Source organism: Pseudomonas sp. PS01303 (assembly GCF_029959385.1).
Lineage (GTDB): Bacteria > Pseudomonadota > Gammaproteobacteria > Pseudomonadales > Pseudomonadaceae > Aquipseudomonas > Aquipseudomonas rustica.
In genome coordinates, this window is the sequence record NZ_JASCPK010000018.1 from 1 (window position 1) to 57,671 (window position 57,671).

Sequence of the window (57,671 nt, forward strand, 5' to 3'; positions counted from 1 at the left end):
GCTGCCGAAGGCTGCGATCGTTTGATGTTGCCTTTTGAAAACAAGATCAAAAGATCGCAGCCTTCGGCAGCTCCTACAGGGGGGAGCGGTGTTGCTGTTATTGCCAGCCGAACCGGCGGATGTAGAAGCCTTTCACCGCTTGGGTCAGCGCCATGTACGCCAGCAGGATCACCGGCAGGAATACGAAGTACAGCGACGGCAGCGCCTGCAATTTGAAGTAGTGCGCCAGCGGCCCCATCGGCAGGAAGATGCCGACCGCCATGATGATTCCGGTCATCACCAGCAGCGGCATGGCGGCACGGCTTTGCAGGAACGGAATCTTCGGCGTGCGGATCATGTGCACGATCAGCGTCTGGGTCAGCAGCCCGACCACGAACCAGCCGGACTGGAACAGCGTCTGGTGATCCGGGGTGTTGGCATCGAAGACGTACCACATCAAGGCGAACGTGGTGATGTCAAAGATCGAGCTGATCGGGCCGAAAAACAGCATGAAGCGCCCGACGTCGCCCGGCTGCCAGCGTTGTGGTTTTTTCAGCATTTCCTCGTCGACGTTATCGAACGGAATGGCGATCTGCGAAATATCGTAGAGCAGGTTCTGCACCAACAGGTGCATCGGCAGCATTGGCAGGAACGGAATAAACGCACTGGCGACCAGCACCGAGAACACGTTGCCGAAGTTGGAGCTGGCGGTCATCTTGATGTACTTGAGCATGTTGGCGAAGGTGCGCCGCCCTTCGAGCACGCCCTCCTCCAGCACCATCAGGCTCTTTTCCAGAAGGATGATGTCGGCCGCTTCCTTGGCGATGTCCACCGCGCTGTCCACGGAAATACCGATGTCGGCGGTACGCAGCGCAGGCGCATCGTTGATGCCGTCGCCCATGAACCCGACCACGTGACCATTGCCTTTAAGGATGCGCACGATGCGCTCCTTGTGCGACGGCGTCAGTTTGGCGAAGACATTGGTGGTCTCTACGGCCACCGCCAGTTCGGCATCGCTCATGCGCTCGACGTCGTTGCCCAGCAGCAAGCCTTGTTGCGCGAGGCCGACTTCGCGGCAGATCTTCGCGGTCACCAGTTCGTTGTCGCCGGTCAGCACTTTCACTGCCACGCCATGTTCGGCCAAGGCTTTCAGCGCGGGCGCAGTGCTTTCTTTTGGTGGATCGAGGAACGCCACGTAACCAATCAGCGTCAGTTCCTGTTCATCGGCCAGGCTATAAATTTCGCGACCTTCGGGCATCGAGCGAGCGGCCACGGCCACCACGCGCAAGCCTTCAGCGTTGAATGCTGCGGTGACCTGACGAATCTTGGTCAGCAATTCATCGCTCAAGGCTTCATCGACGTCGCCGTGACGCACGCGGCTGCACACCGCCAGCACTTCTTCCACCGCGCCTTTGCAGATCAGTTGATGCGGTTGGCCGCGCCCTTCGACCACCACCGACATGCGCCGACGATTGAAGTCGAACGGGATCTCATCGACCTTGCGAAACGCTGTGCCGACTTTCAGTTCGCGGTGGATTTCCACGTGTTCCAGCACCGCGACATCCAGCAGGTTTTTCAGGCCGGTCTGGTAGTAGCTGTTGAGGTAGGCCATTTCCAGCACGTCATCGGAATCGGCGCCCCACACGTCGACATTGCGCGCGAGGAAGATCTTGTCCTGCGTCAGCGTGCCGGTCTTGTCGGTGCACAGCACGTCCATCGCGCCGAAGTTCTGGATCGCATCGAGGCGCTTGACGATGACTTTTTTGCGCGACAGAAACACCGCGCCTTTGGCCAGCGTCGAGGTAACGATCATCGGCAGCATTTCCGGGGTCAGGCCGACGGCAATCGACAGCGCGAACAGCAGTGCTTCCGTCCAGTCACCCTTGGTGAAACCGTTGATGAACAGCACCAGCGGCGCCATCACGAACATGAAACGGATCAACAGCCAGCTGACTTTGTTGACGCCTTGCTGGAACGAAGTCACTGCACGATCAGTTGCGCCAACACGCTGGGCCAGCGCACCGAAATAGGTGCTGTTACCGGTGGTGAGAATCACCGCCACTGCTGTGCCGGACACCACGTTGGTGCCCATGAACAGGATGTTGTCCAGCTCCAGCGGGTTACGTGTGTCGCGATCAGCCTGGCGTGGAAACTTCTCCACCGGCATCGATTCACCGGTCATCGCCGCTTGGCTGACGAACAGATCCTTGGCGCTGAGCACGCGGCAATCGGCAGGAATCATGTCACCGGCCGAGAGCACGATCAGGTCGCCCGGTACTAATTGTTTGATCGGCAATTCGCTGCGTGGCGCGTCTCGGCGCATCACGGTGGCGGTGTTGCTGACCATGGCTTTCAGTGCATCGGCGGCCTGGTTGGATTTGCTTTCCTGCCAGAAGCGCAGCAGCGTCGACAGCACCACCATGGAGAAAATCACCACGGCGGCCTTGAGGTCTTCGGTCAGCCACGAGATCACCGCCAACAGGGTCAGCAGCAGGTTGAACGGGTTTTTGTAGCAGTGCCACAGGTGAGTCCACCACGGCAGCGGCTGCTCGTGTTCGACTTCGTTAAGGCCGTATTGCGCACGCAGCGCATCGACTTCGAAATCGGTCAGGCCATCGGAATGCGTGCCCAATGACGACAGCAGCACACCGCTGTCGCAATGCGCGGCATCGACCAGAGTGTTGGCCAGAGTCGGCGGGACTTCACGGCTGACCGTGGTGTCGTTGATCGATTCCAGCAGCGCCAGACGACGGAAGTGTCGGGCGATGTGGCGGGTGCGCAGAAAACCTGCGAAGAATTCCTTGAGCGTAAGTTTCATGGCTGTTGCCCCTGTGGTCAGCCGGGAAACCGTCAAGCAGGTACGGCCGCGCCTCGTCCGCCGGAAAAACCGGCACGGCAAGGCTTGGCGCGCCGGTCAGAAAAGACAGGCGTGTCGATAGGGCTGCGATCACGACAATAAAGTCGAAACCACGCTCTGTTCAGCGTCGATGAGAAGGACGTCTAGCCATGGCCCAGGACGGGTCATGCACGGGATGCCGCTGCTCGCTTTTACGGCGAGACAACGACAGAGAAAGTCTGCGCGTTATCTTGCCGAGAATCTGCCGGTTACCGAGACCGGCCGACAACTGTCACTCGAACAAGTACCCACTGTGGGTCTCCGCTATTGATGAAAACGCGCGAAGCTTACGCCCCGATGATTGGAGAGTAAACCCGCAAAAGGCAGTGCGTTGGGGAATGTGGGGGATGTTCAGGAAGGGTTCAGGATGATCGTTCCCACGCTCTGCGTGGGAATGCAGCCCGGGACGCTCCGCGTCCCTGTCGAAGGCCGAACGCGGAGCGTCCGTTGAGGCATTCCCACGCAGAGCGTGGGAACGATCTTGATGTAGGAGCTGCCGAAGGCTGCGATCTTTTCGCCTTATCAGCTGGCAGTCGCCAACAACAGATCCGCCATCGACCGATGCCCACGGTTTTTGCCATGCTCATACAGCGAGCCGGCGATCTCGTCCGCACGAATCGGCAGCACCGACAGCAAGGTGTCGCTCAGACCATGGCTGGCCTGGCAGAAGCCCTGCATGTAGATGCCGGCCTTGCAGCGCTCGTCGGTGATCAGTTTGTAATTACGGTCGACCTCGAAATCACCGAGGTACTCTTCCAGCGGCGCCAGCAGTTTGCGGTGCATCTGCCGCTCGTAACCGGTGGCCAATACAACGGCGTCGTAATGGCGAACGGTGACTTCGCCGGTGGCGTTGTTGCGCACCGCCAGTTCGATACCGTTTTCAGTCGCAGTAGCGCTCTCGACTGTGGTCAGCGTACGGAACGCGTGACGGGCAATCCCGGAGACCTTCTGGCGGTAGAAGATGCCGTAGATGCGCTCGATCAGGTCGATGTCGACCACCGAGTAGTTGGTGTTGTGGTACTCGTTGACCAGACGCTCACGCTCGGCGCTGTTCTGCTGGAACACCAGGTCGGTGAACTCCGGCGAGAACACTTCGTTGACGAACGGACTGTCGTCCGCAGGTTTCAGTGCCGAGCCGCGCAGGATCATGTCGACCTGCACCGACGGGAACGAATCATTCAGATCAATAAACGCTTCCGCCGCACTCTGCCCGCCGCCGATGATTGCGATGCTCATCGGCTGATTGTTCACGCACGGCTGCTTGGCCATTTGCGACAAATATTGCGAGTGGTGGAACACACGGCTGTCGCCCTTCAGCGCTTTGAACGCCTCGGGAATACGCGGCGTACCACCGGCGCTGACCACTACCGAACGGGTGGTGCGCACATGTTGCTGGCCGTCGCTGCCTCGGGAAATTACGCGCAACGCTTCAACCTGATGGTTGTGCAGCACCGGCTCGATGGTCAGCACTTCTTCGCCGTAACGGCTCTGCTCGGTGAACTTGCCGGCAACCCAGCGCAGGTAGTCGTTGTACTCCATGCGGCACGGGTAAAAAGTGCCGAGGTTGATGAAGTCGACCAGACGGCCGTGATCCTTCAGGTAGTTGACGAACGAGTACGGGCTGGTCGGATTGCGCAGGGTCACCAGATCCTTGAGGAAGGAAATCTGCAACTCGCTTTGCGTCGACAGGGTGTTGCCGTGCCAGCTGTAATTGGCCTGCTTGTCGAGGAACAGCACATCCAGCTCGCCATGGATCGGGCCGCGCTCTTGCAGAGCGATGGCCAGCGCCAGGTTCGAAGGGCCGAAACCGACGCCAATCAGGTCGTGAACGATGGGCGATGCAATTGCCTGAGTCATTTCCAGTGTCCTCTGGAGGAACCCCTCAACAAGGGGCATGGAGAGCCTAAGTGACCTGACCGGCCTTGAGCAGGACAGCAGGTCGTCTGTTGAGTAGGAACGAGGACAGTGAAATAAAATTTAACGAAGTCGGCTCAATGGGCGTCCCATTGTTTGATCCGCACGCGGCAATGTTTCATCGCATTGACAATGTGTTTTTCCACCAGCGCCTTGGAAATGCCCAACTGTTCGGCGATTTCCGGGTGCGACAGGCCTTCGATCTTGCGCAGCAGAAAACTGTCGCGACACAGCGGCGGCAGTTCTGCCAACGCGCGCTGGAGCATTTCCAGACGCTGGCCGTGATCGAGGGTGCTGTGGGGCGACGGGGTGAAATAGCGCTCTTCGTTGTCGAGCACATCGAGTGATTCGACCTGGCGCAAGGCATTGCGCCGATGGTCGTCGATGACCAGATTCAGCGCCGTGCGATAAAGAAACGCGCGCGGTTGCTCGATCGGGGTATCGCTGGAACGTTCCAGCACCCGCAGATAGGCGTCATGCACCACATCTTCGGCAATCTGACGATTGCCGAGCTTGGCGTTGAGGAAACACACCAGCTCGCGATAGTAGTTTTCCAACATGACTCCCGGCCGCAAACGTGCGGTTTCTGTCCTTGAGCACACCGATTGACGACGGCGTGAAACGCAGTAGCAAGATAGTGGCAACTTGAGGTGCGTAATTTATAGTAATTCTCATATAGATTTAAAGTGGTGTTTGCCGCTGCCCGATAAATAGTGCTGCGCTATAGCTGTTACTTCGTGTGTCAACGCTTAAATTCCGCCGCTCTTTCCTCGTTTACAGGACAGCTCCCCGTGTCTGTCGCGCTCCGCGACAGCGTTCAGCGCTGCCCCCTCTGTGCGCGGCGGCCGGACGACGGGCCGAATTCCACTGGCCGGAACCCTGCATGAAACGTCCCCGCCCCGCCCGACGCGCCCTGCTCGTAGTCCTTTGTCTGATCCCCGTCGTCGGCTATGCCGCGTGGCAAATGTTGCCGCCGGGCCGGGATAAATTCGCCACCGTGCAAGTGTCGCGCGGCGATATAGAAAGCAGCGTCACCGCCCTCGGCACCCTGCAACCGCGACGCTATGTGGATGTCGGTGCGCAGGCTTCCGGACAAATCCAGAAGATTCACGTCGAAGTCGGTGACGTGGTCAAAGAGGGCCAGTTGCTGGTGGAAATCGACCCGTCGACGCAAAAGGCCAAACTCGACGCCGGGCGCTTCTCGATCGAAAACCTCAAGGCGCAATTGCAGGAACAGCGCGCGCAACATGAGCTTGCACAGCAGAAATATCAGCGTCAGCAAAACCTCGCTGCCGGCGGCGCAACCCGCGAAGAAGACGTGCAAACCGCCCGCGCCGAGCTGAAAGCCACGCAAGCGCGCATCGACATGTTCCAGGCGCAGATCCGCCAGGCCGAAGCGAGCTTGCGTAGCGATCAGGCCGAGCTCGGCTACACGCGCATTTACGCGCCAATGGCCGGCACCGTGGTCGCTCTCGATGCGCGCGAAGGCCAGACCCTCAACGCCCAGCAACAGACACCGCTGATTCTGCGCATCGCCAAACTGTCGCCGATGACCGTGTGGGCCGAGGTTTCCGAGGCGGATATCGGTCACGTCAAACCGGGCATGAGCGCTTACTTCACCACGCTCAGCGGCGGTAATCGGCGCTGGAGCAGCACCGTGCGGCAGATCCTGCCGGTGCCGCCCAAACCCCTCGATCAAACCAGCCAGGGCGGCGGCAGCCCGACCAGCACCAGCAAAAGCGGCAGCGCCCGCGTGGTGCTCTACACCGTTCTGCTTGATGTCGATAACGCCGACAACGCGCTGATGGCGGAAATGACCACGCAGGTGTTCTTCGTCGCCAATCAGGCCAAAGACGTGCTCACCGCGCCAGTCGCCGCCCTGCAAGGCAGCGTCAAAGCTGACCGGCAGACCGCGCAAGTCGTCGCTGCCAACGGCAACATCGAATCGCGCGAAGTGCGCACCGGCATCAGTGATCGGCTCAAGGTGCAGATCCTCGACGGCCTCAGCGAAGGCGATCATCTGCTGATCGGCCCGGCCACTGGCAGCGGGGGTTGAATGCAAACGCCCCTGATCGACCTGCAGGACATTCGCAAATCCTACGGTGGCGGCGACGCGCCTGAAGTTCACGTGCTGCGCGGCATCGACCTGTCGATCCACGCTGGCGAATTTGTCGCGATTGTCGGCGCGTCCGGCTCCGGCAAATCGACGCTGATGAACATTCTTGGCTGCCTCGATCGACCGACCTGTGGCGAATACCGTTTCGCCGGGGAAAACGTCGCCGGCCTCGACAGCGATGAATTGGCCTGGCTGCGCCGTGAAGCCTTCGGTTTCGTGTTTCAGGGTTATCATCTGATTCCGTCCGGCTCGGCCCAGGAAAACGTCGAGATGCCGGCGATCTATGCCGGCACTCCGGCCACCGAACGGCATGCCCGCGCCGCCGCCCTGCTCGACCGTCTCGGCCTCGCCGAACGCACCGGCAACCGTCCGCATCAGTTGTCCGGCGGTCAGCAGCAACGGGTGTCGATTGCCCGCGCCTTGATGAACGGCGGTCACATCATTCTCGCCGACGAACCGACCGGCGCCCTCGACAGCCACAGCGGCAAAGAAGTCATGGCGCTGCTCGACGAACTGGCCAGTCAGGGCCACGTGGTGATTCTCATCACCCACGATCGCGAAGTGGCGGCGCGGGCCAAACGCATCATCGAAATCAGCGATGGCTTGATCATCAGCGACAGCGCCAAAGACAACCCCGACGCCCAGACCAGCGCCAACCCCGGCGCCTTGCAAGCGGTCGACTTGCGCAAGCGTCTGAGCGAAGGTGCCGAAGCCACTGGCGCCTGGAAGGGCGAACTGGTGGACGCCCTGCACGCGGCGTGGCGAGTGATGTGGATCAACCGCTTCCGCACCGCGCTGACGTTGCTCGGCATCATCATCGGCGTGGCTTCAGTGGTGGTGATGCTCGCCGTCGGTGAAGGCAGCAAGCGTCAGGTCATGGCGCAAATGGGCGCGTTCGGTTCGAACATTCTGTACCTGAGCGGCTCGGCACCGAACCCGCGCACGCCACCGGGAATCATCACCCTCGACGATGTCCGCGCGCTGGCGAGCCTGCCGCAAGTGCAACGCATCATGCCGGTGATCGGCACCGAGGCTGGCGTGCGTTACGGCAATGCTGACCACTTGAGTTACGTCGGCGGCAACGACACCAACTTCCCGGCGATCTTCAATTGGCCGGTGGTGGAAGGCAGTTACTTCACCGAGCAGGACGAGCGAAACGCCTCGGCCGTCGCGGTGATCGGCCATAAGGTGCGCAACAAATTACTCAAGGACGTGGCCAACCCGATCGGCCAATACATCCTTATCGAAAACGTGCCGTTTCAGGTGGTCGGCGTGCTCGCGGAAAAAGGCGCCAGCTCCGGTGATTCCGACAGTGACGACCGCATCGCCGTACCCTATTCGGCGGCCAGCGTGCGCCTGTTCGGCACCCACGATCCGGAATACGTGGCCATCGCCGCCACCGATGCGCGCAAGGTCAAAGAGGCCGAACACGCCATCGAACAGCTGATGCTGCGTCTGCACAACGGCAAAAAGGATTTCGAATTGACCAACAACGCCGCAATGATTCAGGCCGAGGCGCGCACGCAAAACACCCTGTCGCTGATGCTTGGCTCGATTGCCGCGATCTCGCTGCTGGTCGGCGGTATCGGTGTGATGAACATCATGCTGATGACCGTCCGCGAACGTACCCGCGAGATCGGTATTCGCATGGCCACCGGCGCGCGCCAACGCGACATCCTCCGCCAGTTCCTCACCGAAGCGGTGATGCTTTCGGTGGTCGGCGGCATCGCCGGGATCGCCCTCGCGCTGATCGTTGGCGGCGTGTTGATCCTCAGCGATATCGCCGTGGCGTTCTCGTTGCTCGCGGTGCTCGGCGCCTTCGGTTGCGCCCTTGTGACCGGTGTTGTCTTCGGCTTCATGCCGGCCCGCAAAGCTGCCCGGCTCGACCCGGTCACGGCCCTTACCAGTGAATGATCGATCTATGAAACCGCGCCTCAGTTTGTTGACCGTGTGCCTGCTCCTCAGCGCCTGCGGCAGTCCCGTTCAGCGCCCGGACAGCGGCGTGCAAGCCCCCGCTGCGTGGCAATCGCCACACAGCGCCAGCGTCGCCCGCAACAACCCGCAATGGTGGACACAGTTTGGCAGCCCGGAGCTGGATCGTCTGATCGAACAGGCTCGCGTCGGCAGTTTTGACCTTGCCGCTGCGGTGGCGCGCGTTCAGCAGGCGCAGGCCAGCACGGTGATTGCTGGCGGCTCGTTGCTGCCGGAGGTCAAGGCCGGGCTGAATGCCAATCGGCAGAAACTGTTGCGCGGCAAGGGTTACAGCCAGTTGGATGCCGACAGCAATAACAAGGCCGTGGACTATTTCGATGCCAATTTGAGCGCGACGTATGAGATCGATTTCTGGGGCGGTAAACAGGCGTCTCGCGACAGTGCGCAATTTGCGTTGCAGGCCAGCGAATTTGATCGCGCGACGGTTGAGCTGACGTTGCTCAGCGGCGTTGCCAATACTTATGCGCAAACCTTGTCGTTGCGTGAGCAGAGCCGCATTGCTGAATTGAATCTGGCCAACGCGCAAAGCGTGCTGAAACTGGTGCAGACGAGGTTTGATTCCGGCTCGGCGACAGCGCTGGAACTGGCGCAGCAGAAAAGCCTGGTCGCCGCCCAGCAACGGCAACTGCCGCTGGTGCAACAACAGGCGCAGGATGCGTTGATCAGCCTCGCCGCCCTGCTCGGCCAACCGGTGCAGCAACTCGCGGCCAATCAGGAATCATTCGATCGCCTGCAATGGCCGGGGATTGCCAGCGGTGTGCCGAGCGATTTGCTCACCCATCGCCCGGACATTGCTCGCGCCGAAGCACAATTGGCGGCCGCCGAGGCTGATGTCAAAGTCGCTCGCGCCGCGATGTTGCCCACTGTCACATTGACGGCGCAGCTCGGCTCGGGCGCTGACAAGTTTGATGACTTGATCCGCAGTCCTTTCTACAACCTGACTGCGGGGCTGGTCGCGCCGATCTTCAATAACGGCCGCCTCAGCGCTGAGCGCGACAAGGCCACGGCGCGTCAGGATGAGCTGCTGCAAACCTATCGCGGCGCGATCATCAACGGCTTCGCCGACGTCGAAAAAGCCCTCAACAGCATTCGCGGGCTGGACGAACAACGCCAATGGCAGAGCGAAGAACTGAGTCAGGCACAGACCGCTTTCAACATCGCCCAAAGCCGTTATCAGGCCGGGGCCGAGGACTTGCTGACGGTTTTGGAAACCCAGCGCACGCTGTATGCAGCGCAAGATCTGAACGTGCAACTGCGGCTGTCGCGGGTGCAGGCGAGTATCGCGCTGTACAAGGCGCTTGGGGGTGGGTGGCGGGTTTTCTGAAGATCAAAAGATCGCAGCCTTCGGCAGCTCCTACAAGGGATCAGTGTAGGAGCTGCCGAAGGCTGCGATCTTTTGCTTTAAGCCTTGGCTTTCAGATTGCGCGCATACCACGGCCGTTGCGGCACGCGGCGGAACAGGTTGGCGAGTTTGTTTTCGTCTTCGCCGAAGGTGATGCGCAGGGCCAGTTTCATGGTTTCCGGATCCATCTCCACCGACCGGCCTATCTGCAAACCCGGCGTAGTGCTGCAACCGTGCGTATCCGGCCCCAGCCATGGATCAGCGATTTCGACCCAGCGGCCTGGCGCGAACCACTTCACGCCGTTGACCTCAAGGCGCGTGACCTGGCCCGGATGGAAGCGCTCATGCGCGCGATACCAATCCTCGATGCGATCATCGATCCAGCCGTGAAAATGCCAGAACACCGGGTTCACATGGGATGAAAACGGGTCGCCGAGGAAATCGTTTTCCGCGGCGAACCAGCGGGCGGCGAAGTCATCCAAATCACGCGCCAGCGGCACCGGCTGACCGTTGGAAGGGTCACGCGGCACCGACGCCCAACGCATGTGCAGCCAGTCGTGCAGGCCCAGCTCAACCTCTGAACCAAACTGGCCCAAAGTGAGCTTCGACAGATACTGCGGATCGCGGTACTGCGATTCCCAGACTTCAAAATTGCTTTGATAGGTCTCGGCGGTTTTCAGGTCGCTGACCCATTGGGTGTATTCATCGTCTTCGGCCGCCAGCCAGGTCGGCGGCAGCGAAGTGCCGTCGTGGTTGTCGAAGTAGCGCGCGAAGCCCTGGCGATCACGGATCAGCTCCGGTTGCGGCAATGGGAAGAACTGCCACGACGGCAAATCCATCATCGAGCGCGCCGTGCCGAGCATGTGCCGGTGCATGAAAAAGAAATCGATGCCGGAGCCGTTGCGATCCTTGTGCGTGCCACGCGCATCCCGCTCCTGGTCACGCGGCCCGGGCTGCCAGCCGAGGCCGCGCAGGGCATTGCGTTTGTCCTCGGGCAGCGTGTGCCATTTGTCGCGGGTGGCGTGCCAGACCTGATGGAACAGGCGATGTTCCGGCGACACCAGCCATGCCAGCAACGGCTCGTTGAGTGGCGTGCGTTGGCGGGCTTCCGGGAACAGGTATTTGACGGCGATGAAGCGATTGTCCTGCGCGGGTAAGGCCAACGGGCGATCGAGGCGTTGCACGGTGCCGCTGAGGGTGCCGCTGCCGGCATTGCCGAAGTCGGCCCAGACTTCATCGAGAATCATGTTCAATTCGTAGTCGACGCGACCGTCAGCGCCGAGCAACCGCCAACTGAGTTTCGAAGCCTCAGCCCCAGCCAGATCGCCAAGAATTCGGTAACGAGGTGTTTCGTCACTGCGCAAACGCTCGGCAGTGTCGAGGAAGCCATTGACGCCCCGGCCCTTCTGACCGATGTCGAGAAACACTTCCAGCCCTTCAGCCGGCAAGCCATCGAGGCCGGCATCGTTGCCGGTAAAACGAATGTTCCAGACCCCGCGCAAGGCATTGGACAGGCGCTGCCCGGCCACGTCGGCGACATCGAACGACGCCTCACCGGGGGTGATCGTCGGATCCGGCTTCGTCCATTCACGGTGCCCGAAATAAGCCGCCGGTACGGCAGCGCCGGTCAACGCCAGGCCTGCCATGAACCATCGTCGAGAAATCCTCATTGCCCTACCTGTGTCAGCCCTGAAGCAGGCTTTATCCAAGCTAGAACGTTTACTGGATCGGCAAATTTAAGCCCTGCACCGACTTCCCGGAATGGACACCCTTGTGGCGAGGGGATTTATCCCCGTTCGAGTGCGAAGCGCTCGCAAAACCTCACAACGCAGAATGTCTGACATACCGCGCGTGTGGGTTTTGGGGCTGCTGCGCAGCCCAACGGGGATAAATCCCCTCGCCACAATGAACCTCACACTTAATTATTGATTGCCCGCCTCCCGCTAAATTTCCCCGCCATCCACTCGTTCTTCCCAGATAGCAAAGGCCTCTGCGCCTGCACCTCGACGGCGAACCTGACTGAGATGGCAATGACAAAACCACGTTCGAAAAAGGCTCTTTTCATCGGCCTGCCGCTGGCTCTGGCGGTCAGCGTCGGCGCTGCTTTTGCGGTGTGGGACATTTGGTTCAAGGACAATCCCGGCTACCCGCACAAAGTCATGCAGCAGGCCGAAGCGCTGCACGAGCACATGCTCTCGTTCGACAGCCACATCACCGTCACCCAGGATTTCGGCACCACCGGCAACGAGGTCGACAAGGACGGCAGCGGCCAGTTCGACCTGGTCAAAGCCAACCGTGGTCGCCTTTCCGGCGCGGCGCTGACGATTTTCGGCTGGCCGGAAATCTGGAACGGCGCCAACGCCCCGCACAAACCCACCACCGGTTTCGTCGACGAGGCGCGCAATCAACAAGAGATCCGCTACAAAATCATTTCCGGCATGGTGCGCGACTTCCCCAATCAGGTCGGGATCGCCTACACCCCCGCCGATTTCCGCCGCCTGCATGGCGAAGGCAAGTTTGCGATTTTCATCAGCATGCTCAACGCCTACCCGCTCGGCCACGACCTCAACTTGCTGGATCTGTGGACGGCGCGCGGCATGCGCATGTTCGGTTTCAGCTATATCGGCAACAACGACTGGGCTGATTCGTCGCGGCCGTTGCCGTTCTTCAACGATTCGCCGGACGCCCTCGATGGCCTCTCGGATCTGGGCAAGCAAGCGGTCAAACGCCTCAACGATCTGGGCGTGATCATCGACGTCTCGCAGATGTCGACCAAAGCCCTCGAGCAAGTCGCGCAACTGAGCCGTACACCGTTGGTGGCGTCCCACTCGGCACCACGGGCGATGGTGGATATTCCGCGCAACCTCAGCGACAAGGAAATGCAGCTGATCAAAAACAGTGGCGGCGTGGTGCAGATCGTCGGCTTCTCGCAATACCTGCGCCCGCTGACCCAAGGCACTCAGGACAAGCTCAACGAACTGCGCAAACGCTACGACCTGCCACCGCTGCCGAACCTGGCCATGGCGCTGATGCCGGGCGACCCGATCATCGCCGCGTGGTCGGAGCAGAAATTTGGCGAGTACGCCGGTCAGCTCTACGCGATTCTTGAAGAGGAACCGAAAGCCAGCCTCAAAGACTTGGGCGACGCCATCGATTACACCGTGCGCAAGATCGGCATCGACCACGTCGGCATCAGCTCCGACTTCAACGAAGGCGGCGGCGTCAAAGGCTGGGAGAACGTTGGCGAGATCCGCAATGTCACCGCCGAATTACTCGCGCGCGGCTACTCCGAAGCCGACATCGCCAAGCTCTGGGGCGGCAATTTCCTGCGCGTCTGGGATCAGGTCGAGAAATCCGCCAAACCGGCAGTGGCCGCTGCTCAGGACACCGTCAAGCCATGAGCAATCGTCGTGACTTTTTGAAGCAGGCCGGAATCCTCGCGGCGGCGCTGCCACTCGGCGCAAGCCTGCCGAGCGTTGCTGCCGCCACGCCGATCGCACCGTTGCCGCGCGATAAATGGGCGCAGTTGCAGCAGCTGTTCAATCAAGATCCCGAGTACCTGCACTTCTCCAATTTCCTCATCACCAGCCACCCGAAACCGGTGCGCGACGCCATTGAAATGCACCGCGCCGCACTCGATAAAAACCCGGGGCTGGCGATGGACTGGGATGTCGGCGTGATCGAAAAACGCGAACACGATGTGCGCGTCTGGGCCGGCCAATACCTGCAAGCCGATGCCAAGCAGATCGCCCTGACCGGCAGCACCACCGAAGGCCTGACCATGATTTACGGCGGCGTGCACGTGCGCGCCGATCAGGAAATCCTCACCACCGAACACGAGCACTACGCCACCCACACGATTCTGGAACTGCGCAGTGAGCGTGAAGGCACCAAGGTGCGCAAGATTCGCTTGTTCGACGATCCGCAAACGATCAGCGAGAAACAACTGCTGGCCAACATCGACCGCAGCATCCGGCCCGAGACCCGCGTGCTGGGCATGTGCTGGGTGCATTCGGGCAGCGGCGTGAAGCTGCCGCTCGGCGCGATCGGCGCGCTGGTCGACAAACACAACCGTGGGCGCAGCGATGCCGACCGGATCATTTACGTGGTCGACGGTGTGCACGGTTTTGGCGTTGAAGACCTGAGTTTCCCGGCGATGAATTGCGACTTCTTTATCGCCGGCACACACAAATGGATGTTCGGCCCACGCGGCACCGGTATCGTTTGCAGCCGCACGCCGGAGGTGAAATACGTCACCCCGATCATCCCGACCTTCTCCGAGGCCGAGCACTTTTCCACGACGATGACCCCGGGCGGTTATCACGCCTTCGAACACCGCTGGGCGCTGACCGAGGCGTTCAAGTTGCACCTGCAACTGGGCAAAGCCGAGGTGCAGGCGCGCATTCATGAACTCAACAGCTACCTGAAAAAACGTCTGCTGCAACGCCCGCAGATCGAACTGGTGACGCCGTTGAGCCCGGAGTTTTCTGCCGGTTTCACCTTCTTCCGGGTCAAGGGCAAGGACAGCGACAAGATCGCTGCGCACCTGATGGCCAACCGTGTGGTTGCCGATGCCGTCGAGCGTGACGTCGGCCCGGTGATCCGCACCGCACCGGGGCTACTCAACAACGAAGCGCAGATCGAGCGCTTGCTGAGCATCCTCGACCAGGCCCTGTGAGCCTGCCCTCTTTTTCCTTTTTAGCGAGACGCGAAATGAACAGTGAGTTACCTCGTTTTTCCCTGAAAGCCCTGCCCGCATTGGTGCTCGCCGTCCTCGCCGCCGGCCTCATGCCGAGCGCTGCTCAGGCCGCCACGCCACCCGCGCCGGGCAAAGTGTTCAAGGACTGCAAGGACTGCCCGGAAATGGTCGTGCTGCCCACCGGCACCTTCACCATGGGCACCCCGGATGACGAAGTCGGCCGCGAGCCCGATGAAAGCCCGATGCACCCGGTGACGTTCGCCAAACCCTTGGCCATCAGCCGTTTTCAGGTGCTCAAGGGTGAATGGTTCGCCTACCTGAAGGACACCGGTTACCAGATGCCGGACGGCGACGACCGCCCGGGCCGCGCGTGCAAAGCGGGGATTCCGGACTATCAGGGCAGCGACCCGCGCAAGCAATACACCGACCGCCACCCGGCGGTGTGCATGGACTTCGCCGAGGCCAATGCCTACGTCGCGTGGCTGTCGAAAAAGACCGGCAAGCAATACCGTCTGGTCAGCGAATCCTTGCGCGAATACGCCGCCCGTGGCGGCAGCAGCGGGCCGTTCCCCTTTCCGTTCGATGAAGGCAAGGAATACAGCATCGCCAAGCACGCCAACACCTATGGCGCCGCCGACGGCTACAACTTCACCGCCCCGGCCGGCAGCTTCGCGCCGAATGCGTTTGGCGTGTACGACATGCACGGCAACGTCTACGAATGGACGGCCGATTGCTACAACGAAAACTACGTCGGCGCACCGAGCGACGGCAGCGCCTGGCTGACCGGCAAGTGCGAATTCAAGCGCATTCGCGGCAACGACTGGGGCGAGGCGCCGGTGTTCTCCCGCTCCGGCAACCGCAACGCGCTGGTGCCGGGTGATCGCGGCGACTGGATCGGCTTCCGGGTCGCCCGCGATCTGTAACCGCAGCGCCCCTTAAATTAACCACCCCTCCAGTCGTTTTACAGGTGGGCGCGATCCATTGCGACGCGCCCCCGCCCTCTACGCACCCAGGCGAGGCCCGCGACCGATGCCGGCCTTCGCCGTTCTTTCAAGCAGGGAACCTCCATGAGCAAACCAACACGCGGGGTGATCAATGAATTGTTCACCCTGCTCAAACCCTTTCGTCTGATTGTTGCCGGCTCGATCCTGCTGGGCATGGTCGGTGGCCTGAGCGTCACGGTGCTGCTGGCAACAATCAATAATGTGCTGCATGCCGAGGGCGGCCTGACCAACACCGTGGTCGCCGCGTTCGCCGGGTTGTGTCTGCTGGCACTGGTCAGTTCGATTTTCTCCGATATCGGCACCAATTACGTCGGCCAGAAAATCATCGCCAAACTGCGCAAAGAGTTGGGTGAAAAGGTGCTCTCAGCACCGATCGAACAGATCGAGCGCTATCGCAGCCATCGGCTGATTCCGGTGCTGACCCATGACGTTGACACCATCAGCGATTTCGCCTTTGCCTTCGCGCCGCTGGCCATTTCCCTGACCGTGACACTCGGCTGCATGGGCTACCTGGCAATGCTGTCGTGGCCGATGTTTCTGATGATGGTGGTGGCGATCATCATCGGCACCATCGTTCAGTACATCGCTCGCGGCCACGGCATCAAAGGCTTCATGGAGGCTCGCGATTCCGAAGACGAATTGCAAAAGCACTACAACGCCATCGCTGAAGGCGCCAAGGAACTGCGCATCCACCGCCCACGTCGTCATCGCATGTTCGTCTCGGGTATCGAGCACACCGCCGACAAAATCTGCGACACGCAGATTCGCTCGGTGAATATTTTCGTGGTCGCGAAAACCTTCGGTTCGATGCTGTTCTTTGTCGTGATCGGTTTAGCGCTGGCCCTGCAATCACTTTGGCCGAGCACGGACAAAGCGGTGATGAGCGGCTTCGTGCTGGTGCTGCTGTACATGAAAGGGCCGCTGGAGCATTTGATTGGCACGCTGCCGATTGTCAGCCGCGCGCAGATCGCCTTCCGCCGCATCGCCGAGTTGTCGGAACAGTTCTCCTCGCCAGAGCCGCACCTGTTGCTCAGCGATCAGGGCAATCGCAAAACCCCGGTGCACAGCCTCGAACTGACCGACGTCGCCTACAGCTTCCCGGCGGTCGAAGGCGCCACGCCGTTCAGCCTGGGCCCGGTCAACCTGAAGATCGAACAGGGCGACATCGTTTTCATTGTCGGTGAAAACGGTTGCGGCAAGACCACCCTGATCAAGTTGCTGCTGGGACTTTACGCGCCGCAGCAGGGTGAAATCCGCCTCAACGAGCAAGTGGTCACCGCCCTCACCCGCGACGACTACCGCCAACTGTTCACGACGATTTTCGCCGACTACTACCTGTTCGATGACGTGGTACAGGGCGACACGCACATCCCCGAAGACGCCAACCAATACCTGCAACGCCTGGAGATCGCGCACAAGGTCAGCGTGCGTGACGGCTCGTTCACCACCACCGACCTGTCGACCGGCCAGCGCAAGCGTCTGGCATTGGTCAATGCCTGGCTGGAAGAGCGTCCGGTGCTGGTCTTTGACGAGTGGGCGGCGGATCAGGATCCGACCTTCCGGCGCATTTTCTACACCGAGCTGCTGCCCGACCTGAAGCGTCTGGGCAAAACCATCATCGTCATTTCCCACGATGATCGTTATTTCGACATCGCCGACCAATTGGTGCGGATGGAAGCGGGAAAAGTCATCACGGAACTGCAAACGGCGTAAATAGCCACGATTCTCATTCTGGTTTTCTGAGGCTCGTGCGTCTAATTAAGAATCGATAACAACTACAACCCAATTAAAACCTGCAAGAGTGAAACACAATGCCAGCAATTCCGGGGATTCCACGTTTTACCAAGGCGCTGATCATGCGTCGCATGTTGCAACCTGGCTTCAGCGCTACCGCCTTCAGCATGGCCCTCGCCTTGCCGTTCAGCGCCCACGTTCAGGCTGAAGAAGTGAATTTCAATATCCCTGCGCAATCGCTGGCAAGCGCACTGCAGGCATTGGGCACGCAATCGAACATGCAAGTGCTGTACAGCGCTGATGACGTACAGGGCCTGCGCAGCCAACCGGTCAGCGGCCGGTTGTCGCCGTCGCAAGCGCTGTCGAAGATGCTGGTGGGGACCGGCGTCATGTTCACCGTGCAGGACAACACCGTCACCGTGCGCGGCAGATCGAGCGGTAACTCGCTGGAGCTGGGCGCCACCAACATCAATGGCCGAGCGGTTGAATCCGCCTATGGCCCGGTCGACGGCTATGTCGCGACTCGCAGCGCCACCGGTACCAAGACCGACACGCCGATCCTGGAAATCCCGCAGACCATCAACGTCATCACTGCCGAGCAAGTGCAGACCCAGGGCGCACGCAACCTGACCCAGGCCCTGCGCTACACGCCGGGCCTTAACGTCGGTGGTTTCACCGACCGCAACGCCATCGCCGACGAAATCACCAGCCGTGGTTTTGCACCGACGCCGCTGTACCTCGACGGCGCCTACCTGCCGTATGCCGGCAGCCTCGGCGGCGCACCGCAGATCGATCCGTACACCCTTGAGCGCATCGAAGTGCTCAAAGGCCCGTCCTCGGTGCTATACGGTCAGAACCAGCCGGGCGGCATCATCAACATGGTGTCCAAGCGTCCGACCACCGAGCAGCGCAGCCAGGTCAAACTGGGTGCCGGCAGCTACGATCGGGTTAACGGCGCGTTCGACACCAGCGGCCCGATCGACGATCAGAAAGAGTTCACCTACCGTGTCGTTGGTGTTGGCAAAAAAGGCGGCCAACAGGTCGATCACACCCACAGCGAGCGTATGTTGCTGGCGCCGAGCCTGACCTGGACGCCAAACGACGACACCTCGCTGACCCTGCTCGCGCAGATCCAGCGTGACGACGGTCTGGAAGACTATCAGGCGCTGCCGATGATCGGCTCGCTCAAGCGCGGCCCGAACGGCGAGCGCATCGACCGCGAATTCTTCTCCGGCGACTCGAAATACAACGACTACAAACGCGACCAGTACGTCTTCGGCTACGACTTCACCCACAACCTCACCGAAGATTTGAAATACCGCTCCACCGCGCGTTACACCGACGTGCGCGATGACTACAAAGGTTTCTACCTGCGCAGCTTCGTCACCGATGACGCCGGCGTGACCGACTACACCCAGGCCAACCGGGTCAAGCTGAACTGGAAACAGCACAACACCGCGTACACCGTCGATAACAACCTGGAATACAAATTCAACACCGGCGCGCTGGAACACACCACGCTGATGGGCGTGGATTATCGCCACTTCAACCGTAAGTACGACGGCTACAACGCCTACAACGTGTTGCCGATCAACCTTTACGGCGCGAACAACAACTACGACACCAGCAGCGTCACGCCGCAACTGGACACCAAGTGGGACAACACCATTCGCCAGACCGGTGTGTACCTGCAAGACCAGATCAAACTGGACAAGTGGATCCTCACCATCGGTGGCCGCCAGGACTGGGCCGAAGTGGAAAACAAGGATCTGCTGGCACGTACCGTCGAAGAAAAACGTGACCACAAATTCACCAGCCGCGTGGGCTTGACCTACGTCACCGACTTCGGCCTCGCGCCGTACGTCAGCTACTCGGAATCGTTCCTGCCGACCCTCGGCACTGCAGCGCCTGAGCGCGGTGGCAAAGGCTTTGAGCCGACCGAAGGCGAGCAATACGAAATCGGTGTGAAATACCAGCCGTTCGACCAGACCCTGATCACCGCTTCGGTGTTCCAGATCAAACAGAAGAACGTGCTGACCGGCGACACCGAGTACCCGCAATACCAGGCGCAGTCGGGTGAAGTGCGCTCGCGCGGTGTCGAACTGGAAGTCAAATCGACCTTCGACAACATCGACGTGATGGCGGCCGCCAGCTACCTCGACTCGTTCTACACCAAAGACACCTGGGGCAACGAAGACAACCGCAGCGAAGCACAGTCGCCTGTTTCGGCGCTGGTGTGGGCCAACTATCACTTCACCCAGGCTTCGCTCAACGGTCTGACCTTCGGCGTCGGCGCCCGCTACACCGGTCGCAAGCCGGGTGATGCGGCCAACTCGTTCGACGTGCCGTCCTACGTTGTCTACGACACCACCGTCAGCTACGACATGGGCAAACTCTCGCCAAGCCTGCGCGGCGTGCAGACCAGCGTGAACGTGCAGAACATCTTCGACCGTGAGTACATCTCGGACTGCAACTACTCGTTCGGTTGCTACTACGGCCAGGAGCGCGTGGCATCGGTTGAAGTGTCTTACGACTGGTAAGCCACCCCACCGACAAAAAAACCGGGCGATTGCCCGGTTTTTTTATGCCCTGAAACTGCTTTTTGTAGGAGCTGCCGAAGGCTGCGATCTGTTGATCTTAAAGAGCAAAAGATCGCAGCCTTCGGCAGCTCCTACAGGGGATGTGTTTAGTGTGAGATGGCTGTGCGCAGGCTTTGGGTGAGTTGGGTGTAGACGTTATCGATGTCCGGCACCACGCTCTGCAGACGCAGGAAGTCGTGAATCAAACCTGTGTATTCGATCAGCTCCACGGTCACGCCGTGCTCTTGCAGGCGCCGGGCATAAGCGCGGCCTTCGTCGAGCAATGGATCGTGGCCAGCCAAGGCGATGACGGCCGGGGCCATGCCTTGGTAATCCGTCGCCAGCAGCGGTGAGAAGCGCCAGTCGAGACGATCCGCCGCGTCGTTGGCGTAGTGCCGGTAGAACCACTCCAGCGTCTCGCTTTCCAGCAGATAACCTTCGCCAAACAGCTCGGTCGAGGGGCTGCTGGTGGAGGCGTCCGTTACCGGATAGCAGAGCAATTGCAGGCAAGGTTTGATTGCCAGCGAAGCCGGATCGCGCGACGCTTGCAGGGCCAACACTGTCGCCAGTGTCGCGCCAACACTGTCGCCACCGAACGCCACGCGGTTGATATCCAGACCTTCAGCCACAGCGTGCTGCGCCAGCCACGCCAAGGCATCAGCACCATCATTAAGCGGCGTTGGAAATTTGTGTTCCGGCGCCACGCGATAACCCACCGACAACACCGCGCACGGCGTACGCGCGCAAAACTCGCAACACACGCCGTCATGGGATTGCAGGCTGCCGACCACATAACCACCACCGTGGAAATACACCAGCACCGGCAGCGCCTCGGCCTGCGCATTGGCGGGCCGATATAAACGCAGCTCCAGACTGGCGCCATCACGCGCGGTGTACGGCACCGTCACGACACTGACATCCGCCGGCGCGCCCCAGCGCAACTGCACCGTGGTGCGCTCGAAGGCTTCCCGGGCCTGAGCCGGCGTCGACAAATGAAACGGGCCGGGGCCATCGGCCTGGCTTTCTTCGGCCAAGTCGAGGAAGGCATTGAGTTCCGGATGCAGGGACATCGCAGGTTTCCTTATGAAAAAGCCACAGACAAAAGAGGAGCCGCAAGGGCTCCTCTGTGTATAACGATGGATCAGGGCCAATACTTAGGCCGCTTGTGCGACACAGTGCTCGATCAGCGCCTCCAGTTCCGCCTGATACTCGCGCATCAGTTGCTCGACAGTCTCGGCGCGGTAACGGCGAGTGCTATAGATGCAGCGCAAGGCCAGGCACCCGTCGTACACCTGACCGACCACTTCCAGCCAGTTGCCCAGCGCAGCATGCGGGCTGTAGCAACTGCCGTAGCTTTCTGCCGCCGGCACCAGCATGGCTTTGTCGTCAAAGCTTTGGTCGAATTGCCCCAAATAGTTGAAGGTCACGCGTGCCTGCGGTGCCTGACTCAAGGTCTCGGCCATCGCCCCGCCGCTCATGTGACGCAGCACGCCGTAGCCCAGACCTTTATTTGGCACCGCCGCCAATTGCCGCTGCACGGCGCGCACCGAGGTACCGATGTCGGCGTTTACGCCGGGCATCAGGCGCACCGGGAACATGCTGGTGAACCAGCCCAGACTGCGGCTCAAGTCGATGTCCTTGACCAGATCTTCACGGCCGTGGCCCTCAAGCTGAATCAGCACCGAAGACTGCTCACTCCAGCGGCACAGCACCCGGCTCAGCGCCGCCAGCAGCACATCGTTGATCTGCGTCTGATACGCCGCCGGCACTTGCTTGAGCAGTTGCTGGGTGTGTTGTTCCGACAAGCCCAAATGCGCCACCGACTGGTATTGCACCTGATTCTTGCCGCGCGGGTTATCGCACGGCAACTCGCTGCCGGGCTGGTCGATCTGCGCCAGCCACCAGGCCTTTTCCTCCGGCGGATAATCCGCTGCGTAGGCTTGCAAACCTTCGGCCCAGGCGCGATAGCTGCTGGTGCGAATCGGCAGGTTCGGCGAACCACCGGCGCTGTACGCCTCGTAAGCCACCTGCAAATCCTGCAACAGCAAACGCCATGACACCGTGTCGATGACCAAGTGATGAATGACCATCAGCACACGGCTTTCGCCATCAGGCAACGTCACGTGCGCCGTGCGCCAGACCGGCCCATTGTGCAGATCGAGGCTGCGTTGCACCTGCTCGGCATACAGTTCCAGTTCGGCTTCGTCGGCCACTTCGTGCTGCCACAGCAACGCTTGGTTGGCCCACTGCGCCTGCATTTCAGCCAGCGGTTGGTAATGCTGATAATGGCACCCGCCGACATCGCTGAAGCGCAGACGCAGGGCGTCGTGCTGCTGCATCATTGCGCGCAGGGCCATTTCCAGCGCCGGCAAATTCAGTGCTTGCCGCGCACGCAACATCAGCGCCTGGTTGTAGTGATGCGGCTCGCTCATGCGTTGATCGAACAGCCATTGCTGGATCGGAATCAGGTTGAACTGCCCTTCGGCCGCCACCTGCGTCACGTCTTCCACCACGCTGGACACTGCGCTTGAACGCTGTTCGAAAATCGCTTCGATGGTCTGTCCACGCATCAGGTCGCGCAGTTTCAGATCCATCTTCAGCTCCGCGTGGTTGCGCACCCGCGACACCACTTGCAGGCTGAGAATCGAGTCGCCGCCCAGTTCGAAGAAATTGTCGGTAATGCCCACCCGCTCGACTTGCAACACATCGGCCCAGACCTCGGCCAGCAGTTGCTCGTCACGGGTGCGCCCGGCCACATATTCCGCGCCCTTGAACTCGGGTTCCGGCAAGGCCTGGCGATCGAGTTTGCCGTTCGGCGTGACCGGTAGCGCGGCGAGACAGATCACCTGCGCCGGCACCATGTAGTCCGGCAGTTGCGCACGCAATTCGGACTTGAGTCGATCACCGATGGCCACACCCTGCGGCGTCACCACATAACCGATCAGTTGTTTACCCGAGGCACTGTCGCGGGCGATCACCAAGGCATCGCTGACGTCGGCGAGCTGACGCAGACTGGCTTCGATTTCGCCGAGTTCGATACGGAACCCGCGCACCTTGATCTGATGGTCGATGCGCCCGACGTAATCGAGCACACCGTCGGCACGCTGGCGCACCAGATCGCCGCTGCGGTACAGCCGATCGCCCGGCGGCCCGAACGGGTCCGGCACGAAACGCTCGGCGCTCAGATCCGGACGCTGGTAGTAGCCACGGGCGATACCCTGGCCGCCGATGTACAGCTCGCCGGCGATGCCCGGCGGCAGCGGATTGAGATCTTCGTCGAGCACGTACAACGCACGTTCGCCGACAGCACGACCGATCGGCGCATACGCCGCTTCACAGCGTTCGCTGACCGGCACCTTCCACAGCATCGGCGTTACCACGGTTTCGGTCGGGCCATAACCGTTGGTGAAGAATTGCGGACGCAACGCGGCTTTCACTTGCTCAAAGGTTTGATCCGGCACCGCGTCGCCGCCAAAGCAATATACGCGCACCGGCGGCGGCGCCAATTGGCTGTGTGCAGCGTATTCGGCCAGTTGTTTAAGGTAGGCCGGCGGGAAACAGGCAATCGTGATGCCGTGCTGATGCAAGGCCTCGAAGGTCTGCTCCGGTGTCCACAAACTGGCGTCGCGAATGACCAGCGTGCCGCCGCTGAACAGCGTGCTCAGCCAGCGCTCGTGGGCCCCGTCGAAGGCAAACGACATGAAATGCAGCTCACGGGTGCGCTCGTCCATGTCGTATAGCTCGGCAATGGCCTGGCAATGCATGCTCATCGGCCCGTGCGCCACCGCGACGCCTTTCGGCCTTCCGGTCGAGCCGGAGGTGTAAATCAGATACGCCAGATTGCCCGCGAGCAAGTTGCTGACCGGAGGTGTGTCGCGGTAAGCGCTGTCGTCGAATTCATCGATAGCCAGACGCGCCAGCCCCTCGACCACCGGCAAGCGATCTTGCACCTGCGTGTGGGTGAGCAGCAGCGCCATCGCCGAATCTTCGATCATGAACGCCAGACGCTCCGGCGGATAATCGATGTCCAGCGGCACATACGCCGAAGCGCTTTTCATCACCGCCAGCAACGCCACGACCATCTCGACCGAACGTTCCAGCGCCACCCCGATAACCACTTCCGGCCCGGCACCCAGTTCGATCAGACGATGGGCGAGACGGTTGGCGCGACGCTCCAGTTCAGCGTAACTCAGCGTAGCGTCACCGCAGACCAGTGCCGTGGCCTCGGGCCGCGACTGCGCATGGCGGGCAATCAATTCGGGCAGCAACTGCGCCTGATAACTCGCCTCAGGCGCTGCGCTCCATTGTTCAAACGCTTGCCATTGTTGCGCGGACAAACGCTGCAGGTTGCCCAGGCACACGCTTGGCGCGGCGATCATCGCTTCAAGGGTGTCTTCCAGCGTGCGACGGATGTCTTCCACCGCCTCAAGGCTGAAGGCGTTACGCAGGAACAGATACTCGATGGACAGCTGCTCGCCGAGATTGACTGCCAGATCCATCGGGAAATTGGTCACGTCATGATTGCGTGACTCACCGAAGCTCAGACCGCTGTCCTGCTGCTCGCTAAGACGCTCGTCGATCGGGTAGTTCTCGAAGACGATGATGCTGTCGAACAAGCCCTGCCCGCCCAGCCCCGACCAGCGCTGAATGTCCGCCAACGGTGCATGGGAAAACTCGCGAATATCGGTGTTGTAAGCCTGCAGTTGCTGCAGCCACTGATCCAGCGGCTGTTCCGGCCGCAAGGTCTGGATCACCGGCAAGGTGTTGATGAACAGGCCAAGAATATTGTCGGCGTTGGCCAAACCGGCCGGGCGACCGGAAACGGTCGCGCCAAATACCACGGTGTTCTGCCCGGTAAAGCGTTGCAGCAACAGCAACCACGCCCCCTGAATCAACGTGTTAGGGGTGATTTGCAAGGCACGACAAGCCTGCTGCAAACGCGCGGTTTGCGCCGCGTCCCACCGTGAATAAATCGCCTCGTGCCCCGGCAGTTCTTCGACATGCCGCGGGAACATCGCCTGATTCAGCGACGTCGCCTGCTCCAGCGGTTCGAGGCGACTGCGCCAGAAACTTTCCAGCGAACCCTGATCCTGGCGTTGTAGCCACTCGATGAATTCACGATAGCGGCCATTACGGCCCTGCACCTGGCCGTGGCTGTAGAACTGCATGACTTCGCCGAACAACCGCGAACTGCTCCAGCCATCCATCAGGATGTGATGGCAGGTCCAGATCATCTGGTAGCGATCGTCTTCCAGACGCAGTAGCAAGACGCGCTGCAATGGCGCCTGACTGAGGTCGAAACCGGCCAGATAATCGGCGGTCGCTCGTTCGGTGACGGCGGCTTCACTGATGTCTCGCACGCGCCAATCTTCCACCGTCAGTTGCAACTCCACCTGACGATGGACGATCTGCACCGGGGTATTCGAGCCTTCCGGGAAGTGGAAACTGGTGCGCAAAATGTCTTCGCGGCCGATCACGTATTGCCACGCCTGTGCAAAGCGTTCGGTGTCCAGACCGTGCACCGGCAGGCTGATCTGGTTGATGTACAAACCGGAACTGTCGTCGGCCAAGGTGTGGAACAACATGCCGTCCTGCATCGGCGACAGTGGGTAAATATCCTCCACCTGCGCCACGGGCACCGGCAGACGATCCAGCTGCGGCTGGGTCAGACGCGCCAGCGGGAAGTCGGACGGCGTCAGGCCCAAGTGCTCCTGGGTGCAGCAATGCTCAATCAATTGCTCCAGCGCTACCGCGTAGGCATCGGCCAGTTGCTGAATCACCGCTTCGTCGAAGACATCGCGGCTGAACGTCCAGTCCAGCGACAACTGTCCGTTGAACACCCGGCCATCAATGGTCAGCCAGTTGCTCAAGGCGACGTCGTCGCCGTGCCCGGCCCCGCTGCCCTCTTCGCTCGGCACAAACAGTGCCTGCTCATCGAAGCTCTGGTCGAACTGGCCGAGGTAGTTGAAGGTGATCCGCGCTTGCGGCAATTGCGCCAGACGTTGCTGGACAGCGTCCGTACCGAGGTAGCGCAACACGCCATAGCCCAGACCTTTTTCCGGCACCGCGCGCAGTTGTTCCTTGATGCGTTTGATCGCTTCGGCTGGCTGTTTCGCCGGGGTCAGCAACACCGGGAACAGGCTGGTAAACCAGCCCACCGTGCGGCTCAGGTCGACGCCATCGAACAGCTCTTCGCGACCATGCCCCTCAAGCTGCACCAGACACGCCGGCTGCGCCGTCCACTGGCAAATCACTTGCGCCAGGGCGCTGAGCAACAGGTCATTGACCTGCGTGCGATACGCCGACGGCGCCTGCTTGAGCAGACGGTGGGTCTGCTCGGCATCCAGACGCGTATTGACCGAACGGCCATGCACCGACGCCTGACTACCCTCGGGACGGCTGCGCGGCAACTCCGGCAAGGCCTGATCGAGTTGACGGCTCCAATAGTCGAGTTCCTTGTTCAGCGTTTCGCTGTGCGCGTAAGCCTGCAACTGCTCGGCCCAGGTTTTCAACGCCGTGGATTTTGCCGGCAACGTCACCGATTGATTGGCACTGAGTTGACGATAAGCATTCTGCAAATCTTCCAGCAGCACGCGCCAGGACACACCGTCCATCACCAGGTGATGGATCGCCAAGTGCAGACGTTCGCTGCCGTCCTGCACGGCAATCAATGTGCAGCGCAACAACGGGCCGTTTTGCAGATCGAGACAGCGTTGGGCCTCATCGGCGATGGCGACGATTTCGTCAGCGCCCTCGGCTGAGCGTTGCCAGATTTCCGACACCTGCTCGGCCAGCGCCTGATGGCTGGACTGCCAGGCGCCATTGCTCGCCTGCACAAAACGCAGACGCAAAGCGTCGTGATGCGCCACTACATTTGCGAGGGCTTGCTGCAAGTGCGCGACGTTCAGCGCCTCGCGCGGCGTTAGCATCACCGACTGGTTCCAGTGCTCGCGGTGCGGGATATCACTGGCGAAAAACCACTGCTGCATCGGCACCAGCGGACTGTCGCCGGTGACCGGGCCTTGGTCGATCACCGCATCCTCAGTCGCCGTGGCCACGCGGGCCAGCGCTTGAATGTTCTGATGCAAAAACAGGTCTTTCGGGGTCAGGCCTATGCCCTGCTGTCGGGCGCGGCTGACCACTTGAATCGAGTTGATCGAGTCGCCACCGAGGGCGAAGAAATTGTCTGCCGTACCGACTTGAGCCACGCCGAGCACCGCTTGCCAGATCTGCGCTAACGCTGTTTCGATCGCATTGATCGGCGCGACGAAAGCTTGCTGGGCTTCACCCACGTCAGGTGCCGGCAGTGCCTTGCGGTCGAGCTTGCCATTGGGGCTCAGCGGCATGCTCTGCAGCAGGGTCAAGTGCGCAGGTACCATGTGTTCCGGCAGGGTCTGACGTAAATGCGCCTGCAGGGTTTCGCGCATCGACGGCCAGTCCGTCGCGTCAAATTCCGTGGCGACGACATAACCACTGAGGACTTTGCCGCTGCGGCTGTCCTGCGCGACGACCACCGCTTCACGCACGGCGTCATGTTCCAGCAGGCGCGCTTCGATTTCGCCCAGCTCGATACGGAAACCACGGATTTTCACCTGATGGTCGATGCGACCGATGTAATCGATCACACCGTTCGGGCGATAGCGCGCCAGATCGCCGGTGCGATACAGGCGCTCGCCGGCCACGAACGGACTGGCAACGAAGCGTTCGGCGGTCAATTCCGGACGACGGTGGTAGCCGCGCGCCAGGCCCAGGCCGCTGAGGTACAGCTCGCCATTGACGCCGCTCGGCACCGGATTGAGTTCGGCGTCGAGAATGTAGGTCATCAGGTTGGCAATCGGTTCGCCGATCGGCACCGCATCGCGACCTTCATCGCGGCAGGTCCAATGGGTCACGTCGATGGCCGCTTCGGTCGGGCCGTAGAGGTTATACAAACCGGCATTCGGCAACTTGGCGAAGACCTGTTGCTGCGCATCGACCGGCAGCGCTTCACCGCTGCAAACGATACGAGTGAGGCTGGTGCAGCGGCTGACATGGGCATCGAGGACAAACGCTTGCAGCATCGATGGCACGAAATGCAGGGTAGTGATCGCTTCGCGCTCGATCAGGCTGACCAGTTTCGCTGGATCACGATGGTCGCCCGGTGCCGCGACGACCAGACGTACGCCGGTCATCAGCGGCCAGAAAAACTCCCACACCGACACGTCAAAACTGAACGGGGTCTTTTGCAGCACACTGTCGCCAGCGCGCAGCTCATAGGCCTGCTGCATCCAGCATAAACGGTTAGTCAGCGCGCCGTGGCTGTTGCCGGCGCCTTTGGGTTTGCCGGTAGAACCGGAGGTGTAAATCACGTACGCCAGATTTTGAGCAGTCAGCGCCGGCGTCGGATTGCTTGAGGCAGCGTCGCCCAGCCACGCGTCATCGGCGTCGAGCAACAGCGTCTGCACACGATCGGGAATCGGCAAGGTGTCGAGCAGCGCCTGCTGAGTCAGCAGCCACTGAATGCCGCTGTCATCGATCATGTACGCCAGACGTTCCGTCGGGTACTCCGGATCCAGCGGCACGTAAGCGCCACCAGCCTTGAGAATGGCTAACAAGCCAATAACCATTTCCAGACTGCGATGCAGCGAAATGCCCACCAGCACATCCGCGCCGATGCCCCGTGCGATCAAGGCATGGGCCAAACGGTTGGCCCGCTCGTTCAGCTCACGGTAAGTCAGTGATTGCCCTTCGAACACCAGCGCCACCGCGTGCGGATCACGCTCGACCTGCGCTTCGATCAGATGATGCACCGGCTGCTGATTCGGGTAGTCGGCAAACGTGTGGTTCCAGTCCTCGACGATCACTCGGCGCTGCGCCGCGTCGAGCATCGGCAGTTCGCCAATGCGTCGGGTCGGCTGCGCGACGATAGCGCGCAGCAGGTTGAGGAAATGTTCGCCGAGACGAGCGATGGTCGAAGGTTCGAACAGATCGCTGGCATACGACAGCGCCGCACTGATGCCTTCATCGAACTCGAAGGTGTCCAGCGTCAGGTCGAACTGCGCGGTGCCGGCGTCCCAGGTCAGTTCTTCGAGGCTCAGGCCTGGCAACGTCGAAACGGCGCGACGCGCATCGCTGGCATGGTTGAACATCACCTGGAACAACGGTGTATGACTCAGGTTACGAGCGGGTGCGAGCAATTCCACCAACTGCTCGAATGGCAGATCCTGATGCGCCTGCGCGCCCAATGCGCGCTGCTTGACCTGATCAAGCAACTGGTCGAAACGCAGGTTGCCGTCGATCTCAGCCTTGAGCACTTGAGTGTTGACGAAGAAGCCCAGCAGGCGCTCGGTCTCGACCCGGTTACGGTTGGCGATCGGCACACCGACGCGAATATCGTTTTGCCCGGTGTAGCGATGCAACAGGGTCTGGAAGCTCGCCAACAACAACATGAACAGCGTGGTGTTGCGCTCTTTGGCCAAACGCTTGAGGCCTTCAGCCAGTGCCGGTTCCAGGCTGATCGGCAGACGCGCACCGCGATAGCTTTGCTGTGCCGGACGCGGATGATCGGTGGCCAATTCAAGAATCGGCTGTTCGCCGCCCAACTGCGCCGTCCAGTAATCCAGTTGCCGTTGCTGCTCCCCCGCCTCCAGCCATTGCCGCTGCCAGTGGCCATAATCGGCGTACTGGATCGGCAACGGCGTCAGCGCAGCCGGTTGACCCTGACTGAAACCGGCATACAGCTGCATCAGGTCATCGACCATGATTTGCATCGACCAGGCATCAGAAACGATGTGGTGTTGGGTGAGGATCAATACGTGATCGTCAGCGGCCAATTGCAGGAGTTTGACCCGCAGCAGCGGCCCACGCTGCAAATCGAACAGTTGCCGGGTTTCGGCTTCGATCAACCCGCGCAGGCCTTGCGCGTCGAGCGCGGCATCGGCCGATGCAACCACAATGGTCACGACTGCCGCAGCCTCGATGATTTGTACCGGACGTTCGTTGTCCAGCACGAAGCGGGTGCGCAAACTTTCGTGACGCTCGACCAGCGCATCGAAACTCTGTTGCAACGCCGCTGGATCCAGTACGCCGCGCAAGCGCAGCGCCGCCGGGATGTGATAAGCGCTGCTGGTCGGATCCAGTTGCCAGAGGAACCACTGCCGCTGTTGCGCGAAAGACAAGGCCAGCGGCTGTTCTCGCGGAACGCGGCTGATCACCGATTCCTGCTCGGTCGACGCCGAGTCCATCGCTTGGACAAACCCTTGCAGGTTGCTGTGGGCGAAAAGCAGGCGCAGCGGCACTTGAATCTCGAGTTGCTGGCGGATGCGCGACACCACTTGCGTGGCCAGCAACGAATGACCGCCCAATTCGAAGAAGTTGTCGCTCAGGCCAACGCGCTCGACCTTGAGAATCTCGGCCCAGATCGCCGCTACCGCCTGTTGCACCGGCGTCTCTGGCGCCACATAGGTTTTGCGCCATTGACTGGCATCGGGTTTGGGCAACTGTTTGCGATCGAGCTTGCCGTTCGGCGTCCGCGGGAACCGCGCCAGCAGCACCATGTGCGCCGGCACCATGTAATCCGGCAGATTGATCTTGAGGCGTGCATTGAGGCTGTCGCGCAAACGGCTTTGTGCGTCGGCATCCAGTGTGCTCAGATCAGCACTTGGCACAACGTAGGCCACCAGCGCCTGACCACCCGGCGCATCCTGGGCCAGCACGGCGGCTTCGCGCACGGCGTCCTGTTCGAGCAGACGCGCTTCGATCTCGCCCAATTCAATGCGGAAGCCACGGATTTTCACTTGATGATCGATGCGGCCGAGGTATTCGATGATGCCGTCGGCACGCTGCCGTGCGAGGTCGCCGGTGCGGTACAGACGCTCGCCCGTCGCGGCATATGGATGCGGTACGAAACGTTCGGCCGTCAGCGCCGGACGCTGGAAGTAACCGCGCGCCAGGCCTTCACCGCCGATCAGCAACTCACCGGCCACGCCATAAGGCACCGGCAGCAAATCGGCGCCGACGATGTACAGCGAGGTGTTGTCGATCGGCCCGCCCAGCCACGGTTGTGCATCTTGCGAGCGCAGCGGATGCAACGCCGACCAGATCGTGGTTTCGGTCGGCCCGTAGAGGTTCCACACTTCACCGCCGAGGGCGAGCATGCGCACCGCCAGTTCCTGAGGCAGTGCTTCGCCACCGCACAGGCACTTGCAACCGCGGAGTTGCGCGGCGTTTTCGTTATCGAGCAGCATGCGCCAGGTCGACGGTGTTGCTTGCACCACGTTGACCTGCTCGGCAGCAATCAGCGCCAGCACCGCGTACGGATCCTGCGCGACCTCCTGCCCGGTCAGGACAATGCAGGCGCCAACCATCAGCGGCACATAGATTTCCAGGCCAAAAATATCGAAGGAGAACGTGGTCAACGACAGCGCGCGATCCTGCGCCACCATGCCCGGCGCCTTGGCCATGCTGACGACGAAATTGGTCAACGCAGCGTGGCGAACCATCACGCCTTTCGGCTGGCCGGTCGAGCCGGAGGTATAGATCGCGTAGGCCAGATGTTCGCCGTGCAGACGTGTCGGCAGATCCTCGCCGGCGAAGCCGTCGAGCCAATCGCCCTCTTGATCCAGCACCAGCGTGGTGAGCGAGTCCGGCACGGGCAAGTGGCTGAGCAGCGAGCTCTGCGTCAACAGCAAATCGATGCCGCTGTCGTCGATCATGTACGCCAGACGATCCTGCGGGAACGCCGGATCCAGCGGCAGGTAGGCGCCGCCCGCCTTGAGGATCGCCAGCAGGCCCACCAACATGTGCGGGCTGCGCTCGACCGAAATGCCGACCAGCACATCCGGCGCCACACCAAGGGTTTGCAGCTTGCGCGCCAACTGATTGGCCCGGGCATTGAGCTGCGCGTAGCTCAAGCGCTGGCCATCAATCACCAACGCCGGAGCATCGGGGGTGCGCGCCGCTTGCGCTTCAAACAGCTGATGAGCGAAGCCTTTTTCAGGTGCCGGCGCGACGCTGCGGTTACCGTCGTTGAGCTGTGCTTGATACTCGGCGGCGCTCAGCAGCGGCAGTTCGCCGATGGACTGGCCAGGGTTGGTGACAATCCCGCGCAACAGGTTCTGCCAATGCCCGGCCATGCGTGCAACGGTGTCGGCGCCAAACAGGTCGGTGGCGTAGATCAGCGCCGCCGACAGGCCGTCGCTGTGCTCGACGGTTTCCAGGGTCAGATCGAACTGCGCGCTGTGGCTATCCCAACGCAAACCCTCGACTTTCAAACCGCCCACCGGCGCTGCAGTCGACAGGCCTTGGGTCTGGTGATTGAACATCACCTGGAACAGCGGACTGTGACTGAGGTTGCGCTCGGGTTGCAGCGCTTCGACCAGTTGCTCGAACGGCAGATCCTGATGCGCCTGCGCGCCCAGCGCAGTCTGCTTGACCTGCTGCAGCAATGCGCTGAACGCGTCCTGACTGTCGACCTCGCTCTTGAGTACTTGGGTGTTGACGAAAAAGCCGATCAGGCGCTCGGTTTCCACCCGATTACGGTTGGCCGTCGGCACACCGACGCGGATGTCGTTCTGACCGCTGTAGCGATGCAGCAAAGCCTGGAACGAGGCCAGCAGGATCATGAACAGACTGACCCCTTCGCGCTGCGCCATCTGCTTGAGGCCGCTGACCAACGCCGCGTCGATGTCCAGTTCCAGACGGGCACCGCGATAACTCATGACCGCCGGGCGGGCAAAATCAGTTGGCAATTCGAGCACCGGTTGCTGACCGCCGAGGCGCGCGATCCAATATTCGAGTTGACGCTCACGCTCGCCCGCCTCCATCCAGTGGCGCTGCCAGATCGCATAGTCGGCGTACTGGATCGGCAACTCGGGCAACACCGGCGCCTGCCCTTGAATGAACGCGGCGTAACCTTTGACCAGTTCCTCGACCATCACCTGCATCGACCAGCCATCGGAGACGATGTGGTGCAAGGTCACGATCAGCACATGATCGTCGGGTGCCAGTTGCAGCAGACGTGTGCGCAGCAATGGCCCTTGTTGCAGGTCGAACAGTTGGCGGGTTTCTTCTTCGATCAAGTGGCGCAGTTGCGTGTCGTCCGGCCTCTGCGCCAGCACTTGCGCTTGCAGCTGCACTGGCGAAACGGCGTGGACTTGCTGCACGGCGTGCTCGCCATTGAGCACGAAAGTGGTGCGCAGACTGTCGTGGCGCGCCACCAGCGCATGGAAACTTTTCTCCAGTGCAGCCACGTCCAGCGGCCCGCGCAAACGCAGGGCCGTGGGCATGTGGTACGCCGCGCTTTCGGGATCCAGCTGCCACAGGAACCATTGGCGTTCCTGGGCGAAAGACAACGACAAGGTGTCGAACTCGGCACTGACAGGCGGAATCGGCAGGTTCGCCGGGGAAACGTCCTCTTCGAGCATTTTCTGCAAGTACAGGCGACGTTTTTCCAGCGGCAGCGTTATGAAGCGCCTGGCAATACGTTGTGCGACAGCGGTGTCCATCAAACCTCCTCAAATTCATCAAGCAGCGCTTCAAGCTTGCTCAATTTCGACGTGCTCATTTGCTCGCCGGACTGCTCGAGTTGCGCGACAAACGCACCCAGCACCGGGAATTGGAATATCAGTTGGGGCGTCAGCTTCAGGCCCAGTTCGAGTTGCAGGCGCGAGACCACATTGACCACCAGGAGTGAGTGCCCGCCGAGTTCAAAGAAGTCGTCAGCCAGCCCGACCTGGTCGATTTTCAGTACGTCCTGCCAGATCACCGCGACCTTGCATTCCAGCTCGCTCTGCGGCGCCAGATAAACCGACTGATGCGCGCGGGTGTCCGGTGCCGGCAAGGCCTTGCGATCGAGTTTGCCGTTAGGCGTCAGCGGCAATTGGTCAAGGAAGATCAGGTGGGTCGGCACCATGAAATCCGGCACCTGCCGGGCCAATTGCGCTTTGAGTTGTTCGGCCAGAGGTGCCGCGTCGAGGTTGTTGTCGTGGCTGACCAGATACGCGACCAGGTTCGGCCCGCTCAGCTCTTCCCGCGCCAGCACTACCGCATCACGCACTTCAGGCAGCGCTTGCAAGCGCGCTTCGATTTCACCGAGTTCGATGCGCAGGCCGCGAATCTTCACTTGATGGTCGATGCGGCCGAGGTACTCGATCACGCCATCTTTGGCATAGCGCGCCAGGTCGCCGGTGCGGTACAGACGACCGCCAAAACCGGCGAACGGATCAGGAATAAAGCGTTCGGCAGTCAGTGCGCCGCGCTGGTGATAACCACGGGCCAGAGAATCACCGGCGATGTACAACTCACCCGTCGCACCGATGGCGCAAGGTTGCAGCGCCGCGTCCAGCACGTAGGTGCGCACGTTGTTGATCGGGCGCCCGATCGGCATGATTCGCGCGTCGTCTGCGACCGTGCGCGGCACCGTGTGGCTGCTGGTGTCGATGGTCGCTTCGGTCGGGCCGTAGAGATTGCGCAACTCACCGTCGAACAGCGCCATCACTTCACGTGAAAGGTGCGCACTGAGCGCCTCGCCACCGCACAGCAACAGCCGCAACGAGGTCAGTTGTTCACGGCTCGCCAGCGGCAACAGCGCCTGCAACAGCGACGGCGCCATTTGCAGCACGCTGATGCGCAGTCGCGCGACGTCGGCCCACAGCGTGGTCAGGTCGAGATTGAATTGCGCCGAGGCCAGCACCAGTTGCGCGCCGTTCATCAGCGGCAGCCAGAATTCCCAGACCGACGCATCGAAGCTGATCGCGGTTTTTTGCAGGACGCGATCCGCAGGCGTCAGTTGCAGGCATTCCTGCATCCACTGCATGTGGTTGCTCAGGCCGCCATGGCGCAGGGTCACGCCCTTCGGCTGGCCGGTGGAGCCGGAGGTGTAGATCACGTAGGCGAGGTTGTGCTCATCGATCAGCACCTGCGGATCGCGCTCGCTGTAAGCATCCAGCCAATGCGCCGGCTGATCGAGCAACAGCGTGGTCACTGCGACATCGGTAAAACGTGGTTGCAGGCTGGTTTCAGTCAGCAGCAGGACAATGCCGCTGTCCTCGATCATGTAGGTCAGACGATCCTGCGGATACGCCGGATCCAGCGGCACATAGGCGCCGCCAGCCTTGAGAATCGCCAGCAAGCCGACCACCATTTGCACGCCACGCGACATCGCCAGACCGACCAATACGTCGGGGCCGACGCCGCGCTCGATCAAGGCATGGGCCAAACGGTTGGCCTGGGCATTGAGTTGCGCATACGTCAGCGTGGTCTGCTCGGTCACCAGCGCCACGGCGTCCGGCGTCAGCCGTGCCTGCGCTTCGATGCATTGCTGCACCTGATGGTGCTCGGCCGTTGCGACAGTCGTGGCGTTCCAGTCGCGCAACAACAGCGTGCGCGTGACATCGCCTAGCAAGTCGATCTCGCCAAGGCTGCGGCCGGCCGGCGTGCTCACCATCTGCGCGAGCACGTGTGCCACCTGCTCAGCCAGGCGCTCGACGGTGTGTGTAGGGAAAGCAGCGTGGGCATAAGTAAAGTGCAGACTCAGGGTGTCATTGTGATTAACGGCCAGGGTCAACGGGAAATTAGTCTGTTCCTGATTGTCCACGGTGCCGAAGCTCAGCCCTGACGGTGCCTGCGCTTGCAGCGCGTCCGACAGCGGGTAGTTTTCGAACACCAGCAAGGTGTCGAACAAGCCCTCGCCGCCCTGCCCGGCCCAGCGCTGGATCTCGAACAGCGGCGTGTGTTCGTGCTCGCGCAGGACGACGTTTTGCGCCTGCACCTGTTGCAACAAGGCCGACACCGTTTGCTCCGGCCGAGGGCTGGCGATGACCGGCAAGGTGTTGATGAACAGGCCGATCTGCTGCTCGATGCCTTTGAGCTCGGTCGGCCGTCCGGACACGGTCGCACCGAAAGCCACGGTGGCATGCCCGGTGTAGTGCTGCAGCAGCATCAGCCAGGCGGCCTGGATGACGGTGTTGAGGGTGACTTTCTGCGTACGCGCGAATTCGCTCAGGGCTTGAGTCTGCGCCTTGTCCAACCAGTGGTAGTGACTGGCGTGGCTGCTGGCGAACGCCGCTTCGTCAACACCGAAACGGGTTTCGGCGAGACGGGTCGGCGCCTCGAACGAGCGCAGTTGCTCCAGCCAGAACGCTTCACTGACCTTGGCATCGCGCCCTTGCAGCCAACTGATGTAGTCGCGGTAGCGCCCGGCCTGACGCGGCAAGATCTGGCCGTCATAACGCTGCAGTACTTCGCCGAGCAACTGCGAATTGCTCCAGCCATCCATCAGGATGTGGTGATGGGTGTAGATCAGGTGATAACGCTGCGCGCCGGTCTGCACCAGCACCAGACGCAACAACGGTGCGCAGGCCAGATCAAAGCCCTGCGCCAGCTCTGCCGAAGCCAGTTCAGCGAGTGCTGACGTGACATCGGCGCGAGCGCTCCAGTCCAGCGACGTGAAGGGCACGCGCACCTGTTTGTGCACCACTTGCAGCGGGCGCTCGCTGCCCTGCCAGATAAAACTGCTGCGCAGAATATCGTGGGCATCGACGGCGGCCTGCCAGGCATTTTCGAAGCGTTGTGGATCGAGGCCTTCGATGTCCAGGCACATCTGGTTGATGTAATGCCCGCTGCCATTTTCATAGAGGCTGTGGAACAACATGCCCTGCTGCATCGGCGCCAACGGATAGATGTCATCCACCGCACGCGCCGGCAGTGCCAGACCATCAAGCTGCGCCTGAGTGAAGTCGGCCAACGGGAAGTCCGACGGCGTCATGCCCTGATTGCTCGGCTCGCAGCAATGCGCGATCAACAGCGCCAGTTCAGCGGCATAGTCATCGGCCAGTTGCTGGATCAGCGCCGGATCGAACTGCTGACGACTGAACGTCCAGCCCAGATTCAACGCACCGTCGAACACCTGACCATTGAGGGTCAGCCAGTTGCCGAGTGTGGTTAGTGGGCTCTGCTCGTCGCCGGCGCCTTCGCTGGCCGGGCTGAACAACGCGCCCTGCGCTTCATCGAAACTGCCGTCAAACTGTCCCAGGTAGTTAAAGGTGATGCGCGGTTGCGGCAGCGCCTGCAACGCTGCACGAGTGGCGTCGTCACCGAGAAAACGCAACGCACCGAAACCGACGCCTTTATCGGGAATCGCGCGCAAGCCCTGCTTGATCGACTTGATCGAATCGGCGAGGTCAGCCGCCGGGGTCAATTTCACCGGGAACATACTGGTGAACCAACCGACGGTGCGGGTCAGGTCGATGTTGGTGAACAATTCTTCGCGGCCATGGCCTTCCAGCTCGATCAAGGTGCTGGCGTGCCCGCTCCAGCGGCAAATCACCCGCGCCAGCGCGGTCAGCAACAGGTCGTTGACCTGCGTGCGATACGCCGCCGGGGCTTCTTGCAGCAGTTGTCGGGTCAGTTGCTTGTCCAGTCGCGTATCGACGGTGACAGCCTGACTATTGAGCGCGCTCGCCTCTGGATCGAGGCACGGCAAGTCGCCGTGCACGTCACTCAACTGCGCCTGCCAGTAGGCCAATTGTTCTTGCAGTTCAGCGCTGCGGGCGTGGCCCTGCAACTGTTCGGCAAAGGCTTTGACCGAACTGGTCTTGGCCGGCAGTTGCACGGCCTGCCCGGCGTGCAATTGGTTGTAAGCGGTTTGCAGATCGTCGAACAGAATCCGCCACGACACACCATCCACCGCCAAGTGATGGATCACCAACAACAGCCGTTGAGTACCATCGGCGAGGTTCGCCAACACCCCGCGCAGCAACGGCCCGGCTTGCAGATCCAGACTGCGCTGGGCCTGATTGGCCAGGGTTTCCAGCGCCGCTGCATCGGCGACTTCGCGCACCCACAGCAGGTTTTCCGACGCCGCTTGACGGTACTCGGCGCGCCAGCCTTCAGCGCTTTCGCTGAACGACAGACGCAAGGCATCGTGATGCTGCACCAGGGCCTGCAAGGCTTGTTCGACAAGCTCGGCTTGCAACGCGCTGGCCGGTTTCAGCAATACCGACTGGTTGTAGTGGTGACGCTCGGGAATCGCCTCGGCGAAGAACGCTTGCTGGATCGGCAACAGCAGCGCGGCGCCCTGAACCGGGGCCTGATCGATTGCTTGCTGGTCAGTGCCGGTCTGTGCCACCGAAGCCAGCGCCTGTACGGTCTGATGCTGGAACAGATCTTTCGGCGAGAAACGAATGCCCGCCGCGCGTGCACGACTGACCACCTGAATGGAGATGATCGAGTCGCCGCCGAGTTCGAAGAAGTTATCGCTGAGGCCGACACGCTCAAGTTTCAGTACGTCCTGCCAGATCGCCGCGATCTGTTGCTCCAGCTCGCTTTGCGGCGCCACGTAATCCAGCTGAACTTGACTGGCGTCCGCTGGCGGCAGCGCTTTGCGGTCGAGTTTGCCGTTGGCGGTCAGCGGCCATTGTTCGAGGAACAGAAGGTGCGTCGGCACCATGTAATCCGGCAGATCGGCCTTGAGTTGAGCTTTCAGTTGTTCGCGTAAATCGGCTTCGTTATCGACGTTGTGCGCGGCAATCACATAGCCGACCAGTTGCTGACCGCTCGGCCCGTCTTGCGCCAACACCACCGCTTCGCGCACGGCATCGAGGGCATTCAGGCGTGCTTCGATTTCGCCGAGCTCGATACGGAAACCACGGATTTTCACCTGATGGTCGATACGTCCGACGTACTCGATCACGCCGTCGCTGCGGTATTGCGCGAGGTCGCCGGTGCGGTACAGGCGCGCCCCGCTCTCGCCGAATGGATCGGGGATAAAGCGCAGTGCGGTGAGGTCACCACGGTTCAGATAACCGCGCGCCAGACCGGCACGGCCAACGTACAGCTCACCGATGCAGCCCTTGGCCACCGGGTTCAGTTCGCCGTCGAGCACGTACCACGACAGGTCGGCGATTGGCTCGCCGATCGGGCTGTTGGCGTCCTGCTCAAGATCCGCCACCGACAATGGACGATACGTCACGTGCACGGTGGTTTCGGTGATGCCGTACATGTTAATCAGTTGCGGGGCAGCATCGCCGAAGCGCTCGAACCACGGACGCAGGGATTTCACGTCCAGCGCTTCGCCGCCAAACACCACGTAACGCAAGGCATTCGCCCGAGCATCAGCGCAAGCCACGTGCATCAATTGCTTGAACGCCGACGGCGTCTGGTTGAGCACGGTGACGCCAGCGTCGCAGAGCAATTCATGGAATTCCTGCGGCGAACGGCTGACATCGTACGGCACCACAAGTAGTTCGCCGCCGTGCAGCAACGCGCCAAAAATCTCCCACACCGAGAAGTCGAATGCATAGGAATGGAACAGGCTCCAGACGTCTTTCGGGCCGAAACCGAACCACGGCTCGGTGGCTTCGAACAAACGCAAAATATTCTGGTGCGGCAGCAACGTGCCTTTGGGTTTGCCGGTCGAACCGGAGGTGTAAATCACGTAAGCGAGGTTCGACGACGCCATCATCACTTGCGGATCGGCGTCGGCAAATGCGCTGACATCGCTGTCCAGCAACAAGGTCTGCACGCCGTCCGGCACCGGCAGTTGACCGGCCAGCGCAGCCTGGCTCAGCAGCAGTTGAATGCCGCTGTCCTCGATCATGTAAGCCAGACGATCCTGCGGATAAGTCGGGTCGAGCGGCACGTACGCGCCGCCAGCCTTGAGGATCGCCAGCAGGCCGACGATCATTTCCACACCACGCTCGGCAGCCAGACCGACCAGCACGTCCGGGCCGACACCGAGGGCGATCAACTGATGAGCACGGCGGTTGGCCTGACGATTGAGTTCGCCGTAGCTCAGGGTTTGCTCGTTGAAGCGCACGGCGATTGCATCGGGACGCAGACGCGCCTGTTCGGCAATCAGTTGGTGCGCGCAGGCTTCGCTCGGGAAACTACGCGGGTTCGGGTTCCACTCGGCGATGTTCTGTTGCTGTTCGCTGGCGTCCAGCAACGGCAGTTCGCCGATACGTTGCTGCGGGTCGGCGACGATGCCGTGCAGCAGGTTCAGCCAATGCCCGGCCATGCGCTGCACCGTCGCGGCGTCGAACAGGTCGGTGGCGTAGGTCAGTGCGGCGCTGAGTTGGCCATCTGCCTCAAGAGTGTCGAGGGTCAGGTCGAACTGCGCGGTCTGGCTGTGCCAATCCTGCGCGTCGATGACCAGCCCCGGCAACGCCGGCAGGGCCTGACGCCCGGCACTCTGATGGTTGTACAACACCTGAAACAGTGGGCTGTGACTCAGATTGCGTTCCGGGCGCAGCGCCTCGACCAATTGTTCGAACGGCAGATCCTGATGCGCCTCGGCACCGATGGCGGCGTGTTTGACCTGCGCCAGCAGAGCACTGAAACGCTGCTGCGGATCGACCTCGGCCTTGAGTACTTGAGTGTTGACGAAGAAGCCAATCAGGCCTTCAGTCTCGACCCGGTTGCGGTTGGCAATCGGCACGCCGACGCGAATGTCCGACTGATTGCTGTAGCGATGCAAAAGGCTCTGGAACGAGGCTAGCAATAGCATGAACAGCGTGCTGCCCTCGCGCTGGGCCAGTTGCCGCAGTTGCTGGCTGAGCAGCGGCGGCAGGTCGATGGCCAGACGTGCGCCGGCAAAACTCTGCCGCGCCGGACGCGGACGATCAGTCGGCAGTTCCAGCAAAGGCTGCTCACCGCCGAGTACGCCAGTCCAGTAATCGAGCTGGCGCTCACGCTCGCCGGCCGCCATCAATTGGCGCTGCCAGACCGCATAATCGGCGTACTGAATCGGCAGCTCGGCCAACTCGACCGAGTGCCCCTGGCTATACGCGGCGTAGCGCTGAATCAATTCCTGCACCAGCAGTTGCATCGACCAGCCATCGGAGACGATGTGATGCTGGGTCAACACCAGCACATGTTCTTCGCGCGCCACTTGCAACAAACCGACGCGTAGCAGCGGACCGTTTTGCAGGTCGAACGGCTGGCTGATCTGGCGCTGCACATAGGCCTGAGTCTGCTCGGCAGCATTGCCCGAAGTGCAGTCAAGAATCTCCGGCAGCAGGATCGGTGCCTGTTCGGCATGAATCACCTGGAACGCTTGTTCATCGACCTGCACGAAGGTCGTGCGCAGGCTTTCGTGGCGCTGGATCAGCTCGGCAAAACTGCGTTGCAGCGCGTTCAGATCCAGCGCGCCGTGAATACGCAGCGCCGCCGGAATGTGATACGCCGCGCTCGCCGGCTCCATTTGCCAGAGGAACCATTGACGTTGCTGAGCGAACGACAATGGCAGTTGTACTTGATCACGCGGCGCCCGAGGGATGCTCGCAGGCTTGGCCACTTGAGTTTGTTCCAGCGCGGCAACGCAGGCTTTGAGGCTGGCGTTTTCGAACAACTGGCGCAGTTGCAGGTTGAGGCCAAGGCTCTGGCGGATGCGCGAAACCATTTGCGTGGCCAACAGTGAATGGCCGCCGAGTTCGAAGAAGTTGTCGGTCAGGCCGACACGCTCAAGTTTCAGTACGTCCTGCCAGATCGCGGCGATCTGTTGTTCCAGCTCGCTTTGCGGCGCGACGTAATCCAGCTGAACTTGACTGGCGTCCGCTTGCGGCAGCGCTTTGCGGTCGAGCTTGCCGTTGGCGGTGAGCGGCCATTGTTCGAGGAACAGAAGGTGCGTCGGCACCATGTAATCCGGCAGATCGGCCTTGAGTTGAGCTTTCAGTTGCTCGCGTAAATCGGCTTCGTTGTCGACGCTGTGCGCGGCAATCACGTAGCCGACCAGTTGCTGTCCGCTCGGCCCGTCCTGCGCCAACACCACCGCTTCGCGCACGGCATCGAGGGCATTCAGGCGTGCTTCGATTTCGCCGAGCTCGATGCGGAAACCGCGGATTTTCACCTGATGGTCGATACGTCCGACGTACTCGATCACGCCGTCGCTGCGGTATTGCGCAAGGTCGCCGGTGCGGTACAGACGCGCCCCGCTCTCGCCGAATGGATCGGGGATAAAGCGCAGTGCAGTGAGGTCGCCGCGATTCAGATAACCGCGCGCCAGACCGGCACGGCCAACGTACAGCTCACCGATGCAGCCCTTGGCCACCGGGTTCAGTTCGCCGTCGAGCACGTACCACGACAGGTCGGCGATTGGCTCGCCGATCGGGCTGTTGGCGTCCTGCTCAAGATCCGCAATCGACAACGGACGATACGTCACGTGCACGGTGGTTTCGGTGATGCCGTACATGTTGATCAGTTGCGGGGCCGAATCGCCGAAGCGTTCGAACCACGGACGCAGGGATTTCACGTCCAGCGCTTCGCCGCCAAACACCACGTAACGCAAAGCATTCGCCCGCGAATCGGCGCAAGCCACGTGCATCAATTGCTTGAACGCCGACGGCGTCTGGTTGAGCACGGTGACCCCGGCGTCGCACAGCAGCGCATGGAAGTCCTGCGGCGAACGGCTGACATCGTACGGCACCACAAGTAGTTCGCCGCCGTGCAGCAATGCACCGAAAATCTCCCACACCGAGAAGTCGAAGGCGTAGGAATGGAACAGGCTCCAGACGTCTGTCGGGGCGAAACCGAACCACGGTTCGGTGGCTTCGAACAGACGCAAAATATTCTGGTGCGGCAGCAACGTGCCTTTGGGTTTGCCGGTCGAACCGGAGGTGTAAATCACGTAAGCGAGGTTCGATGACGCCATCATCACTTGCGGATCGGCGTCGGCAAATGCGCTGACATCGCTGTCCAGCAACAAGGTCTGCACGCCGTCCGGAACTGGCAATTGACCGGCCAGCGCAGCCTGGCTCAGCAGCAACTGAATGCCGCTGTCCTCGATCATGTAGGCCAGACGATCCTGCGGATAGGTCGGGTCGAGCGGCACGTACGCACCGCCAGCCTTGAGGATCGCCAGCAGGCCGACGATCATTTCCAGACCACGCTCGGCGGCCAGACCGACCAGCACGTCAGGGCCGACACCGAGGGCGATCAACTGATGAGCACGGCGGTTGGCCTGACGGTTGAGTTCGCCGTAGCTCAGGGTCTGCTCGTTGAAACGCACGGCGATTGCATCGGGACGCAGACGCGCCTGCTCGGCAATCAGTTGGTGCGCGCAGGCTTCGCTCGGGAAGCTGCGTGGATTCGGGTTCCACTCGGCGATGTTCTGTTGCTGTTCGCTGGCGTCCAGCAACGGCAGTTCGCCGATACGTTGCTGCGGGTCGGCGACGATGCCGTGCAGCAGGTTCAGCCAATGCCCGGCCATGCGCTGCACCGTGGCGGCGTCGAACAGGTCGGTGGCGTAACTCAGGGTGGCTGCCAGTGCGCCGTCAGCCTCATGTGTATCGAGGGTCAAATCAAACTGCGCGGTGTGCGAACTCCAGTCGAGGCTTTCGACTTGCAGCCCCGGCAGTTGCAACGCCTGCGCCGCCGTGCCGCCCTGGTGGTTGAACATCACCTGGAACAGCGGGTTGTGGCTCGACTGTCGATCCGGTGCGAGGGCATGCACCAGTTGCTCGAACGGCAGATCCTGATGCGCCTGCGCGCCCAACGACGCCTGTTTGACCTGCGCCAGCAATGCCTTGAAGGGCATGTTGCCCTGCACCTGAGCGTCCAGCACCTGGGTGTTGACGAAGAAGCCGATCAGCCCTTCGGTTTCGACCCGATTACGGTTGGCCACCGGCACGCCGACGCGGATATCCGCCAGACCGCTGTAGCGATGCAGCAAGGCCTGGAACGACGCCAGCAAGACCATGAACAACGTCATGCCTTCACCCTGGGCCAACTGTTTCAGACGTTCGCTCAGCTCGCTGCCAATGCTCAGATCCAGACGCGCGCCGCGATGACTTTGCACCGCCGGACGCGGATGATCCGTGGGCAATGGCAGAACTTCGCCGCCATCGCCCAGACGTTCGGCCCAGTACGCCAGTTGCCGCTCCAGCTCACCGGCCTCCATCCACTTGCGCTGCCAGATCGCGTAATCGGCGTATTGGATCGGCAAAGCCGCGAGGTTGGCTGGCTGGCCACTGCTGTGCGCGGCGTAGAGTTTGACCAGATCATCGACCATGATCTGCGCCGAAGCACCATCGCAAATAATGTGATGTTGGGTCAGCACCAGCACATGATCATCCGGCGCGATTTGCAGCAGTTTGACCCGCAGCAACGGGCCTTGTTGCAGCTCGAACAGCGTGGCGATTTCAGCGTCGATCAACGCCTTGAGGCCTGCATCGTCGGGCGGCGTGTCCAGCACCTGCGGAGTCAGCGGCAGGTTAAGTCGCGGCTGGACTACCTGAATCGGGCCGTCCGCGCCATCGACAAACACCGTGCGCAGCACTTCATGGCGTTCGAGCAAGGCATCGAAACTGCGCTGCAACGCCGACAGATCAAGAGCACCACGCAAACGCAATGCCGTCGGCACGTGGTAAGCGGCGCTGTGCGGGTCGAGTTGCCAGAGGAACCACTGACGCTCCTGCGCGAACGACAAGCCAATCGTCTCGAACTCATCGCGCACCGGTGGAATCGGCAACGCCGCAAAGCTCATGTTCTTGCTCTGCATTTTTTGCAGAAACGCTTGCCGTTGGGCGAGCGGCAAACGGATGAATCGCTGAACCAGAGACAGGTTATCGAGCTGAGTCATTTTCAAAGGGTCTCCAGGTCTGCCAGGAAATCATGCATCTCACTCAGGTCTTCGCTGGAGTGAGGGGTCAGGTGAACAGCCAGTTGCTCGGCGTACTCGCGCAGCGATGCGGTGCGGAACAGCAGGTCCAGCGGCACCGCCGCCCCTTGCTCCAGTTGCAGGCGCGCGGTGGCCTGAGTCGCCAACAGTGAATGTCCACCCAGTTCAAAGAAGTTGTCGTCGCGCCCTACCCGGTCGAGTTTGAGCACGTCTTGCCAGATGGCGGCCACGCTGTGTTCCAGCGCCCCATCCGGCGCCACGTAGGCGCGCAGCAGTTGGTTGGCGTCCGGCAGCGGCAGCGCCTTGCGGTCGAGCTTGCCGTTGGGGGTCAGCGGGAAACGTTCCAGCAGCATCCAGTGCGCCGGCATCATGTAGTCGGGCAGTAACGGAGCCAGCGCCGATTTCAACGCGTCGCGCAGGGCTGCGGGCTCGGCGTCCTCTGGCTTCGCCGCAATCAGGTAGGCCACCAGTTGCAAGCCACCCGGCCCTTCCTGCGCCACCACCGCAGCTTCGCGAATCGACGGCTGCGCCAACAGGCAGGCTTCGATTTCACCCAGCTCGATGCGGAAGCCACGAATTTTCACCTGATGGTCAACGCGCCCGAGGTACTCGATCACCCCGTCAGCGCGATAACGCGCCAGGTCACCGGTGCGATACAGCCGCGCACCGATGCCGAACGGGTCGGGCAGGAAGCGCTCGGCGGTCAGCGCCGGCCGCTCGTGATAACCCCGCGCAAGACCATCGCCACCGATCAGCAATTCACCGATCACACCGGCCGGGTTTGGCGCAAAGTGTTCGCCGAGAATGTGCAGCGTGGTGTTGGCAATCGGCCCACCAAGGTAAGGCTGGCGCTGCTCGGCCGTCAGTTGATAAGCCGCTGACCAGATCGTCGTTTCCGTCGGCCCGTAAAGGTTCCAGACTTGGCCGGCGACCTTCAGCAGACGCGCGGCCAGATCCTCGGCCAGCGCTTCACCGCCACACAGGCATTTACGCCCCGCGAGCCGTGCAGCCTGTGGATGATCAAGCAACATCCGCCAGGTCGACGGCGTCGCCTGAACCACGCTGACCTGCTGTTGATCGATGATCTGCAGCAGCGCCTGCGGGTCGTGCGCACTCTGCTTGTCCACCAGCACCACGCAAGCCCCGCTGAACAGCGCGCCGTACAACTCGAGCCCGAAGATATCGAAGGAGAAGGTGGTCAGCGACAGCACGCGGTCAGTCGCCACAAGCCCCGGCTCACGGGCCATGCTCGCGACAAAATTGACCAGTGCCGCGTGGCGCACCATCACGCCTTTTGGCTTGCCGGTGGAACCCGAGGTGTAGATCGCATAGCTGAGGTTATCGCCGTCGACCGCCACCTGCGGATTGGCCGCCTGTGCAGCGCTGATCGGCTCTTCGAGGGAGCCCGGCACCAGCGTCTGCACACCGGCCGGAATTGGCAGCACTTGCAGCAACGACGCTTGAGTCAGCAACAACTGCAAACCGCTGTCTTCGATCATGTGCGCCAAACGATCGCTCGGGTACTGCGGATCCAGCGGCACGTAAGCGCCACCGGCCTTGAGGATCGCCAGCAAGCCGACGATCATCTCCACGCCGCGCTCCAAAGCGATGCCGACCAGACGATCCGGGCCAACCCCTTGGGCAATCAGGCGATGGGCCAGACGGTTGGCCTGCGCATTCAGCTCGGCGTAAGTCAGACATTGCTCACCGAACACCAGCGCTGTCGCGTCAGGCGTCTGGCTGGCGCGCGTTTCGATCAACCGGTGGATGCAACGCGACTCGGGCCAAGGCGCTGCGCTGGCATTCCACGCCAACAGTTGCTGATCGGTTTCGGCGGCGTCGAGCAGATTCAATTCACCCAGTGCACGTTCGCTGCCGTCGATCATTTGCAGCATCAAGCGTTGCAGGTGCAGGCCCATTTGCTCGACCGAAGCAGGAGCGAACTGTGCGCACTGATAGCTGAATTGCACCGCCAGTTCGGCAGCGAGACTGACCGACAGCGTCAGCGGATAGTTGGTTTGTTCCAGATTATCCACGGCACCGAAACGCAGGCCTTGCGGCGAGCTCTGTTCCAGCGCCTCGGAAATCGGGTAGTTCTCGAACACCAGAATAGTGTCGAACAGCGCCTCACCGCCCAATCCCGCCCAGCGCTGAATGTCGAACAACGCAGTGTGTTCGAACTCGCGTAGCGCCAGATTCTGCGCCTGCACGCCGTGCAACCAGTCGCCGAGACGCTGCTCCGGACGCGGGCTGGCAATGACCGGCAAGGTGTTGATGAACAGCCCGATCTGCTGTTCTACACCGAGCAGATCCGCCGGACGCCCCGACACCGTCGCGCCGAACGCCACGCAGGATTTGCCGCTGTAACGCTGCAACAGCAGCAGCCAGGCCGCTTGCACCAGCGTGTTGACCGTCACTTTCGCATCGCGGGCAAAGTCGCTCAAACGCTGAGTCTGTTCCGAATCCAGCTGCACCCGATGCTGCGCATAAGCGTGAGGCTCGACGTTTTGCGTCGGCGCCGCAAACACCTGCGCCAGACGCACCGGCTCATCCAGTTCACGCAATTGCTCGAGCCAGAAGGCTTGCGCGGCACCGGCGTCCTGACGCTGCAACCAACCAATGTAATCGCGATAACGCCCACTCGGCCGCGCCACCGTTTCACCGCTGTAATGCTGCAACACCTCGCCGAGCAACTGCGCGCTGCTCCAGCCGTCCATCAGGATGTGGTGGTTGGTGTAGATCAAGTGATGACGATCGGCAGCAATGCGCACCAAGACCAGGCGCATCAGCGGTGCAGCGCTCAAATCCAAGCCTTGTGCGCGCTCGTCATCGGCAAGGGTTTGCAGTGCCGCGTCCAGATCAGTCTGAGCGCTCCAGTCGAGCACGCGGAACGGTACGTCGAGATGACGCTGCACAACTTGAACGGGTTGATCCAGATCGCCCTGCCAGAAGAACCCGGTGCGCAGAATGTCGTGCGCATCGACCACCGCTTGCCACGCCGCGCGGAAACGCTGCGGATCAACGCCGTCGACGTCCAGACGCATCTGGTTGATGTAGTCGCCACCGCCCTGTTCGAGCAAGGTGTGGAACAGCATGCCCTGCTGCATCGGCGACAGCGGGTAGATGTCATCGACGGACTGCGGCTGATGCACCAACACGTCGAGTTGCGCCTGCGTCAGCGTCGCCAGCGGGAAGTCCGAAGGGGTCACGCCACGATTGGCGCTGTCGCAGCAATGCGCGATCAGTGCAGTGAGCTCTTGCAGGTAATCGTCGGCCAGACGCTGGATCGTCGCCGGGTTGAACATCTCGCTGCTGAACGTCCAGCTCAGATCCAGCTCACCGCCGAAGACTTTGCCGTCCAGCGCCAACGGGCTGCCCAGCGGGCCGGCCATGTTGACTTCTTCGCCGCCGGATTCGCTGGTCGGCACGAACAAGGCGTCGTCGCCGGCATCGAAGCTGCCGTCGAACTGGCCGAGGTAGTTGAAGGTCAGGCGCGGTTTCGGCAAGGCTTGTAGCGCTTGCTGTGCAGCGGCGTCGCCAAGGTGCGCGAGGGCACCGAAACCGATGCCTTTGTTGGGGATCGCACGCAGTTGCTCCTTGATCTGCTTCAGCGAAGCGCCGAGGTCGGCGACCGGCGCCAATCTCGCCGGGAACACGCTGGTGAACCAGCCAACGGTGCGGGTCAGATCGACGTTGTCGAACAGGTCTTCGCGACCATGACCTTCCAGTTGCACCAGCACACTGTCGTCGCCGGTCCAGCGCACCATCACCCGCGCCAGCGCGGTCAGCAGCAGGTCATTGACTTGCGTGCGGTAGGCCGCCGGGGCTTCCTGCAACAGCTGACGGGTCAGGGCTTTGTCCAGTTGCGTGCGGATCGATTGCGCCTGATTGTGTTGCTGACCGGCGTGCGGGTTGTCGCAAGGCAACTCAGTCGAAACGCCTTGCAGTTGTTGTTGCCAGAAACCCAGTTCGGCCTGCAGCGGCGCACTCGCGGCGTAGTCTTGCAGCGCCTCGGCCCAGGCTTTGACCGCACTGGTTTTGGCCGGCAGTTGCACAGTCGCACCCGCCAGAATCTGCCGATAAGCGCTCTGCAGATCTTCGAACAGAATCCGCCATGACACGCCATCGACCACCAAATGGTGAACCACCAATAACAAGCGATGAGTGCCATCAGCGAGGTTCGCCAGCACCGCGCGAATCAGCGAACCGTCACTCAATTGCAGGCTGCGCTGAGCCTGATTGCCCAGCGCTTCGAGCGCCGCCAGATCGGCGACCTCGACTTGCCACAGCACGGTTTCGCCCGCTTGCGTCGCGACATCGCGGTACTGCGCCGACCAGCCTTGCGCCTGTTCGGCAAAGTCCAGACGCAGACTGTCGTGATGCGCTACCAGTGCGTCCAGTGCTTGTTCGAGCACTTGTGCGTCGAGTGCCTGGGTCGGTTTGAGCATCACCGACTGGTTCCAGTGATGACGATCAGGAATCGGGTGGGCGAAGAACCATTGATGAATCGGCAGCAGCGCCGTTGCACCGGTCACCGGTTGTTGATCGATCAGTTGCAGCGGCTCGCCGGTTTGCACCACGGCGGCCAGCGCCTGAATGGTCTGATGCTGGAACAGATCCTTCGGGGTAAAGCGCAATCCGGCCTGACGCGCACGGCTGACCACTTGAATGGAGATGATCGAATCGCCGCCCAGCTCGAAGAAGTTATCGCTGAGGCCGACGCGTTCCAGCTTCAACACGTCCTGCCAGATGGTCGCCAGTTGCTGCTCCAGCGCGCTTTGCGGCGCGACATAGACTTGCTGCAATTGGCTGACATCCGGCTTCGGCAGGTTCTTGCGATCGAGCTTGCCGTTCGGGGTCAGCGGCATGCGCTTCAGACGCAAAACGTAGGCTGGAACCATGTGCGCCGGCAGCGTGGCCTTGAGTTGTTCACGCAGTTGCTCGGCAAAATCTTCGCGCGGCGAATCGCTGACCACGTAGGCGACCAGGCGTTTGCTGCCGGCGCTTTCCTGCGCCACGACCACCGCTTCGCGCACGCCATCAAGGGCTTGCAGACTGGCTTCGATCTCGCCGAGTTCGATGCGGAAGCCACGGATTTTCACCTGATTGTCGATACGTTCCAGATAGTCGAACGTGCCGTCAGCGCGCTGGCGCACCAAGTCGCCGGTGCGATACAGCACGCCGCCGCTGCGGCTGAACGGGTCAGCGACAAAACGCTCGGCGGTCATCGCCGGGCGGTTCAGGTAACCCCGCGCCACACCGCTGCCGCCCAGATACAACTCACCGGCCATGCCTTGCGGCAACAGATTCAGATCGGCGTCCAGCACGTAGGCGCTGCGATCACCGATGCGGCTGCCGATTGGCGCGTACGCGGCGCCGCACGGTTCGTCGCGACCGGCCTTCCAGATCAGCGGCGTGACCACGGTTTCGGTCGGGCCGTAGCCGTTGATGATGTACTCGGGATTCAGCGCCCGCTTGACCCGTTCGAAACTGGCGCTCGGTACCGCATCGCCGCCGAAGCAGTAGATACGCACCTTGGGCGGATTGCCGACCCGTTCGGCGTGCTCGGCCAGTTGTTGCAAGTACACCGGCGGGAACGCGACCACGGTCACGCCGTGCTCGATCATCGCGTTGTAGGTCTGCTCCGGCGTCCACAGGCTGTCGTCGCGAATCAGCAGCGAGCCGCCGTGGGTCAGGCTGGTCAGCCAGCGCTCGTGGGCGCCGTCGAAGGCGAACGACATGAAGTGGAATTCGCAATCGCTGTCGCGCATTTCGTAGCGCTCACCGATGGCCAGACAGTGCATGGCCAGCGGGCCGTGGCTGACGCTGACGCCTTTCGGGTTGCCGGTGGAACCCGAGGTGTAAATCACGTACGCAAGGTTGTGCGGATCCAGCGCCACGATCGGTGCCTGCGCCGGGTGCGCGCTGAGGTCGAGGTGATCGAGTTCCAGCACGGTCAGGGTGTCAGCGATCGGCAATTGCGCCGTCACCCGCGAATCGGTCAGCAACAGCGCCAGACCGGAATCCTCCATCAGATACGCCAGCCGCTCGCGTGGGTAACTGGTGTCCAGCGGTACGTAAGCGCCGCCGGCCTTGAGCACCGCCAGCAGCGCGACAATCAAACCTTCGCTGCGCGGCAGCGCGACACCGACACGCACTTCGGCGCCAACGCCATGCGCCACCAGTTCATGGGCGAGACGGTTGGCGCGGGCATCGATGTCGCCGTAGCTGAAATGCTTGCCGTCGAAAATCACTGCGGTGCGATCCGGCTGTTGCGCCGCCAATCGGGCATAGCGCTGATGCACGGCGAGTTCGACCGGGTACGCCTGCGGTTGGTTTTCAAGGATCTGCCGGGTGTGTTCTTCGGCCGTTGCCAAGGCGATTTCACCGAGACGACGTTCGGCAGATTCGGCGAATTGATCCAGCAGGTGCAGCAGTTGCGCGCTGAGACGCTCGACAGTCGCAACACTGAAATGCGCCTGATCAAAACTCATGTGCAACGCGAGGGTTTCACCCAGCGTCACGCCCAACGTCAGCGGGTAGTGCGTCTGATCCTGGTTGGCCACTTCACCAAACACCACGCCTTGTGCAGTGCCGTGTTGCAGCGCCTCGGAAATCGGGAAGTTTTCGAACACCAGCAGCGTGTCGAACAACGACTCGCCGCCCTGCCCGGCCCAACGCTGAATGTTCGCCAGCGGCGTGTGTTCGAACTCGCGCAGGCTGAGGTTCTGCGCCTGCACCGCCGCCAGCCATGCGGCTACGCTTTGATCCGGACGCGAACCGGCGATCACCGGCAAGGTGTTGATGAACAAACCGACTTGCTGCTCGATGCCAACCAGTTCCGCCGGACGCCCGGCGACGGTGGTGCCGAACGCCACGCAAGCGCTGCCGGTGTAACGCTGCAACAGCAGCAACCACGCGGCTTGCACCAAGGTGTTAGCGGTGACTTTCTGCTGCCGGGCAAACTCGTTCAGGCGTTGCGTACGCGCTGCTTCGAGCGCGTAATGCTTGAGCGCATGCCCGCGCTCGGCACGCACCTCACCGCCACCCGCCGCCGCTTGCGCGAGCACGGTCGGTTCGTGGAAGTCGGCCAGTTGCGCCAGCCAGAACGCTTCGCTGACGGCGCCGTCCTGACGTTGCAGCCACTGGATGTAATCGGCGTAACGGCTTAGCGGACGCGGCGGTTGCTGGCCGGTATAACGCTGCAGCACTTCGCCGAGCATCTGCGCGCTGCTCCAACCGTCCATGAGAATGTGGTGGTTGGTGAAGATCAGGTGATGACGCTGATCGGCGATTTGAATCAGCGTTACGCGCAGCAGGCCGGCCGCGGTCAAATCGAAGCCCTGCGCCAGATCGGCAGCCGTGAAATCCTTCAGTGCCTGCGCGATGTCAGGGCGCGCGCGCCAGTCGAGCAAGGCGTACGGCAACTCGAGACGACGATGGATGATCTGCAGTTGCTCCTGCAATTCACCCTGCCAGATAAAACCGCTGCGCAGGATGTCGTGGGCGTCCATGGTCGCTTGCCACGCCGCACGAAAACGCTCGGGGTCGAGGCCGTCGACATCGACGCAAAGCTGGTTGATATAAGTGCCGGTGCCCTGTTCATACAAGGTGTGGAACAGCATGCCCTGCTGCATCGGCGACAGCGGATAAATGTCTTCGATGCCGGCGGCTGGCACTGCGATCGCATCCAGTTGCGCCTGAGCGATGTGCGCCAGCGGGAAGTCCGACGGCGTGATGCCCATGCTTTCCGGCAGGCAGCAATGGCTGATCAGCGCTTGCAGTTCAGCAGTGTATTCGTCGGCCAGACGGGCGATGGTCGCCTCGTTGAACTGCTCGCGGCTGAACGTCCAGCGCAGGTCGAGTTCACCGTCGTAAACCTGGCCTTCGACGCCCAGCCAGTTGTCCAGCGGCGCATCGAGACTTTGCTCCTGCCCGGCGCGCTCACCGGCCGGGCTGAACAGTGCGCCCTCTTCGGCATCGAAACTGCCGTCGAACTGGCCGAGGTAGTTGAAGGTGATGCGCGGCAGCGGCAGCGCTTTGAGCGACGCTTGCGCCGCGTCGTCGCCGAGGTAACGCAGCACGCCAAAACCGATGCCCTTGCTGGGGATCGCGCGCAGTTGTTCCTTGATCTGCTTGATCGCGCCCGCCAGCGAATCGGCCGGGGTCAGGCGCACCGGGAACAGGCTGGTGAACCAGCCGACAGTGCGGGTCAGGTCGACGTCGTCGAACAGGTCTTCGCGACCGTGACCTTCCAGTTGAATCAGTGTGTCGGCGTGTCCGCTCCAGCGGCAGATCACCCGCGCCAGCGCCGTCAGCAACAGGTCGTTGACCTGCGTGCGATAAGCCGCCGGCGCCTGTTGCAGCAGTTGCTGGGTGAAAGCTTTGTCGAGGCGACTGTGCAGCACCTGAGCGTGGCGACTTTGCAAGCTGCCCTGCGGGTTGTCGCACGGCAGATCCAGCGCCGCGCCGTCGAGTTGTTGCTGCCAGAAACGCAGCTCGGCCTGCACCGCGTCAGTCGCGGCATAGGTTTGCAGATGTTCGCCCCAGGCTTTGTACGAACTGGTCTTGGCCGGCAGTTTGATGCTCGTGCCTTGCACTGCTTGCTGATAAGCCTGTTGCAAATCTTCGAGCAAAATCCGCCACGAAACACCGTCCACCGCCAGGTGATGCACGGCCAGCAACAGACGCTGACTGCCATCGGCGACGTTCGCCAGTACCGCGCGCAACAGTGGGCCGTTTTGCAGGTTCAGGCTTTGCTGGGCCTTGGCGTACAGCCCCTGCAGATCATCAGCGCAGACACGGTCAGCCGTCCACAACAGCTCAGGATCCGTCGCGACCGGCGCCACTTCTGCACGCCAACCCTCAGCGCTTTCGACGAAGCGTGAACGCAAAGCATCGTGCTGCACCAGCAAGGCATTCAACGCCTGCCACAGTGCCTCGGTATTCAGAACTTGATGACTGCGCAGCAGCACTGCCTGGTTCCAGTGGTGACGCTGAGGAATGTCTTCGGCGAAGAACGTCTGCTGGATCGGCAGCAGCGGCAACTCACCGCTGACCGGGCCTTGATCGATGCTTACAGCGACGTTGCCTTGCTGGGCGACGCTGGCCAGACCTTGCACGGTCTGATGCTGGAACAGGTCGCGCGGGCTGAAATGAATCCCGGCCTGACGCGAACGACTGACCACTTGAATCGAGATGATCGAGTCACCGCCCAGCTCGAAGAAGTTGTCGGTCAGACCGACCTGTTCGAGCTTGAGCACGTCCTGCCAGATGGCTGCGATTTTCTGTTCCAGCGCACTGCGCGGCGCGACAAACGCTTGCTGCATCTGGCTGGCGTCCGGCGCCGGCAGTGCTTTGCGATCGAGTTTGCCGTTGGGACTCAGCGGCAATGCACCGAGGAACAACAGCTGCGTCGGCACCATGTAATCCGGCAGGCTGTCCTTGAGTTGCGCTTTGATCGCTTCGCGCGCAGCGCCTTGGGCTTCGGTTGAAGAGGCAACCACAGCGGTGTCTTTCGGCACCACATACGCCACCAGTTGCAGGCTGCTGCCACCCTGCACTGCCAGCACCACGGCTTCTTTGACGGCATCGAGTTCTAACAGGCGCGCTTCGACTTCGCCAAGTTCGATACGGAAACCACGGATTTTTACTTGATGGTCAACGCGGCCAACGTATTCGATCTGGCCATTGGCGTTGTAACGCGCAAGGTCGCCAGTGCGGTAAAGACGCGCACCCGTGGTGGAAAATGGATCTGGGATAAAACGTTCAGCGGTCAGATCCGCGCGCTGGAAGTAACCCCGCGCCAGCAACTCACCGCCAATCAGCAGTTCACCGACCACGCCAATCGGCGTCGGCTGAGCGTCAGCATCCAGCAGATAGGCATGACGTCCCGGCAATGGCTGACCTATCGGCATGGTCAGCGGCAACGGCTGACGACCGAACACGTAATCGCTGCAATCCAGCGTGGTTGCGGTGACGGTGGCCTCAGTCGGGCCGTAGGTGTTGAGCAACTTGACGTGCTCCAGCCCGGCCACGCGCCAGGCCTGCACACCTTCCGGCGGCATTGCTTCACCGCCGCTGTGAACCTGACGCAGCGCGGCGTAATCACGCGGGCCGGCGGCGGCGAATTCCTTGGCAATCATGTTCCAGTAAGCGGTGGTCAAGTCCATGACCGTGATGCCGTGCGCGACGATATTTCGATACAGGGTTTCGCTGTCCCAGACTTCGTTGCCGCGCAGCACCACCGAGGCGCCGCAGGTCAGCGGGCCAAACAGTTGCTCGCCGAAGGCATCGAAGTTGAACGTGGCGAATTGCAGCGCGCAATCGGCGGCGCTCAAGGCGTAGTAATGCTGCGAAGCGAAGGCGTGTTTGCTCAACGCACCGTGGCTGATGCCGACGCCTTTAGGGCGGCCGGTGGAGCCCGACGTGAACATCACATAGGCGAGGTTATCCGCCCACACCGCGCGTTGCGGATTGCTGTCGTCGGTAAATTCCCACGCTCCGGCTTGATCGAGGCACAGGCTGCGCACGTTGTGCGGCACCGGCAGACGCTCGAGTAAATGGCTTTGCGTCAGCAGCAAACGACTGCCGCTGTCGTCGATCATGCACAGCAAGCGGTCGCGCGGGTATTGCGGATCCAGCGGCACATACGCGCCGCCAGCCTTGAGCACGGCGATAATGGCAACGATCAGCTCCAGCCCGCGATCAACCGCAACGCCGACCAGCACTTCCGGGCCGACGCCCTGCGCCAGCAATGTGCGAGCCAGACGATTGGCGCGGGCGTTGAGCTGTGCATAAGTGAGTTGCTGACCGTCGAAAATCAGCGCGATGGCATCAGGTGTTTGCGCGGCCTGCGCTTCGAACAGCTCATGCACCGGGCGCTCGCTCGGCCATGTTGTGTCGTGACGCCCCCAGTCCTGAGTCAGTTGCTCAAGCTCCTGCGCTTGCAGCAAACCGATCTCGCCGACCCGTTGCTGTGGATCGCTGACGATGCTGTGCAGCAGATGTGTCCAGTGCCGCGCCATGCGTTCGATGGTTGTGCCGTCGAACAGGTCGCTGGCGTAGGTGAACGCAGCGTGCAACTGGCCGCCCTTTTCGTAGGTATCCAGGCTCAGGTCGAACTGGGTGCTGCGACTTTCCCATTCGATCACGCCGAGTTCCAGACCGCTGCCGACCTTGAGGGTGGTGACGTCAGCGACTTCCGGCTGGTGGTTGTACATCACCTGGAACAGCGGGTTGTAACTCAGGCTGCGTTCCAGTTTCAGCGCCTCGACCAGCCGCTCGAACGGCAGATCCTGATGCGCCTGAGCACCGAGCGCGGTTTCCTTGAGCGCGCTGAGCAGATCCGCGAATGGTGTCTGGCCATCCAGTTGCACGCGCAGCACCTGAGTGTTGACGAAGAATCCGATCAGGCCTTCGATCTCGCGGCGGTTACGGTTGGCGATTGGCACACCGACGCGCAGGTCGGTCTGCCCGGTGTAACGGTGCAGCAGAATATTGAAGGTGCCGAGCAACAGCATGAACAGCGTGACGCCATGCTGCCGGGCGACGCCGCGCAATTGCTCGACCAGCGCCGCCTCCACTACGTGCTCATGGCGACGGCCGCGATTGCTCGGCAATACCGGGCGCGGACGGTCGAGCGGCAGCTCCAGCACCGGATGCTCGTCGCCCATTTGCGCCAGCCAGTAATCGAGTTGACGCTGCTGCTCTCCCGCCTCCAGCCAACGCCGCTGCCACAGCGCGTAATCGCTGTACTGCACCGGCATCGGCGCCAGCTCGGCCACTTGCCCCTGATCGTGGGCATCGTAAAAGCGACAGAATTCGTCGATCAACACGTTCATTGACCAGCCATCGGAAACGATGTGGTGCAGGGTCAGCAGCAGCACGTGTTCCTGCTCGGCCAGATGCAACAGACGCACGCGCAGCAGTGGGCCGTTGGCGAGATCGAACGGCAGCAGCGATTGCTCTTCGGCTGCTGCAGCTACGCGTAATTCACGTTCGGCAGCGGGTAAATCGCTGAGGTCGACGCGCTGGATCTCCAGCGGTTGTTGCAGCGGCACTTGCAGCAGGCTGTCGTCGGGCTGCTGCTGGAACACTGTGCGCAAGGTTTCATGGCGCTCGATCAGGCTGCCGAACGCTTGCTCCAGCGCCGGCTGATTCAGCCGCCCGCTCAGGCGCACCGCCGCCGGCAGGTTGTACGCGCCGCTCTGCGGATCAAGATGCCAGAGAAACCACATGCGTTGCTGGGCATAAGACAGCGCCTGCCGATCCTCGGCCTCGACCCCGGCCGGAATCGGAAACCGCGAAAAATCCACCCCTTCCCTCTGCAAGGCAGCTAGGAACATCTGGCGCTTTTCCAGGGGCAACCCGATAAACCGGCGAGCGAGTTTCAGGGAGTCTTCTGCATTCATTTCTTGGCATCCGGATCAGTAGGCAGGCAGCACAAAGGCACGTCGTCCCTATAAAACGAATGCAGACCGGAAAAATTAGCGATTGAGAACAACTATCAGACAGGGATCAATACAGAACTGTAGGAGCAAAGCTTGCTCGCGAAAGCGCTGTATCAGTCACCTTGAAGGTCGACTGAGGGCCTCATCGCGAGCAAGCTTTGCTCCTACAGGTTTTGCGGGGAATGGGGTTAGGCGGTCGCGGCCATGGCGTGGCGGCGATGGTGTACGTCGAGCTGGTCTTTGATCACCTTGAGCACTTTGGCTTCGTGCTCATGGATGAAAAAGTGCCCGCCGGCGAGCATGTCTACGGAGAAACTGCCCGAGGTTTCCTTGCTCCAGCCGATCAATTGCTCGGTGGTGGCGCGGTCA

At 61.5% G+C, this 57,671-nt stretch carries 17 protein-coding genes (1 of these 17 running past the window's edge); 8 read left to right on the forward strand and 9 right to left on the reverse strand.

Features of this window, described 5'->3' with window-relative positions; translation table 11 throughout:
* Nucleotides 1-97 precede the first annotated feature (97 nt).
* The 3 genes from mgtA to QMX93_RS08460 all read right to left on the reverse strand — a co-directional run bounded on the left by mgtA (nucleotide 98) and on the right by QMX93_RS08460 (nucleotide 5,349).
* The gene (gene mgtA, locus QMX93_RS08450; RefSeq protein ID WP_282354550.1) at nucleotides 98-2,797 is read right to left on the reverse strand and encodes a magnesium-translocating P-type ATPase; all 2,700 of its coding nucleotides are present in this window, start codon (nucleotides 2,795-2,797) and stop codon (nucleotides 98-100) included.
* Nucleotides 2,798-3,397: 600 nt separating this feature from the next.
* Complete coding sequence (locus QMX93_RS08455) at nucleotides 3,398-4,732, reverse strand: SidA/IucD/PvdA family monooxygenase (RefSeq protein WP_159812921.1); 1,335 nt, start codon at nucleotides 4,730-4,732, stop codon at nucleotides 3,398-3,400.
* Between the two features lie 134 nt (nucleotides 4,733-4,866).
* Nucleotides 4,867-5,349 carry a sigma-70 family RNA polymerase sigma factor gene (locus QMX93_RS08460; RefSeq protein WP_053118866.1) on the reverse strand — a complete coding sequence of 161 codons (483 nt, stop codon included), beginning with the start codon at nucleotides 5,347-5,349 and terminating at the stop codon, nucleotides 4,867-4,869.
* A gap of 323 nt (nucleotides 5,350-5,672) precedes the next feature.
* Here QMX93_RS08460 and QMX93_RS08465 point away from each other — a divergent pair, with 323 nt between their 5' ends.
* The 3 genes from QMX93_RS08465 to QMX93_RS08475 are packed head-to-tail and all read left to right on the forward strand — an operon-like array spanning nucleotide 5,673 to nucleotide 10,221.
* A complete protein-coding gene (locus tag QMX93_RS08465; RefSeq protein ID WP_282354557.1) occupies nucleotides 5,673-6,845 on the forward strand; it encodes an efflux RND transporter periplasmic adaptor subunit in 1,173 nt (390 codons plus the stop codon).
* The gene (locus tag QMX93_RS08470; RefSeq protein WP_053118862.1) at nucleotides 6,846-8,819 is read left to right on the forward strand and encodes a MacB family efflux pump subunit; all 1,974 of its coding nucleotides are present in this window, start codon (nucleotides 6,846-6,848) and stop codon (nucleotides 8,817-8,819) included.
* 7 nt (nucleotides 8,820-8,826) lie between these two features.
* Nucleotides 8,827-10,221, forward strand: coding sequence for an efflux transporter outer membrane subunit (locus tag QMX93_RS08475; protein ID WP_282354560.1), 1,395 nt, complete (start codon nucleotides 8,827-8,829; stop codon nucleotides 10,219-10,221).
* A 77-nt stretch (nucleotides 10,222-10,298) separates the two neighbouring features.
* Here the strand turns inward: QMX93_RS08475 and QMX93_RS08480 are convergent, their stop codons facing one another.
* Nucleotides 10,299-11,909, reverse strand: a complete 1,611-nt coding sequence (locus tag QMX93_RS08480) for a PvdJ/PvdD/PvdP-like protein (RefSeq protein WP_282354564.1) — start codon at nucleotides 11,907-11,909, stop codon at nucleotides 10,299-10,301.
* 360 nt (nucleotides 11,910-12,269) lie between these two features.
* Between QMX93_RS08480 and pvdM the strand changes: the two genes are divergently transcribed.
* The 5 genes from pvdM (at nucleotide 12,270) to QMX93_RS08505 (ending at nucleotide 20,216) form a co-directional block, all read left to right on the forward strand.
* Nucleotides 12,270-13,640: a pyoverdine-tailoring dipeptidase-like protein PvdM gene (pvdM, locus tag QMX93_RS08485; protein WP_282354566.1), complete on the forward strand. Its 1,371-nt coding sequence runs from the start codon at nucleotides 12,270-12,272 to the stop codon at nucleotides 13,638-13,640.
* The gene (locus QMX93_RS08490) at nucleotides 13,637-14,917 is read left to right on the forward strand and encodes an aminotransferase class V-fold PLP-dependent enzyme (RefSeq protein ID WP_282354568.1); all 1,281 of its coding nucleotides are present in this window, start codon (nucleotides 13,637-13,639) and stop codon (nucleotides 14,915-14,917) included. Before pvdM ends, QMX93_RS08490 begins: the two co-directional genes overlap by 4 nt.
* A gap of 35 nt (nucleotides 14,918-14,952) precedes the next feature.
* Nucleotides 14,953-15,861, forward strand: a complete 909-nt coding sequence (locus tag QMX93_RS08495) for a formylglycine-generating enzyme family protein (RefSeq protein ID WP_282354570.1) — start codon at nucleotides 14,953-14,955, stop codon at nucleotides 15,859-15,861.
* 144 nt (nucleotides 15,862-16,005) lie between these two features.
* The gene (locus QMX93_RS08500) at nucleotides 16,006-17,655 is read left to right on the forward strand and encodes a cyclic peptide export ABC transporter (protein ID WP_282354572.1); all 1,650 of its coding nucleotides are present in this window, start codon (nucleotides 16,006-16,008) and stop codon (nucleotides 17,653-17,655) included.
* A 98-nt stretch (nucleotides 17,656-17,753) separates the two neighbouring features.
* Nucleotides 17,754-20,216, forward strand: coding sequence for a TonB-dependent siderophore receptor (locus QMX93_RS08505; protein ID WP_082341413.1), 2,463 nt, complete (start codon nucleotides 17,754-17,756; stop codon nucleotides 20,214-20,216).
* 146 nt (nucleotides 20,217-20,362) lie between these two features.
* Here the strand turns inward: QMX93_RS08505 and QMX93_RS08510 are convergent, their stop codons facing one another.
* From QMX93_RS08510 to QMX93_RS08530, 5 genes are all read right to left on the reverse strand, one after another.
* Entirely contained in the window at nucleotides 20,363-21,325 is a 963-nt protein-coding gene (locus QMX93_RS08510) for an alpha/beta hydrolase (RefSeq protein WP_282354576.1), read from the reverse strand.
* Nucleotides 21,326-21,409: 84 nt separating this feature from the next.
* Nucleotides 21,410-33,739, reverse strand: a complete 12,330-nt coding sequence (locus QMX93_RS08515; protein ID WP_282354578.1) for a non-ribosomal peptide synthase/polyketide synthase — start codon at nucleotides 33,737-33,739, stop codon at nucleotides 21,410-21,412.
* Nucleotides 33,739-44,811 carry a non-ribosomal peptide synthetase gene (locus tag QMX93_RS08520; RefSeq protein ID WP_282354580.1) on the reverse strand — a complete coding sequence of 3,691 codons (11,073 nt, stop codon included), beginning with the start codon at nucleotides 44,809-44,811 and terminating at the stop codon, nucleotides 33,739-33,741. Before QMX93_RS08520 ends, QMX93_RS08515 begins: the two co-directional genes overlap by 1 nt.
* A 2-nt stretch (nucleotides 44,812-44,813) precedes the next feature.
* Complete coding sequence (locus tag QMX93_RS08525; protein WP_282354582.1) at nucleotides 44,814-57,263, reverse strand: non-ribosomal peptide synthase/polyketide synthase; 12,450 nt, start codon at nucleotides 57,261-57,263, stop codon at nucleotides 44,814-44,816.
* Between the two features lie 227 nt (nucleotides 57,264-57,490).
* Nucleotides 57,491-57,671 carry the final stretch of an alpha/beta fold hydrolase gene (locus tag QMX93_RS08530; RefSeq protein WP_282354584.1) on the reverse strand. It continues 554 nt past the right edge of the window, so the window shows 181 of its 735 coding nt (coding positions 555-735); its start codon lies beyond the right edge, outside the window; the stop codon is at nucleotides 57,491-57,493.

Coding starts and splice junctions, on each gene's coding strand:
- QMX93_RS08515 (WP_282354578.1), bottom strand. CDS start 33,739: ATGGACACCGCTGTCGCACAACGTATTGCCAGGCGCTTCATAACGCTG.
- QMX93_RS08465 (WP_282354557.1), top strand. CDS start 5,673: ATGAAACGTCCCCGCCCCGCCCGACGCGCCCTGCTCGTAGTCCTTTGT.
- QMX93_RS08470 (WP_053118862.1), top strand. CDS start 6,846: ATGCAAACGCCCCTGATCGACCTGCAGGACATTCGCAAATCCTACGGT.
- QMX93_RS08475 (WP_282354560.1), top strand. CDS start 8,827: ATGAAACCGCGCCTCAGTTTGTTGACCGTGTGCCTGCTCCTCAGCGCC.
- QMX93_RS08510 (WP_282354576.1), bottom strand. CDS start 21,325: ATGTCCCTGCATCCGGAACTCAATGCCTTCCTCGACTTGGCCGAAGAA.
- QMX93_RS08455 (WP_159812921.1), bottom strand. CDS start 4,732: ATGACTCAGGCAATTGCATCGCCCATCGTTCACGACCTGATTGGCGTC.
- QMX93_RS08460 (WP_053118866.1), bottom strand. CDS start 5,349: ATGTTGGAAAACTACTATCGCGAGCTGGTGTGTTTCCTCAACGCCAAG.
- QMX93_RS08480 (WP_282354564.1), bottom strand. CDS start 11,909: ATGAGGATTTCTCGACGATGGTTCATGGCAGGCCTGGCGTTGACCGGC.
- QMX93_RS08495 (WP_282354570.1), top strand. CDS start 14,953: ATGAACAGTGAGTTACCTCGTTTTTCCCTGAAAGCCCTGCCCGCATTG.
- QMX93_RS08490 (WP_282354568.1), top strand. CDS start 13,637: ATGAGCAATCGTCGTGACTTTTTGAAGCAGGCCGGAATCCTCGCGGCG.
- QMX93_RS08500 (WP_282354572.1), top strand. CDS start 16,006: ATGAGCAAACCAACACGCGGGGTGATCAATGAATTGTTCACCCTGCTC.
- QMX93_RS08525 (WP_282354582.1), bottom strand. CDS start 57,263: ATGAATGCAGAAGACTCCCTGAAACTCGCTCGCCGGTTTATCGGGTTG.
- QMX93_RS08520 (WP_282354580.1), bottom strand. CDS start 44,811: ATGACTCAGCTCGATAACCTGTCTCTGGTTCAGCGATTCATCCGTTTG.
- pvdM (WP_282354566.1), top strand. CDS start 12,270: ATGACAAAACCACGTTCGAAAAAGGCTCTTTTCATCGGCCTGCCGCTG.
- QMX93_RS08505 (WP_082341413.1), top strand. CDS start 17,754: ATGCCAGCAATTCCGGGGATTCCACGTTTTACCAAGGCGCTGATCATG.
- mgtA (WP_282354550.1), bottom strand. CDS start 2,797: ATGAAACTTACGCTCAAGGAATTCTTCGCAGGTTTTCTGCGCACCCGC.